Origin of the sequence: Myxococcus sp. CA023 (assembly GCF_010998615.1) — a bacterium.
GTDB lineage: Bacteria > Myxococcota > Myxococcia > Myxococcales > Myxococcaceae > Myxococcus.
Window position 1 is genome coordinate 1 of record NZ_JAAEAH010000008.1, and the last position, 56,362, is coordinate 56,362.

Below are 56,362 nucleotides of genomic sequence, written 5' to 3' on the forward strand. Positions count from 1 at the left end.
TCCGTCCCCTCCCCCTCCGTCACCTCCCGCGTCACAAGCCCGCCCTCCCCTGGAAGCCCCGGGCGTGGAGGCGTTGCTCGCCACCGTCCAGGGCCGCCAGCGCCGGTACCTGTGGCTCCAGGGCGGCATGCTGGGCGTGGCCACCGTGGCGCTGCTGCTGGTGGCCGGCGGCTTCCTGGCGCTGGTGGCGCCGCGCGCGGGCGCGTCCCTGCTGTGGACGGCGCTACCGGTGGGCGTGGCCGTGACGTGCGTCTTCGGCCTGTGGCTGGCGCGCCGCCGCGTGGGAGACGACGTCCTCACCGCGCGCCTGGTGGGCGAAAAGCGCCCGGAGCTGTCGCTGGACGTGCTGGCCGCGGTGGAGCTGATGCGCGAGCCGGACGCGCCGGGCAGCGGCTCTCCGGCGCTCGCGAGCGCCTTCCTCCGGGAGATGGACGCGCGGGCGCGCACGGTGGATGTCCGCAGCGTGGTGGACAGCCGCCCGGTGCGTCACGTGGCCCTCGGCGCGGGCGGCGCGCTGCTGGCCCTGCTGGTGCTGATGGTCGTGCTCGGTGACCGCTGGTCCGCCGGCATGGCGCGCATCCGCGAAGTGGCGGCGAGCCCCAAGGCCCAGGCGCAGGTGGAGCCCATCACCGGCGACATCGAATTGACGTACCGCTACCCCGCGTACACGGGGCTGGCCCCGCGCACGGTGCCCGGAACGAACGGTGAAGTCAGCGCGCCGGCGGGGACGGAAATCCTGCTGAAGACGCGCTCGGACCGTCCGGTGGAGCGCGCGGAGCTGGTGGTCAACGGCCAGGCGCTGCCGCTGAAGGTGACAAGTAACCGGGACCTGGAGGGCAGCTTCATCGCGAAGCAGTCCGGCCACTACCGCTTCGCCTTCTACGGCGCGCGGGACAAGGCGCTCGCGGTGGGGCCGGACATCGCCCTCACCGTGGAGGCGGACAAGGCGCCCGAGGTGTCGCTGCTCACGCCCACGGTGGAGCTGGAGATCGACCCGGGCGACCAGGTGGCGCTCAAGTACGAGGCGTCGGATGACTACGGGCTGTCCGGCATGGCGCTCGTGTTCCGCGCGCCCGGCGCCCAGCAGGAGACGCGCGTGCCGCTGCCGCGCGAGGACGGACGGCGCCACCGGGGCACGTACTCGTGGAGCCTGGGCAACCTCAAGCTCGACCCGGGTGACCGGATTACCTACTACGTGGAGGCGCAGGACAACGACGCGGTGGAGGGCCCCAAGAAGGGCGTCAGCCGCACGCAGGTGCTGCGCGTGTACTCCGCGGCCGAGCACCGCCGCGCAGCGTTGGAGAAGGCGGAGCAGCTGTGGGGCCGGATGGTGGACCACCTCGCGGACCGGCTGGAAGGCCCGGAGCGCGCGAAGCAGAAGGACCCGCAGGCCATCACCGCCGGGGCCACGGTGGACACCAGCGGTGAGAGCCTCGTCGCCGACATGAAGACGCTGGCGCAGGAGCTGGCGCGCGAGCGCGACGTGCCCATCGAGTTGGTCTCCGCGCTGAGCAACATCTCCGAGTCCCTGGGCAGCCACATCCGCGGCACCGCGGAGCTGCGACGGCTCTACCTGCGCACCCAGCGCGCCCGCGGCGAGGACTGGGGCACGGGCAACCGCCTCACCGCCGTGGTCAACGAGGAGATTACGGAGCTGGAGAAGGACATCCTCTACCTGGAGTCGCTGCTGGACCGGCAGAAGCTGGAGGCGCTCCAGGAGATGGCCAGGCAGCTGTCCAACGAGCGGCGCGAGCTGGCGAACCTCATCGAGCAGTACAAGTCCAACCCGGACGAGGCCGCGCGCCAGGCGGTGATGGAGCAGATTCAGCAGCTCAAGTCCCGCATCCAGGAGCTGATGCAGCGCATGGCGGAGATGCGCAAGGGCATCCGCGACGAGCACCTCAACGCCGAGGCCCTGTCCGAGATGATGAAGGACCAGGACCTGCGCAGCGCGCTCGACGACGTGGAGAAGCTGATGCGCGAGGGCAAGGCGGACGAAGCCCTGGCGAAGCTCCAGGAATTGGGCATGCAGATGGATGAGATGCTCGAGAACCTGGACCAGGCGGGCGACGAGTTCGGCGGCGAGCAGCACCCCGAGCTGGCGGAGAAGTTCGGCAAGTTCATGGAGGAGCTGCAGGGCACCGTGCAGGAGCAGCAGCGCGTCGCGGACCAGACGAAGCAGCTTCGCGACCAGGCCCGCTCACAGAACCGCGAGCGGCTGTCGGAGAAGGGCGAGTCCATGAAGGACAGCCTGATGCGCAAGGTGCAGCAGGCGCAGGAGGACTACAAGGCGTTGGAGCCCAGTCAGCTCAACAGCCGCGCCGCGCGTCCGCTGGAGGAGGCCCAGTCCGAGCTCCAGAACGTGGAGAACGCGCTGAAGGTGAACGACTACGACCTGGCGGCGGAGGCGGCGGCGCGGGCGGAGGACGCGGCCCGGCAGCTGGCGATGATGGGCGAGCAGCAGCGCCACCTGGACGAGATGTTCGGCAACCCGGAAGAGGTGGTGAAGCAGTCCACGGAGCTGGCGCAGCGCCTCAACCGCGACGCGCGCAACGTGTCGGAGGTGAACCGGCAGCTCCAGTCGCTCTTCCCTCCTCCGGGCTCGCAGCTGTCGCAGCAGGAGAAGCAGCAACTTCAGCAACTGGGCGAACAGCAGTCGCAGCTGGAGGAGCGCGCGCAGGGCCTGCGTCAGCAGATGGAGGAGATGCAGCAGATGGCCCCCATCTTCGGCGAGGAGGCCACGCAGCAGATGGAGGGCGCCGGCCAGCGCATGGGTGAGGCCGCCCGCCGGATGCAGGGCAAGGACCCCGGCCGTGGCTACGGCGAGCAGCAGGCGGCGCTGGAAGGCCTGCGCCAGTTCCAGCAGCAGATGCAGGAAGGCCAGCGCGGCGGCAAGGGCGGGCTCCCGCTGCCCATGGGCATGGGCCGCCGCCAACAGGGCAACGGGAGAGACCCGAAGCAGAAGGTGGAGCTGCCGGACGAGGATGCCTTCCAGGCGCCGAAGGAGTTCCGCAAGGACCTGCTGGACGCGATGAAGCAGGGGGCTCCGGAGAAGTACCGGGAGCAGGTGAAGCGCTACTACGAGGAGTTGGTGAAGTGAGCCGCCACGCGCTGAAGCATTCCTCCGGATTCGGGGCCCTCGTCGCGGCGATGGCCGTGGGGCTCCTCTGCGTGCCTCAGGCGGCGTGGGCCCAGTCCAGCTCGCTCAAGGACGAGGTGAAGGAGCGGCTGGGCCGCGTGGAGACGGAGCTGGACGACTGGGACGTGCCCGGCGCCCGGCGCGAGCTGTCCGAGGTGGAGAAGCTCCTCCCCGCCGACGTGGAGCCGCTGAAGTACTTCCAGGGCCGGGTGGCCTTCGAGGAAGGCCGCTACGACGACGCGGTGGCGCTCCTGGAGGGCGCCAACATCGAGGACAAGCCGGGCAGCTACCTGCGGCTGGCCAAGGACACGCGCGCCATCATCAAGGGCCACGAGCGCGCGGAGAGCGAGCACTTCATCTTCCAGTACCCCAAGGGGAAGGAAGCGGTGCTGGTGCCCTATGCGCTGGAGACGCTGGAGGGCATCCACCGGGCGATGAAGGAGGACCTCGGCTGGACGCCGCCGGGCGGCAAGATTCGCGTGGAGGTGGTGAGCAACGCGCGCGAGCTGGCGCGAGTGAGCACGCTGACGGAGAAGCAGATTGGCACCACGGGCACCATCGCCATCTGCAAGTTCAACAAGCTGATGGTGACCAGCCCCAAGGCAGTGGCGCGCGGCTACGACTGGCAGGACACGCTGGCGCACGAGTACATCCACCTGGTCATCAGCCAGATGAGCCGCAACACGGTGCCCATCTGGTTGCATGAGGGCCTGGCCAAGTTCCTGGAGTCGCGCTGGCGCGGCAAGGCGGGTCTGGCGATGACGCCGTCCACGCAGGCGCTGCTGGGCAAGCGGGTGAAGGCGGACACGCTCATCCCGTTCGAGAAGATGCACCCGTCCATCGCGCTGCTGCCCACGGCGGAGGACGCGGCCACCGCGTTCGCGGAGGTGTTCTACGCCATCGACTACGTGCACAGCGTCAAGGGCACGGCGGGTCTGCGCGCCATCATCCAGGAGCTGAAGGCCGGGCAGAAGGACCGCAAGGCGGTGGAGACGGCCATGGGAATGCCCTTCGCCCTCTTCGAGAAGTCCTGGCTGGCGCACATCAAGAAGCAGCCCTTCCCCACCGAACTCCTGCCGCGCGAGGACCGCGTGGTCCTGAAGGAGAATGCCAAGGGCAAGGTGAAGGACGAGAGCGAGAAGAAGGGGCGTGAAATCTCCTTCGGCGACTTCCAGGAGGTGACGGAGGTGCCGGCGCGCAAGTTCGCGCATTTGGGCGAGCTGCTGCGCGAGCGCAACCGCGTGAAGGCCGCGGCGGAGGAGTACGCCAAGGCGCACAAGCTGGTGGGCGACAAGTACGAGTCCGTGTCCAACAAGTACGCGCTGGCGCTGCTGGAGCTGCGGCGGCTGGACGAGGCGGAGGGCGTGCTGCGCGGCAGCCTGCGTGTGCACCCGGGCTCACCGTCGACCAACGTCCACCTGGGCCGCATCCTGCTGTACCGGAAGGACTACTCGAAGGCGAAGACGGCCTACCTGGAGGCGCTGGCGTCGGACCCGTTCGACCCGGAAATCCACCTGGCCCTCACGCGCATCCACGGCTCCATGGGTGAGACGGCGCTGGCGGGCCGCGCGCGGCAGGCGAGCGCGCTGCTCACCGGCCTCAAGGTCGAAGAGGTGGACCGCGTGGCCCAGCAGTTCCTGCGTGACGAGAGCGGGCTGTCGGAGATGAACGTGTCGGGCACGCCGGACGCGGAGGCACCGAAGGAAGCGCAGCCCGAAAAGCCGGACGCGGGGAACTGAAACGGGCTCCGTTACGCCTCGACGCCCGATTCCTTCGCCTCGACAGCCAACGGCGTGACGACGGCCTTGCGGCTTCGGCGAACCTTCTCGTCGCCTCCATCCCTGGAGCTTCACGGGAGCGGGCATGCGCATCTTACGCAGGCCGCTCCGTGACTGAAGTCTCCACCATGCCTAGCTTCCCGCACGGGAGGCTCCATGGAGGTCCATTCCCTCATCTCGCTTGCCGCCCAACTCATGGAGTGGGCCGGCGTGGGCAGCATGGTGCTGGGAGCCGCCTTCGCCCTCGTGGTGCTCGCCACGCGGCAGCAGCTCCCCGCCGGTGAGGCCTACCGCCGATTCAGGCTGAACCTGGGCCGCGCCATCCTGCTCGGCCTGGAGTTCCTCGTCGCCGCCGACATCATCCGCACCGTGAGCCAGCGCCCCACACTGGATGGCGTGCTGGTGCTCGGGCTCATCGTCCTCATCCGGACCTTCCTCAGCTTCACCCTCACCGTGGAGCTGGAGGGACGCTGGCCCTGGCAACACCGCGAGGACATCGCCGGTCCTGTTCATCCCCCGCCAACGTCGTCCACCCCGCAACACCATGCGCCGCCCGCGCCCGACTCGCCACGTCCGGTGAAGCACTGAACGCAGTGGGTCGGCCACGTGGGCAGCGCCACCGTCATCCGCCGCACCCTGCCCTCCCTTCCCGTGAAGTGGCGCACGGACGCGTCTTCTCGCGCCGTGCATCCCGCTCCGACGCCGCTCCAACGTGCGCGCCCGCCTTTCCTCACGCACAAGGAGCAGCACCCCATGAAGCATCCCCTCCCGGGGCTCGTCCTCGCCGCCTCGCTGATCACCCAGGGCGCGTCATTCGCTCAGTCCGGCATGCCCGACAGCCCGCCCTCCCAACAGGACACGGTGTCCGTTCAAAAGGGCATGGCCACGTACCGCGGCTACACCGCCCCCACGGACGAGAAGGCGCTGCTCGACCGGTTGCACCTGGCGAACCAGCACGAAATCAAGTCGGGCCAGCTCGCCCAGCAACGCTCCCAGAATCCAGACGTGAAGGCCTTCGGCACCATCATGATGAAGGCGCACACCGCGCTGGACCAGAAGCTCACGTCCTACGCGCGCAGCAAGGGCCTGAAGCTGGCCGAATCCCCCAAGCCGATGAACGACGCGGAAGAAGCCTCCATGGCCAAGGACAAGGCCACGATGGAGCAGCTCCAGGTCATCCGCGGCGCCCCCTTCGACTCCGCCTATCTGGCCTCACAGGTCACGGGACATGACGCCGTCCTGGGCATGGTCCTCACCGCCCAGAAGGCCATGCCCAAGGCCACGCCCGAGCTCGCCGCCCTGCTCGACGACCTCAGCAAGCAGGTGCCCGCCCACCGGCACCAGGCCTGGAACATGCTGGGCAAGCTGGGAGGCGACACGGGCGTGGGCGGCTCCGGCCCGGCGCACCCGCCCCCGCCGAAGCCCTGACCCGAAACGCGGCGCACCTTCACACGCCATACACACCTGAATCCCGATGATGAAGACGGGCACGCGCACGAGGCATGATGGTTCGCATGATGCCTCGGACGCTGACCCTGACCTTCGTCGTCACCGTGAGCGCGCTGCTGACCGGCTGCTTCAGCGACACGGACACCATCTGCGAGAAACGGAAGGAGTGCTTCACGGACACGCTCAACGTCCAGTCGTGCGAGGACGACCTCAAAGCCTGGATGGAGCGGCAGGACCAGGACCGCCGCAGGGACCAGCTCGCCGCGTGCGGGGACTGTGTCGGCAGCAAGACCTGCTCGCAGATTCGCACCGCCTGCATCGGCGCCTGCTTCGGCGTTCCCTGAGCCCTGAACGACAGCGGGGCCCGCATCTCACGATGCGAGCCCCGAGTCCTACGACATCACGCAGCGGCTACTTGCGCGTCCACTGGTCCAGCCAGCCCAGGACTTCGTCGTGCCACTGCACGCTGTTGGCCGGGCGCAGCACCCAGTGGTTCTCTTCCGGGAAGTAGAGCAGCTTGGAGGGAATCCCCTTCCGCTGGAGCGCCGTAAAGGTGCCCAGGCCCTGCGTCTCCACCACGCGGAAGTCCTGCCCGCCGTGGATGACCATCATCGGCGTCTTCCACTTCGCGACGTGCTCAATCGGGTTGTGCTTGCTGTAGCCCTCCGGGTTCTCCCACGGCGTACCCTTGTGCTCCCACTCCGGGAACCACAGCTCCTCGGTGTCGAAGTAGCCCATGCGCTCGTCGAGGATTCCGTCGTGGTTCACCAGGCACTTGAAGCCGTCCGGCCAGTTACCGGCAATCCAGTTGATCATGTACCCGCCGTAGCTCGCCCCCAGCGCGCACATCTTGTCCTGGTTGATGAAGCTGTAGCGCTTGAGCGCCGCGGCCAGACCCTTCTGCAGGTCCTCGAACGGCTTGCCACCCCAGTCATCTGAGATGGAGTCGGTGAACGCCTGCCCGTAGCCGGTGGAGCCGTGGAAGTCGACCATCACGGCCACGTAGCCACGCCCCGCGTACACCTGCGGGTTCCACCGGTAATGGAAGTGATTGCCGAACGAGCCCTGCGGCCCACCGTGGATGATGAACGCCAGCGGGTACTTCTTCTTCGGGTCGAAGTTCACCGGCTTCACGACGTAGGCGTGAACCGTCTCGTTGTTCCAGCCAGGGAACGAGAACTGCTCGAAGTCACCGAAGCGGATGCGGGCCAGCGCGTCCTGGTTCACCTGGGTGAGCTGGCGCGACTCCGAGCCATCCACGTTCATCACGTGCAGGTCCGCGGGCGAATCCAGGTCGTCATACACGTAGACCAGACGACCACCTGCGGCCGGCTGCGGCGCGTCCGCGGCGCCATCCTTCGTCAACTGGGTAGGCTTCCCCGTGGCCACATCCAACGCGAAGATGGGCTGCTGGCCCACGTGCCCGGCGCTCGCGAAGAGCGTCTTGCCGTCCGCGCTCCACGCGAGACTGCCGACGGAGCGGTCCCAGTCCTGGGTGAGCACGCGCTCCTGACCGCCGGGCCAGGTGCGGAGGATGACGCGGTAGCGGTCCGCCTCGAAGCCAGGGCGCGACATGGCCAGGTAGGCCAGCGTCTTGCCGTCCGGGCTGAACACCGGGCTGGTGTCGGTGGCGCGGTTCTTCTCCGTCAGCTTGCGCGGCTTCGCCTTGCCATCAATCGGCGCGACGAAGAGGTCCAAATCCGTGGACCAGGCCTCGGAGCGACCCACGTCCCGCGCGGCGAAGACGATGCTCTTGCCGTCCGGCGTGAAGGTGTACTCCTCCGCGCCGCCAAAGGGCTTGGAGGGGCTGTCCGCGTCCATGCCCTTCATCACGTCCACGGGCGCGCCGCCGGCCACGGGGACGACGAAGACGTGCGAGCGACGTCCGTCCTTCCACGTGTCCCAATGACGCGCGAAGAGCTTGTCGTAGGTGCGGCCGGTGGCCTTGCGCTTGGAGCGTTCCTCCTCGCGCTGCGGGGTGCACTCCAGCGTGGGGCAGTCCGGGAACACTTCCAGCGCCACGGCCAGGCGCGTGCCGTCCGGCGACACGCGGAAGGCGCCCACGTCCAGGGGCAGCTTCGTCACCTGCACGGCCTCGCCGCCGTCGATGGGCAGGCGCCACACCTGCGAGGAGCCGCCGCGCGAGGACAGGAAGAAGAGGCTCTTGCCGTCCGGCGCCCAGGTGGGCTCGGAGTCCGCGTCCGGATGCGAGGTGAGCTGGCGCGGCGCGGCGTTTCCGTCGACGCCGACGAGCCACAGGTCCGTGCGGCCGCGGTTGGCCTCCATGTCCGTGGTGCGCAGGACGTAGGCGACCTGCTTGCCGTCCGGCGAGACGCGCGGGCTGCTCAGCCGGCGCAGCGAAATCATGTCGTGGTGGGTGAACGGCTGGGGCCGGGCCGGCGCCGGAGTGGCGCTCAAGGCCAGGGCCGCGAGAAGCGACAGCGGCAAGGGAGTCTCCTGGTTCAGTCGCCCCGCCGTCACCCCACCCGAGGGGTGCGTCACGGGCACGGTTGTCGGGGGTGGACGCTGCCTGCTACGGCCCGCGCTGTCCACCTCCGCGTACCCGGGGTACCACCCACGCGCATCCCCGGCGCACTCCGCCATGACGCGGCGCTTCGACGCGGTTAGACACGGGCCCATGAGCGAGCCCATCACCGTCCGCGTCTGGTCCGATTACGTCTGCCCCTGGTGTTACGTGGGCTACGCCGAGGTCCAGAAGCTGAAGAAGGAGTACGACGTCCAGGTCGACTGGCGTCCCTTCTACCTGCGCCCGGAGACGCCCCCCGAGGGACTCCCCCTGCCGGATTACGTGCGCGAGAAGATGAAGGACCCGAACAACCCGCTGAAGCTCCGCGCCCAGGCAGCCGGGCTCACCCTGGTGATGCGGGACCTCACCCCGTCCACCCGCCGGGCCCACGAGGCCACCGAGTACGCCCGGGAGCAGGGCCGGCTGGAGCCGTTCCACGCCGCCCTCCTGCGCCGCTACTGGAGCGAGGGCCAGGACCTCTGGCAGTGGGACACGCTCCGCGGCGCCGCCCAGGAGGCGGGCCTGGACCCGGACGCAGTGCAGCGCGTCGTCGAGGAGGGCCGCTACACGAAGGCCGTGGAGGACTCCATCCAGGAGGCGCGGACCATCGGCGTCAACGCGGTGCCCACCTTCGTGCTCGGGGAGCGCTTCGGGCTCCAGGGCGCGCAGGAGTACTCGGTGTTCCAGGAGGCCATGCGGCGGCTCGGCGTGACGCCCCGCGCGCAGCCCTGAGCGTCAGAGCCCCTTGAGCAGCACGAGCATCCGGCCGAGCGTCTCGTCGCCCCCGCTCCCCGCCAGTCCCTGGGCCAGGGCGTGGAGCTGGGGCGCCTGCTCGACGTGCTTGGCGATGAGCTGGAAGCACTCCACCGCGGCGGCATCGAGCCGGGCCCGTGACTCGGCCGTGTCCGCCGCGACTTCCGCACAGAGCGCCACCACCGTGGGGTGCCCGAAGAGCGTCCAACAGAGGACGGCCTCGCGCAGCGCCATGCGGAACACGTAGTCCAGCACGCGCGGCGCGTCCGTGAACGGGTGGCGCAGCCAGTGGTTCATCGCGTGGTGACGCAGGTACTGCTCCACCCGCTGCGTCAGCCCGGGTGATAGCCGCGCGCGGCGCTCCGAGTAGCGGCGCCATGCGTCGTCGGGCAGCAGGTCCGCGCCGCCGTAGGACTCCAGCACCAGCTCCACCAGCGTGAGGAACCGCTCGCTCCGGACCGCACCCAGGCGAGACTTCAGCACCGCGGCGCAGATGCCCACCCACGGGCCTCCGGGCAGCGACAGCGCCGCGAAGCCACCGTGCAGCGCGGTCAGCGCCTCGGGCAGGGAGAAGGTACGCAGCACTTCCGCCAGCAGGGCCTCCGCGCCCTCGCGCGCGTCGCCGTGGAACACCTCCGTGCCCCGGAAGTAGAAGCCGTCCAATCTGAGGCCCAGCTGCCCCAACGCGAAGAGCCTCGCGGCGAACGGCAGCTCGCGGCGCTGGAGCACCGACAACGCGGTGGAACGCACGGCCGCCGCGTGCTGCGTCCACGCGTCCTCGGAATCGCCGCCGCCCAGGGACCGCGCGCTCTCCGGACGAAGCGCGAGGTCCTCGGACACGGGCACGGTGTCCACGGCGTCCTCCGCCAGCAGGCACAGGCGGGCCACCTCCGGACACGCGAGCGAGCCCGTCACCTCCAGCCCGTGCGCCCAACGCGTGGCGACTCGCGGGAAGGTGGCGCATGCATCCGGCAGCGCGGTCTCACCATAGGCGCGGTGCAGTGAGCACGTCTTCCGCGCATCCAGGAACACGCAGTGCCCGTCCTCGCGCTTCGCGATGACGGCCTCGTCGCCGGGGCTGGCGTCGGGCTCCGGCCGGATGAAGGTCTCCACCCGCTCCGCGTCCGGCGTGCCCGCCACCGCTTGCTTCAGGCGCTGCAAACGCGGCTCGCTGACGAGGACGACGAGCCCCGCGCAGCAGGTGTCCTCGCAGGCATCCGCGAGGCACCTGAAGCGCGTCATGTACCGGGGCGCGGTGGCCGTCATGGCGACACGCTACTTCCTGCCCAGCGCCTTCTTCACGAAGCTCCAGAAGCCGCCCGCGCGCTCCTTGAGGTCGGCGCCGCGGCGCTCCTCGGCGGCCTTCACGGACTCCTTGCTGACCTGGAGCTGCTTCTGGAGTTCCTCCGGCGAGTAGCGCGTGGCCAGCGTGGCCTTCACTTCCTTGCGCGTGGAGTACTCACGCGCCTCCACGTGCAGCACGCATTCGGAGTCCAGCTTGAGCGTCACCGCCACGCGCACCGAGCCCTTGGGCCCCTTGGGCAGGCCTTCGATGCGCACGGTGCCCAGGTACTCGTTGGCGGAGATGTGGCTGTCCTCGCCCTGGAAGATGGACAGCTCCAGGAAGACCTCGTTGTCCTTCGTCGTGTTGATGGCGAAGGAGCGCTGCGCGGGCAGCGGGCTGTTGCGCTCGATGACGCGCTTGAAGGCGCCACCGGGCATGGCCACGCCCACCGTCATCGGCAGCACGTCGATGAGCACCACGCTGCTCACCTTGTCCACGGAGCCCGAGTAGAGCGCCGCGCCCAGGGCCACGGCTTCGTCCGCGTTGACGCTGGCCTGCGCGCCCTTGCCGAAGAGCGACTTGAGCTTGTCGCGCACCAGCGGCATGCGGCTCATGCCGCCCACGAGGATGATGTCGTCCACCTCGGCGGCCTTCAGCTTCGCGTCCAGGAGCACGTCGCGCACCACGTCGATGGTGCGACTGAGGAGCGGCTCGCAGATCTTCTCCAGTTCCTGCCGGCTGAGGACCACGCGCAAGTCACGCGGCCTGCCCGAGTCGTCCATCATCAACATGGGGATGTGGACCTCGAAGGTGCTGCGCTCGGACAGCCCCATCTTCGCGCGCTCGGCCGCGTCACTCACGCGCGACAAGGCGATGCCGTCCCCCGTGAAGGCGATGCCTTCCTTCTCCTGGAAGCGCGCCAGCAGGTAGTCGACGATGAGGTTGTCGAAGTCGATACCCCCCAGGAAGATGTCGCCGCCGGTGCCGAGCACCTCGAAGACGTTCTTCTCGATTTTCAGAATCGTGGCGTCGAAGGTACCGCCGCCCAGGTCGTAGACGAGGACCTTCTTGTTGAGGTCGCGGTTGAGGCCGTAGGCGAGCGCCGCGGACGTGGGCTCGTTGAGGATGCGCTCCACCTTGAGGCCCGCGAGGATGCCGGACTTGCGCACGGCCTCACGCTGCGGCTCGGAGTAGTACGCGGGCACCGTCACCACCGCGCGCTCCACCTTCTGGTTGAGGTGGGTCTCCGCCATCTCCTTGCACTCGCGGAGGATGATGGCCTGCACCTCTTCCAGCGACAGGGCCGTGTCCGCCAGACGCACGGCGGCGCGGCCAGCGGAGTCAGGGACGATGTCGTAGTGGAAGCGCTCGCGGACCTGGTTCACCACGGCGCTGTCGTAGGGACGGCCAACGAGCCGCTTCGCGCCGTAGATGGTGTGCTGGGGACGCAGCACCAACTGGTTCTTCGCGCGGTGGCTGACCAGCAGCTTGTTCTGCGCGTTGAGCGAGATGACGGAGGGAATCGTGTTGTAGCCCTCGCGCGAGCGCAGCACGAGCGGTCGGCCGTTGGAGAGCAATGCCACGCACGAGTTCGTGGTGCCCAGGTCGATGCCGATGACAGGCCCCGTGCCGTTGAGCGGCACCGGTGGAGGCAGGAACACCGTCTTCGGCAGGCCGTGTTCATCCAGGCCGGGCGCCTGCGCGGCGGCCTTGGCCACGGCGGGCGTGAGCACCGAGGGCGTCGCAGCCGGCTCCGGTGCCCGAGGCGCCTCACGGCGCACTTGGGGAAGCCCTTGAGGAGGAGGCGGCGGAGCCGCGGGCGGCGGAGGCAGCGGACGAGCCGCCATGGGCGGCTGCACCGGCGCGGGCGGAGGAACCAGCGCCGCGCGCGGCGGCGGTGGAGGCGCGACGGGAGGTACTTCCTCCACGTCCTCGGACAGGTCGAAGTCGAAGTCGATGCCACCGCCCCCCGCGCTGGCCGGAGAGGGGGCGCGCGGCGGCGGAGGCGGCGCCTTCCCTGCGTCATCGGACAGGGCGAAGTCGAACTCGAAGACGCCCCCCGCCGAGACAGGCGCGGGAGGAGGCGCCGCCGGTGCGCGCGGCGGTGGAGGCACCACGGGCGGAGGCGGACTCACGTCCTCGGTCAGGTCGAAATCGAACTCGATGCCACCGCTCCCCGCGGGAGACGTGACCGGAGCCGGCGGTGCCTTGGGTGCCACCGGGGCACGCGGCGGCGGTGCGGCCTCCGCATCGCTCAGGTCCAGGTCGAACTCGAAGCTGCCGCCACTGGAGACAGGCGCCGGCGGAGGTACCACGCGCACGGGTGGAACCGCGGGCGCACGAGGCGGCTCAGCGACGGCGTCACCCAGGTCGAGCTCGAACTCCAGGGCCCCACCACCCGCTGGCGCGGACGACGGCTCGACCTCCAGGGAGATGCCGACCTCGATGGGCGGCTCGTCGAGCGGCGCGCCCATGGCCACGGGCGCATCACCCGACGGGCTCTCGATTTCGAACTCGAAGCCCGGCAGGGACTCATCGATGTCCAGCGCGGCCACGGGCGGAGGCGGCGTGCTGGCGATGAGCTCGTCGAGCGGAATGTCCACGTCATTCACGGCCACCGGAGGCGGCGGCGAATAGGAGATGGGCACGCGGCTCGGAGGCGGTGTCCTCGGCTCCTCCACCACCGACGGAACCAGGTCGAGCGGCTCGTCCAGGCTCGGCGCGGAGGAACCACCCTCCGGCTCCAGGTCATCGAACAGGGAGTCGAGCGCGATGCCACCCACATCCGCGGGCGCGGCGGCGGGGCGCGCTTGCACAGGGGGCGCGGGACGGGCCTGGACCGGAGGCGCGGGACGGGCTTGCGTTATGGGCGCGACGGCGGGCGCGATGGACGGCGCAATCGCGGGCGCCACGGACGGCGCGATGGACGGTGCAATCGCGGGCGCCACGGATGGCGCGATGGCGGGCAGGGGCTGAACGGCGGGCGCGCTGGAATCCGCGACGGTCTTCCGCATCAACATCATTTCGACGAGCGCGCGGCTCGCCGTGTCCAGCTCCTCGAACTGCAACCCCATGCCCGGAGGCCCCGCGGGGTCACCAACTTCGCGGACCCAGCGGACCAGCGCGGAGCCACGCAGCACCCGCACGCCTCCCGCAATCTGCACCTCGAACTTGACGGGGGTCCCCACCGCCTGCGGGGTGCGCGAGCGGATGAACATCCCACCCGGGCTCAGGTTGGTGGCGAACTCCTCCGCGAAGCTCCCCACGCTCTCATGTTTCAGCTTCACCAGCAGGCCAACTGCCTTCCTGTCCGTGGTGCGCCTGCCTTGATCCATGGCGAGGACAATCGCGGTACGCGCCCCGCCGCTCAAGTAGGTTTTGACCCCTCAGTCCCCTGCCCCGCGAATGGCGTCGACAGGTGGGCAGACCACCTACCTGCACCCTCCTATATCCTCCGTGGCGTCCCTCGGGAGCCCTCATGAGCGCCATCCCTCTCGCAGTCCCAGGCCCCGCACGCGCGGGCTGGCTCGTCGACCGGCGGCACGACCTGATTTCCACTGGGGGCGGCCTCGGGGTGAGCCTGGCGCTGGTCGGACTCCATGTCTAGGGCGGCGTCAGCAGCCTGCTGTTGTGGTGGGCATGGGTGCTCGCGCTGGATGGGCCGCATCTGTTCGCCACGGTATCGCGGACCTATCTGGATGCGCGGGAATGGCAGACACGGCGGCGCTTGCTGCTGGGCAGCCTGGCGTGGTTCGCGGCGGGCCCGGTGTCGTTCGGACTGTCTGCGCTGCTGGGCACGAAGCTGCCCTTCGCCCTCTTCATGACGGCGGCGGCGCTCTGGGCCTACTGGCACGTGGTGCGGCAGCACTACGGCATCATGGTGCTGTACCAACGCAAGAGCGGCGAGTCGCTGCCACTGGACCGGCGGCTCGACAGCGTGACGCTGTACACGGGGCTGCTGGCGCCCTTCGTCGCGTTCGCGGTGTCACATCCGGGCGCGCGCAAGCAGCTGGGCCTGGTGGGTCCGCCCACATGGGAGCCGGTGGTGGCCGGAGCCTGCTTCGCGACCGTGCTGGCGCTGGTGGTGCTCTACGCGGGCCGGCAGGTGCAGCGACACCGGGCGGGTCTGAAGGTGAATGGTCCCAAGCTGCTGATGATGGGCGCGGCGATGGGACTGTCGGCCGTGGTGTTCTGGCCTCCGTTCGCGGCACGCATGGACTTCATCATGTTCGCCGTGGCGGTGACGGCGTTCCACAACGTGCAGTACCACAGCGTGGTCTGGTTCTATCACCGCAACCGCTACCACGCGGCGGGCGTGGACCCGGCGCCGTTCGGCTGGGCGCCGAAGGTGAGCCAGCGCTTCATCCTCTACGCGGTGTGCGGCATCGTCTTCACGCTGCTGTACCGAGGCCTGGGCTGCGGCTTCGGCGCGCACCCGGGCTGCGGCGGCTTCGACTTGAAGGTGCCCCTGGGCGCGGGGCTGACGCTGCGCAACCTGATGGAGTGCTTCATCTGGGGCTTCGCGCTCCACCACTACTACCTGGATCAAAAAATCTGGCGCGTGAGCCGGGACACCGGGTTGAACCGGGACCTGAAGCTCGGGGCGGCACCGGCCGCCTGACCGCCGGCCCGCCTGGCGCCCAGGAGGTGACATCTGAATGCCGGAACCCAGGCACGGCCCGAATCCGGTGATAGCGTGCGCCGCGAATGAAGCGGATTCTCTGGGTCCTGGGTGCAGCCTTCGTGCTGCTGGTGGCGTCCGGCGCGGGCGCCTTCTTCTGGATTGAGCAGCAGGCACGCACGGCCGCGGCGCCTCCTGGCGCGGACGTGGTGGAGTTCACCGTGCCCAAGGGAACGTCCGGGCGCGGCCTGGGCACGCTGCTCGAATCGCAAGGCCTCATCCGCGACGCGCGGGTGTGGCGCTGGCACTTGTACCGGCGCGGCAGCTTCTCCCCCAAGGCGGGCCGCCATGAGGTCAGCGCGTCGATGACGCTGGCCGAGCTGGCCACGGAGCTGGAAGACAACCCCATTCCCGAGGACGTCCCGTTCGTCGTCGTCGAGGGCTGGCGCCTGCGCGACACGGACGCGGCGCTCGTGGCCGCGGGCTTCATCAAGCCGGGCGCGTACATCGCCGCGGCCAGCAAGCCCAAGAACTTCACCGCGCCCTTCCCCCTGCCCTCCACGGGCACGCTGGAGGGCTACCTCTACCCGGAGACCTACGGCGTGATTCCGGGCAAGTTCGATGTGGAGGCGCTCATCCAGCGTCAGCTGGACGCCTTCGCGCAGCGCTTCTACGCGCCCAACCGCGATGCCATCACGAAGAGCGGTCGCACGCTGCACGAGGTGGTGGTGATGGCCTCCATGCTGGAGCGCGAGGAGCCGCTGCCCGACCAGCGCCCCCTGGTCGCCGGCATCCTGTGGAAGCGCGTGGACAAGGGCTACCCGCTCGGCGTGGACGCCACGTCGCGCTACGAGCTGGCGCAGTGGAATGACCGCGTCGCCTTCCTCAAGCGCCTGCGGGATCCGCAGGACCCGTACAACACGCGGCACAAGAAGGGCCTGCCGCCCGGCCCCATCGGCGCGCCCACCGTGGCCTCGCTCCAGGCCGCGATGTTACCCAAGCCGAGCGAGTACTGGTACTACCTGCACGACGCGCAGCGCATCCTCCGCCCGTCGCGCAACGCGGAGGAGCACGAGGCGCTCCGCCGCAAGTACAACGTGTACTGAGGCATGAACTCAGCGCCCCTGGAACACGGGGGCGCGCCGTGCGGCCGCCGCGGCCAGTCCCTCGCCCAGGTCCTGGCTGCCGTAGCTCTCCGCCTGAAAGCGCGCCTCCTCCTCCAGCGCGCGCTGAAGCTCCGCCCTGTCGAGCCCCAGCCGCTGTTTGAGCGCACGCACGGCGAGCGGCGCGTTCGCGGCAATCCGTCCCGCGAGTTCCCTGGCGCGAGTGAGCACCTGTCCCGCCGGCGCCGCCTCCAGCGCCAGTCCCAGCTTCACCGCTTCCTTGCCATCGAAGCGGCGGCCGGTGAGCAGCAGCTCCGCGGCGGTCTGCGCTCCCGCCCGGCGCGGCGCCAGGTACGTGGCGCCCATGCCCGGATGCAGGCCCAACTGGACGAAGTTGAGCGCCAGCTTCGAGTCCTCGGCCACGAGGCACACGTCACACGCCAGCGCCACGCACAGCCCCGCGCCAATCGCGGGCCCGTCCACCGCCGCGATGACGGGCACCGGCAGGTCCAGCACGCTGAGATAGCGCGCATAGAAGCCAAGCATGAACGCGCGCGCATCCTCGAAGGACACCTGGCGCAGCCGCTCCAGCATCTTCAGGTCCCCACCGGCGGAGAACGCGCCTCCCGCCCCGGTGAGCACCACCGCCCGGACATCGTCACGCCCCTTCAGCTCGGCGACGCGCGCGCACAGCGCGTCTCCCAGCTCGGGCGTCATCACGTTGCGTCGGGCGGTGTCGTTGAGGGTGAGAGTAGCGACGGCACCCTCCACCTCGAGAAGGACCTCTGCGGCAGGAGCGGACATGGCCGCGCACTGTAGCGGCCCCGGCCGCTACGGCACCACGAGCCTGAGGAAGGCGTCCTGATTCCAGGTGTCGCCCGCCCCATCGCGCTGCCAACCGGTGACCGCGAGCCCACGGCCCGGCACCGCGGCCACACCCGCGATGGTCAGCGAGCACACCCCGCTGGCGCAGGGCTGCGCCTCCAGCGTCTGCTCACCCAGCCACGCCCCTGAAGCCGCGTAGCGCGTCAGCACGCTGCCACACGTCACCGCGACGCCGCCCGAGTCCTCCACCGCGACAGACGCGCCCAGCTCGGTCACCGGCCCACACACGGGCTGGCGCACCCAACCCGCGCTGCCATCCGCGCCCGCCGTCAGCACGAAGGCCCCCGAGGAATCGAGCGACGCCTCGCCCCACGCCAGCAGGCCGCTGAAGTCACCCGCCGCCACGAGCGTGCCATCCGCCGCCACCGTCACCGAGGTGATGCGGCCCTTCACGCCCGGCAGCTCCTTGCCCCACAGCAAGCGCCCGGACGCATCGAACGTCAGCACCACGAAGCCGCGCACACCGGGCGCGCCGAACGTCTGACCGTCCACCTCCAGCGCGTCCACGAGCTGTCCGGCCAGAATTGACTGTCCCGAAGGCGCCAGCGTCGCCGCGTGCAGCGCGGTGTCCATGTTGGCGCCGTGGAATCGCCGCGTCCACAGCACGGAGCCGTCCGCGGCGTAGCGCGTGAGCACGGGGTCCTCGATGAACTCCCCCTCCCACTCCTCGCCCGCGGCCAGCACGCCGCCCTGCGCGTCCGCGGCGATGGCGTAGACCTTCTGCCCCACGCGGTGCTGCCACACCGGAGTGCCTTCCGTGTCGAACTTCACCAGGAAGCCGTCCTGCGCCTCGCCGAGTCCGAAGTCCGCTGAGTAGAGGAACGCGTTGCCCGACAGGAACGTCGCCGCGTCGCTCGCCGCCACGCGCGTGTCGGAGAAGCGGTTGCGCCCCCACTCACGTGACCAGCGCGGCGTCCCATCCGCCGCGTAGCGCGCAAGCGTCAGCGCCAGCTTCTCGCCTTCCACGGGCTCGCGCTCACCGTCCTGGCGCGGCGTGCTGTACACCACCACCGCCACATCTCCAGTGGGAGCCGTGGCCACGCCCGTCCCGACGTCGTCCTGGGGCCCACCCACCACCAGGTTCCACGGCGAGGCCGCGGCCGGAATCGGACGCTGAGGAAGCCCGCTGGGGTCCTGCGGCGCCGTGGGCGTCACGGCCACCCCCGGTGTGGCTTCGTCGCCGTCACGCGGCGCTTCGACCGAAGTCCCCCCGTCCCCGCGGCTCTCTCCGCACCCTCCCGCCACCCACAGCAGGGCAACTGGAAGAAGCCCCGTCCAGAGGTTGCCACGCCCACCCCGCCGCCGAAATGACCCCATGACACGCTCCAAGGAGCCTGCTCCCGTCCACCGGAAGCGAGGCCCTGGGAACCTAAGCAGCGTGTCCAGCCCCCGGCATTCCCCCCCAGCCCAGGGGCACTGTCACATGGCAGGGGGGCGTGCAGGCGATCAGCGCGCCCATGTGCCCCAGCGTGCCGGGGTGTGCGGCAGCGGAATAGGTCTCCCCCCGAACGGTTGGCAGCGCACGCCCTGGCACAGGGGTGGCGGAATCCTTTGGTCCCAGCGCCGCCCACGAATTAAGAGAACCCTTCCATGGAAAGCGCCGCCCCCGACTCTCTGCCCGTGCCCGACGCCTCAGGCGACGACCTCCGTGCCGTCGAGGAGCTCGCCCAGGCCCGCAACGAAATCGTCGCCCAGATTGAAAAGCGCGTCGTCGGTCAGCGCGAGGTGGTGGAGCACCTGCTCATCTCCCTCTTCAGCCGCGGCCACTGCCTCTTCGTGGGTGTGCCGGGCCTCGCCAAGACGCTGCTCATCTCCACGCTGGCGGACGTCCTCAACCTGTCCTTCAATCGCATCCAGTTCACGCCGGACCTGATGCCGTCGGACATCACCGGCACGGACATCCTGGAAGAGGACCGCACCACCGGCCGGCGCACCTTCCGCTTCCTCCAGGGTCCGCTGTTCGCGAACATCATCCTGGCGGACGAGGTGAACCGCACCCCGCCGAAGACGCAGGCCGCGCTGCTGCAAGCCATGCAGGAGTACCGCATCACCGCCGGTGGCCGCACGTACCCGCTGGAGCTGCCCTTCCTCGTCTTCGCCACGCAGAACCCCATCGAGCAGGAGGGCACCTATCCGCTGCCCGAGGCCCAGCTCGACCGCTTCATGTTCCTGGTGGACGTGGGCTACCCCACCGCCGACGAAGAGGTGCAAATCGTCAAGAGCACCACCGGCGGTCCGCAGCCGAAGCTGGAGAAGATTCTGTCCCCCGAGCGCATCCTCGCGCTCCAGGAGTTGGTGCGGCGCGTGCCGGTGCCGGACCACGTGGTGCGCTACGCCGTGGAGCTGGTGCGCCACACGCGGCCCAAGGAGCCGGGCGCGCTGGACTTCATCGCGAAGAACACGTCCTGGGGCGCGGGCCCCCGCGCCAGCCAGTACCTGGTGGTGGCCGCCAAGGCGCGCGCCATCCTCCACGGCCGCTTCGTCGCCACCGTCGAGGACGTGCGCGCCCTGGCCCGTCCCGTGCTGCGCCACCGCGTGCTGCCCAACTTCACCGCGGAGAGCGAGGGCATCACCTCCGTGAAGCTCATCGACCAGCTCCTCACGGTGGTGAAGGGCTAGCCAAGCCCGCGCCATGCTGCTCGACGCCCAGACACTGGCCCGCCTTCAGGGAGTGAAGCTGCGCGCCCGCGCGGTGATGGAGGGCGTGTTGTCCGGCCTCCACAAGAGCCCGCATCAGGGGCAGAGCGTGGAGTTCGCGGAGCACAAGGAGTACGCCCCCGGCGACGAGCTCCGCCACCTTGACTGGAAGGCCTACGGCAAGTTCGACAAGTACTACGTCAAGCGCTTCGAGCACGAGACGAACCTGCGCGCCGTCATGGTGGTGGATGCGTCCGCCTCCATGGGCTACCGCAGCGGCGCGCTGAGCAAGCTGGACGTGGCCACCACGCTGGCGGGCGCGCTGTGCTACCTGCTGGTGCGCCAGCAGGACGCGGCGGGCCTGGCGCTGCTGGCGGGCGGCAAGTGGAAGGACGTGCCGCCGCGCGCGTCGGCCGGGCACCTCAACGTGCTGCTGGACACGCTGGAGCACACCGAGCCCACCGGCACCACGGACCTGGGCAGCGCGGCGGACCACCTGGCAGAGGTGTTGCCCCGGCGCTCCAGCGTCATCGTCCTGTCGGACTTGCTGGACGAGAACCAGGACGCGCTGCGCCGCATCCTCGCGCTACGCCAGCGGAAGAACGATGTGTCCGTGTTCCACCTGGTGGACCCGGCGGAGCTGACGTTCCCCTTCGACGACCCCACGCTCTTCATCGACATGGAGGGCCAGGGCCGCATCGAGGTGAACCCGCGCGAAATCAAGGAGAGCTACCTGGAGGAGTTCAACGCCTTCCTGGCGAACGTGAAGGCCGCGTGCGCCGAGGCGGACGTGGACTACGACCTGGTGCGCACGGACGACAAGCTGGATGACGTGCTGCTGCGGTACCTGTCGCGGCGCGGGAGGCGCCGGTGACCTTCGGCAATCCGTGGATGCTGCTGGGCGCGCTGGGCGCCCTCATCCCCCTGCTGGTGCACCTGTTCGACCGGCGCCGTCCCCGTCCGCACCCCTTCGGACCGCTGGCCTTCGTGATGCGCAGCCAGAAGCGCACCGCCAGCCGCCTCAAGCTCAAGCGCCTGCTGCTGTACGCGCTGCGCACGCTCATCCTGCTGGCCATCCCCATCGCCCTGGCGCGCCCCGAGCTGACGCGTGACGCGGCCGCCGCGCAGGTGGTGAAGGGCCCCGCGGCCACGGCCATCATCCTGGACGCGTCGTTGTCCATGCGCTGGTCGGACGGCACGCCGCTCTTCGAGCGCGCCCGCGACGAGGCCCGCGACGCGCTGAAGGACCTGCTGCCCGAAGAGCCCGCCACCGTGCTGGTGTGCACGCAGTCCCCAGCCGCGCCGCCGCCGCCGGGCTTCGACCGCGGCCGTCTGCGCTCGCTGGTGGATGAAGCGAAGGCCACCCACGGCACCGCGGACCTGTCGCGCTGCCTGGACATGGCGGCCCGCGCGCTGGAGGAGAACCCCATGCCGGCCAAGCGGCTGGTGCTGGTCTCCGACATGACGGCCGCGGCCTTCCGCCTGGAGGCGCCGCCGCCCACGGTGAAGGGCCCCACGGGCGCGCCCGTGAAGCCGGAGGTGGTGCTGCGCGACGCGGCCGAGGGCCACGAGGTGCTGAACAACCGCGCCATCGTCGACCTCAAGGTAGAGCCCGCGCTGCAGGCCGGCCCGCGCACGTTCCAGTTCACCTTCACGGTGCGCAACTTCGGCGCGGAGCCGGTGAAGGACCTGGAGGCCGCGGTGCGCGTGGGCGAGTCCACGCTGGCCAAGGGCTTCGTGGACATCCCCCCGGGCGGCACGACGCAGAAGACGCTCACCGTGCGCTTCCCGCAGGGCGGCACGGTGCTGGGGCAGGTGACGCTGGCGCCGGACGCGCTGGTGGAGGATGACCGGCGTTCGTTCGTGCTGCCGGTGCCCCGCGCGCTGAAGGCGCTGGTGGTGAATGGCTCGCCCCACGCGACGCGCTACCGGGATGAAGCCTTCTTCGTGGACGCGGCCCTCACCGCGCCGGGCTCGCCGGTGGAGGTGGCCACGCGCGACGCGGAGGTGGGCCTGCGCGAAGACTTCTCCGCCTACGACCTGGTCCTGCTGCTCAACGTGCCCGCGCCGAGCGCCGACGAGGCGCAGAAGCTGGCGGCCTTCGTGGAGAACGGCGGCGGCCTCTTCATCAGCATGGGCGACCGGGTGAACCCGGAGGCGTACAACCAGCGGCTGGGCCCGGTGCTGCCGCGTCCGCTGCGCCTGGTGCGCACCAGCGCCGAGCGCGACGACCCGGACGCGGATACCAAGAGCGCGCGGCTGGCGCAGGTCTCCGTGGAGCACGTCCTCTTCTCGCCCTTCACGGGGCAGGCGGAGGAAGGGCTCGTGGGGGCACGCTTCTACAAGTACATGCTGCTGGAGGCGGACTCCCCGGGCGCCGCCGGCGCCAGTCAGGTGCTGGCCACTTACGAGGACGGCGCGCCAGCGGTGGCCGTGGCGCGCAAGGGCAAGGGGCGCGTGGCGCTGCTCACCAGCACGGTGGACCGCGACTGGAGCGACTTCTCCATCCGCACTTCCTTCCTGCCGCTGATGCAGCGCTTCGCCGCGTACCTCACCGGCTCCCTGGACGAGCGCGAGGAGGTGCGCGTGCGCGTGGGCGAAAGCGCCACGCTGCGCCCGGAGGGGGCCCAGAAGGTGTCCTCAGTGCGCGCGCCGGACGGCACCGAAGTCACCGTGAAGGAGCAGCCGGAAGGCGCGCTGGTGGCCGGGCCGGTGACGGAGCCGGGCGTGTACTCGGTGCTGGGCGCGGACGGGAAGGTGCAGCCGGACCTGTCCTTCGCCGCCGTGCTCGACCCTTCCGAGAGCGACCTGGGACGAGTGCCGACGGACACCCTCACCGCCTACTTCGGAGAAGAGACGGTGAAGGCCTCCACGGGTGACGCGGACAAGCCGACGGTGCCGCTGTGGACCTGGCTCATCCTGGCCGCGTGCCTGGCGTTCTTCTTCGAAGGCACGCTGCTGCGCAAGTAGCCGTCACCAGGCCCGGAGCCGGCGCATCACGACGCCGCCGTCCAGTGCCGCGTCAGTGGTCCGGGTACTTGTAGGCCAGGCGCCGCAGCATGTCGGAGACGCCCTGGGGCGGCTGGGCCGTGCCGAACACCGGCGGCATCTTCCGCGCGGGCCGCCCGTGCTTGAACGCCGTCACGTCCGACTCCTGGCGGGACAAACCCGTCAGATAGGTAATTTTCCACATACAGGAAACTGATACACCAATGTGCGACATTAAGAGATTCTTGGGATTGTAGATAAATCCAGTTTTGCCAAAATCCTGACTTGTACGTGACGCCCTCCGACATCCGGGGTGCGTCGCGGACACCCACACCTCGTCAGGAGAACACCTTGAAGCGCTCCACCCTGAAATTGACCTCGGCCGCAACGGCCCTCATCTCGTTGAGCACCTTCGGCGTGGGCTGCGGCCCCTCGGACAACGGCGCCGCGGTCCGCGTCGCCCAGAACCCGGCGCAGTCCGGCCAGAGCCTCTTCAAGGGCATGGCCTTTGGCCTGGGCCCGGACGCCCACCACTTCGATGACATCTGGCAGCGTCCGGAAATCAAGGAGCGGCTGGGCGATGACACCCTGGCGAAGCGCGAACAGGCCGCCGAGTCAGTCATCGCCAAGATGGCCGAGTTGGACGCCGCGTTCTTCGAGCGCTTCAACAAGGACCTGCGCAGCGGCAACCACCTGGTCGTCGACCAACTGCTGACCGACACGCGCACCCTGGTGATGTCCGCCGTGAAGGAGCTGAGCAAGACCGCGGACCAGGAAGGCGGCGTGGGTATCGGCTCCATGGAGCACGTGCAGGCCGGCCTGACCGTCTACATCGAAACCGCCGCCGCGGTGATCATCCTCGTGTTCCTCTTCATCACGCAGTTCGACATGACGCCTGTCATGGAGTCCGAGGCCAGCCGGCTCAAGCGCGATGTGTGGGTGGACATGCTGGTGAAGAAGTTCGCTCCCGCCGAGTAGTCCCCTGGGGAGTGTCCGCCGCCCTCACCGGTGGGCGCTCCCCTTCTTCCCTCCCTTTCACGAGCACGGCCGTGACCGCGTCTTCCCACTCCCCCCGAACCTCCTCGCCCCGCCGCCTGGGCCTGCTGGCATTGGGCCTCATCCTCGGCTGGGCCAGCGTCACGATGTACGCCGTGCACGCGTCGTTGCCCTACAACCCCATCCACCTCCCCTTCGAGAAGCACTTCGACATGAAGCTGATTCTCCCGGAGGGGTGGGCCTTCTTCACGCGAGACCCACGTGAGGACCGGACGCTGCCCTACCTCCGCACGCCGGAAGGTCAATGGGTCTGGGCGAGCAATGCCCCCAACTTCCAGCTCCAGAATGCCTTCGGCATCGACCGTGTCTCGCGGGCCCAGAGCGTGGAGCTGGGCATCTTGACCAACGAGGCCGCCGCGCTCGAACAGGTGGCCTGCAACGAAGCTCCCAGCGCCTGCCTCGAGCGCGCTCCGGTGGCGAAGACGCTCCGCAACAAGAGCCCCCGCCCCACGATGTGCGGTGAGCTGGGGCTCGTCTTCCAGCGGACCATCCCGTGGGCCTGGAGCCGCACCCATCAGGACAAGCCCATCACCCTCCCCTCGAAGGTCCTGAGGTTGAACGTCGAATGCTGACCGAGCTTGGCAACCGCGCGCGCGCCTGGGTGGCGGGGCCTTCTCCGTGGACCAACGTCTACGGCCTGGCGAGAACACTCATCGCGCTGGCGACGGCGGGCACCCTCGCCTTCAGCCACTCCACGACGATGTTCCATCCCGTCTCGGGCATCTCCAACACGCCTCTCTGCGATGGCCTCCGGGCGGCATCCCTCTTCTGCGTGCTCCCCGCTGGCTGGCTGGAGGTCGCGCGCTGGACGGCGGTGCTGCTGCTCGTGGTCGTCGCTTCCGGCTGGCGCCCGCGCCTCACGGGGCTCGTGCATTGGTGGGTGGCCGTCAGCCTGCACTGGTCCGCGACGCTGACGGACGGCGGTGACCAGATTGCCGCCATCCTGGCACTGCTGATGCTGCCCCTGACGCTGACGGACGACCGGCGCTGGCATTGGAGCGCGCCTTCCGAAGCCGGCCTGAACGACGAGCCGAAGCGGCTCATCGCCCGGTCCGCCTGGGTGATGCTCCGTCTCCAGGTCGCGGGCATCTACTTCCATGCCTCCGTGGGCAAGTTCAAGGTGGCGGAGTGGGTGGACGGCACCGCGCTGTACTACTGGTTGCTGGACCCCCTGATTGGCGCCCCCGCCTGGCTGGCTCGCCTGATGCTCCCGGTGCTCAGCAGCCCCGTGGTGGCGCTACTCACCTGGTCCGTCCTCCTGCTGGAGCTGGGACTCGCGATGGGGCCACTGCTGAGCCCGTCCCTCCGGCGAGTGCTGTTGCCGCTGGGCATCGCCTTCCACCTGGGCATCGCCGTGTTCCACGGGCTCATCAGCTTCGTGGCCATCATGTTCGGCGCGCTCATCCTCCTGCTGCGCCCCTACGATGAGACCTTCCGCTTCGAGCGCCTCCACGCCTGGCTGCGGCAACCGCGCCGCCAGCCCGCCCCCGCGCCAGCCATGGAGCCGGTGGCGGCGCAGGCGGTGCCCACCACCGAAGTCACCTGAGAGCGCCCATCGAGGCCGCCGTCCCGGCCCCGCCGGGGCGGCGGCTTCCGCGCCTCGGCGGGCGGATGGTGGGCGCTCTCCTGCTCGCCTGCCGCAGAGCAGGCATGCGGCCCTCCATGGGTCCATCGTCGACCCGCGCGGCCTTTCCGCTACGCTGAAGCCCCCTCCCGTCAACGCGGGAGGGCTCACCAGCGGAGGCAGCGGCAGCCCATGGACATCCATCTGGCGGAGGAGATCCGCAAGCAGGTTGAAGAGGCCTTCCGCAAGCGCGGCCGGGTCAACATCGTCATCGCGGGCCGCAGCGGCGTGGGCAAGAGCACGCTGGTCAACGCGGTGTTCCACGGCCGCATCGCGGACACCGGCCAGGGCCGCCCCGTCACGAAGGAGACGCGCGAGTACACGAAGGACGGCATCCCCGTCAGCATCCTCGACACCCGCGGCCTGGAGCTGGGCGCCTTTCAAGAGACGCTGAAGCTGCTGGAGGAACTGGTGGCCGCGCGCGCGAAGGACGCGGACGCCACGCGCCACCTGCACTGCGCATGGCTGTGCATCAGCGAGGACTCGCGCCGCGTGGAGGACGGCGACGTGAAGGCGGCGGAGATGCTCGCGCGGCACATGCCGGTGGTGGTCGTCGTCACCAAGGCGCGCAGCGACCAGGGCTTCCGCGCGGAGGTGCAGAAGCTGCTGCCCATGGCCCGTAACGTCATGCGCGTGCGCGCGCTCCAGGAGACGGACGACGAGGGCCATACGCTCCAGCCCAAGGGCCTGGTGGAGCTCGTCGAGCTCACCATGGAGCTGGTCCCCGAAGCCCAGCGCAACGCCTTCGCCGCCGCCCAGCGCGTGAGCATCAGCCAGAAGCGCAAGCGCGCGCACGGCATCGTCGCCAGCGCCGCGGCCGCCGCCGGCCTCATTGGAGCCGTCCCCATCCCTTTCGCCGACGCCGCCCTGCTCGTCCCCACGCAGGTCGGAATGCTGGCGGGGGTGAGTAGCGTCTTCGGCCTCCCGCTGACGGAGGCCTTCCTCTCCACGCTGGTGGGCGCGAGCATCACTGGCCTGGGCGCCACCTTCACCGGACAGTCCATCGTATCCGGCCTGCTGAAGCTCGTCCCTGGCCCGGGCACGGCGATTGGCGCGCTCATCTCCGCCACCACCGCCACCGCGCTCACCACGCTGTTCGGCGAGGCCTACGTCGCTGTCCTCTCCAAGTTGATGGAGAAGCGCTGTGGCGAGTTGCCCACGGAGGAAGAGGTCATCCAGGCCTTCCGCGAGGAGATGTCCCTGCGCGGCGCCGCGTAGACGCCAGGGCTACTTCACGCGCTCGATTTTGTGACGGCGGCCCTTGATGCGGCCCTCGCTCAGCCGCTGGAAGGCCACCCGCGACACGCGTCGGGCGACGGCGACGTAGGCCACGTGGTCCTGGATTTCAATCTTGCCCACGTCGGTCGCGTTGAGTCCGCCCGCCTCGCCCGTGAGCGCGCCCAGGATGTCGCCGGGCCGCATCTTGTCCTTGCGTCCGGCGGAGATGTAGAGCGTGTCCCACGTCGACTCCAGGGACACCGCGTTGCGAGGGTCCGCCGAGGGCAGTGACTCCACGTCCCCACGCTCCAGCTTCACGCTGGTGGCCAGCTCGATGTCGTCCACCTTGCGGCCATCCCGAGGCGTGACGATGGAGACGGCCAGGCCCGCGCGCCCCGCCCGTCCGGTGCGTCCGATGCGGTGCACGTAGGGCTCGGCCTGCATGGGCAGGTCGAAGTTGATGACGGCATCCAGCGCCTCCACGTCGATGCCGCGTCCCGCCACGTCCGTGGCGATGAGCACCCGCGTGCTCTGGTTGCGGAACTTCGCCATCACCCGGTCGCGCTCGAACTGCTCCAAATCCCCCTGGAGCCCGTCCACGCTGACGCCCGACGCGGAGAGCGACTTCTTCAACTCCACCACCGTTGCCTTGAGGTTGCAGAAGACGATGGCGGACGCCGGCTGGTAGTGCCGGAGGATGCGCAGCAGCAGGACCTGCTTGTCTCCCGGCTCGCAGTCGTAGCGCACCTGCTGGATGTCGGGCCCCGCGGTGGCGGTCTCCACCGTGACGCGGACGGGCTGACGCTGGAAATCGCGGCTCAGCGCTTCGATGTCCGGCGGGAAGGTGGCGGAGAAGAGCACCGTCTGCCGCCGCGGCGGCATGGCCCCGAGGATGCGCTCCATGTCCTCGCGGAAGCCCATATCGAGCATCCGGTCCGCCTCGTCCAGCACCACCGTGGACAACTGCCGCGTCTCCAGCGCCTCGCGGTCCAGCACATCGAGCACCCGGCCCGGCGTTCCCACCGCCAGGTGCGCGCCCTTCTCCAGTGCTTCCAGCTGCGGGCGGATGGGCTGGCCTCCCGCGAGCACCAGCACCTGGAGCCCGGGCAGCCGCCGCCCCAACCTGCGAATCTCGCCCGCCACCTGCGCGCACAGCTCACGCGTCGGACACAGCACCAGCGCCTGCACCTTGCGGTGCTGCAACTGGACCTTCTGGAGCAGCGGCAGCGCGAAGGCCGCCGTCTTGCCGCTGCCCGTCTGCGCCTGGCCGACCAGGTCTCTGCCCTGGAGCAGCACCGGGATGCTCTGCGCCTGGATGGGCGTGGCCGTCTTGAAGTCGAGCTCCTCCAGGACCTGGAGCAGGGGGGGAGATAGCGCAAGCGCGGAAAAATCCATTCGGGGCCTCGATGAGCGGAGGCACGGAAGGAGCCTCGGGTTCTGCAGGCCCCATGTCACACCCAGCGAAGGCAGGACAAGTGAAGCCGCCGGCCTCACCCGGCCGCCCGCACCGGATTGCCCGGCGCACCTTCCGTGAAAAATCAAGCTTTACCTGAAATCACCCCCGCCTGGAGCCTCCATGTCCTCCTTCCGCATCCGACTGGCCATGCTGTCCCCCCCTTGTGCTCGCCACCGCCTGTGACGGCATGGAGGAGCTGTCCGCCGTGAAACCGCACGCCCCCTGACAGTGCGGGCGGCCAGCAGCGCATGCGCAAGGAAGTCCTGTTAAGTGGCGGTATCCAAGTCTTCTGGAGAACCCACATGGAGACGTCTGTCTGGAAGTATCTGGCCCTCGCGTTGCCGCTGATGGCGGCCTGTGGCGGAGCGCCTCAGCAGCAGGAGGAGACGTCTGCCAGCTCCACGGAGTCACAGCAGGCGCCGCTCACCACGCCCACCGCCACGGTGCGCTTCCTCAACGGCTGGACGCACTCGCAGCACGGCGCCATCGTCCGCGGCGGCGCGCTCGTCGTCGACTACGACCTCTACCGGATGACGGACTGTCACCACAGCACCTACGCCGGCCAGCAGGCGTGGGACACGCTGGCCTATGTCCGCTTCCTCCCCAGTGGCCAGCTCTTCAGCGGCAGCGTGAAGCAGGCCACGGGCAGCACCTCGTTCGTGAACAAGCCCTTCGAGGTGACAGTGCCCTCGGACGCCACGAGCGTGGAGACATGGTTCTTCACCTCCGGCCGCACCTGCGCGCCGAAGTACGACAGCAACTACGGCCAGAACTACGTCTTCCCCGTGGAAGCGCAGTCGCCCTCCGCTGTGGTGTGGGCCGGTGACTGGGGCGGCAGCTTCGCGCGCGACTGCGAGCACCGCGACGGGCTGGCGGACCCCATCGTCATCGACAGCTACGTCATGGAGCGCGCCTGCAAGTTCGTGGACGCGGACGTGTACGTGCCCGGCGTGACGGATGCCGCCACCGCGCGTCCGGCGCTCATCCAGGCGCAGGTGGAGTTCAGCGTGGACGGCGCGGCCACGCAGCACCAATGGCTGGCCTATCAGGGGCGGGTGGGCAACAACTACCGGTACCGCTGGAACCTCGCCGCGGAACCGCTCGCGTATACGCCCTGGAACGCCTATGCATTCGGGTTCCGCTATTCAACGGATGGCGTGAGTTGGTATCGCATCGCGAGCGACGTTGGCCCCACGGGCGGCACCGCGAGGACCGTGCAGCGTAGTTTCTGAGACGGTCCACCTCTGTTGAATGCCGCTGGGGCCCGCGCGATTCAGCGGCATCTCGGAAGAAGCGCTGTGGCAAGGAGTGTTCCCCAGAGAAGGCGAGCGCACTGCTCTCATCATTCCAGCGGGGCCACACCCGGGCCGGGCCCAGGAAAGGGAACGCGAAATGACCGAAGGCACTCCACGCGTGGCGGAGCGGATTTCCACGGGCATTCCAGGCCTCGACACCGTGCTGCACGGAGGCTTCCGCAAGACCCGCACCTACATGCTGATGGGCCTTCCGGGCTCGGGGAAGACCATCTTCGCCAACCAGGTGTGCTTCCACCACGCGAAGCGCCACGGCGGGCGCGTGCTCTACCTGACGCTGCTGGCGGAGTCGCACACGGAGCTGGTCGGCAACCTCTCCTCGCTGTCCTACTTCGACCCCACGCTGCTGCCCAACGCCATCACCTATCTGAGCGCCTTCACGGTGCTGGAGCAGGGTGGGCTGGACGCGCTGGCGGACCTCATCCGCAAGGAGACGAAAAACTACCAGGCCACGTTGCTCGTGCTGGACGGGCTGGTGGCCGCGGAGGAGGTGGCGCCGTCGCAGCAGGCCATCAAGAAGTTCATCCACGGCCTCCAGGTGGTGACGGGCCTCATGGGCTGCACGACGTTGATCCTCACCACCGGCCGAGGACAAGGCCTGCGCGCCGAGCACACCATGGTGGATGGGCTGCTGCTGCTCCGGCAGCGCATGTTCGGCGCGCGTGCCGTGCGCGAGCTGTTCGTGCGCAAATTCCGGGGCAGCCCCTATCTGCTGGGCAAGCACAGCTTCGACATCACCCAGGACGGCATCATCATCTATCCCCGCCTGGAGACGCTCGCGGAGTCCGGGCCTCCGCCGGGGCCGCCGCTGGACGCGAAGTGCGCGTTTGGCATCCCCGGGATGGACGCGATGCTGACCGGGGGCGTGGCCCAGGGCTCGACGACCATCCTCCTGGGGCCGTCGGGCAGCGGCAAGACGCTGATGGGGCTGAACTTCCTCGCGGAGGGCGCCCGGCGGGGCGAGCGCGTCCACTACTTCGCCTTCTACGACTCCCCCGAGCGGATGGTGGCGCAGGCGGCGGGCATCGGGCTCGACCTCAAGCCCCTCATCGACCGGGGCGACTTCGAGGTCAGCTTCCGGCCGCCCACGGAGAACCTGCTGGACAAGCTGGGCGTGCAACTGCTGGACATCATCCGGACCCGCGGTGTGCGCCGGATCTTCCTGGACGGCTACGACGCGCTCCGCAGGGCGGCCGTCCGACAGTCCCGCGTGTCGCGCTTCCTGGCCGCGCTGGTCAATGAGTGCCGCATGCGCGGCGTGACGCTGCTCTATTCCGTCGAATCGCTCTCCGCGTTTGGCCCGGAGGTGACCTTCCCGATGAGGGGCATCTCCATGGTGGCGGAGAACATCCTCTTCCTCCGCCAGGCCGAGCTGGACTCCCGGCTGCGCCGCTTCGTCACGGTGCTGAAGCTGCGCAACAGCCCGCACGACACCTCCCTGCGCGAGCTGTGCATCAGCACGAAGGGGATGGAGGTGACGGGTGCCTTCACGAATGTCGAGGCGATGATGACCGGCGTGCCACGGTCGACCACGTGGTCCGAGCCCCGGCATCCCGGCGGCGGGCGCCAGGAGCCTTAGGCATGGGCCCCATCCTCATCGTCGATGACGAGTTCGGCATCGTCGAGGCCATGCGCGACCTCCTGAGCGACGAAGGCTACCGGACCGCCATCGCGCTCAATGGGAAGGAGGCCTTGGAGCGGATGGCCGAGGAGCACCCCTGTCTGGTGCTGCTCGATTACATGATGCCGGTGATGAACGGCCCGGCCCTGCTGGAGGCCATGGAGCGCAATCCCCTGCTGCGTGACATCCCCGTGGTCATGATGAGCGCCAGCCCGCCAGACTACTGGAAGCACCTGCGTTGCGCGGCCTTCCTGCCCAAGCCCTTTTCCCTGGACGAGCTGCTGGTGGTGGTGAAGCGCTTCGCCCAGGGTGCCATCCTCCAGTAGCGCGCCTCACCGCCCTGCGGCCTGACAGGCAGCCGACGCTTCCAGGAGAACCGCGTTCCCCCCGAGCGCCCAGCCCCTGGCTTCTGCCAGACTGCGCGCCGTGACGACCTCCTCCAGCCTCTACCGCGACTGTGCCCGCCTCTTCATGGTGGGCTTTCCCGGCACTCACATCGACAGCGAACTGGCCGCGCTGATGGATGACGGCATCTACGGCGCCATCCTCTTCAAGCGCAACGTGGTCAGCGCCGCGGACACGGCCGCGTTGTGCCACGCATTGAAAACCCGCGCAGGCCGGCCCTTCATCCTGTCGGTGGACCAGGAGGGCGGCCGCGTGGCCCGGCTTCGCGGCGCGCCCTTCACCGCACTGCCGCCCATGCGGGAGCTGGGGCAACGCGGCGACGCGGCCCAGGTGGAGCGCGTGGGCCGGCTGCTGGCGTATGAGCTGCGCGCGCTGGGCTTCGACTGGGACTTCGCGCCGGTGCTGGACGTGGACACCAACCCGGCCAACCCCGTCATTGGCGACCGCAGCTTCAGCCGCGAGGCGGAGGAAGTGGCGCGGCTGGGCGTAGCGCTCGCGCGGGGACTGGAGGCGGGCGGCGTGGCTTCGTGTGGCAAGCACTTCCCCGGCCACGGCGACACCACCACCGACAGCCACCTGACGTTGCCGCGGCTGCCGCACGATTTGGAGCGGCTGCGCAGCGTGGAGTTGGTGCCTTTCCGCGCCTTCGCCCAGGCGGGGCTGGCGTCCCTGATGACGGCGCACGTCCTCTTCGACGCGCTGGACCCGGGGGTGCCCGCCACCATGAGTCAGCGCGTGCTCCAGGGTGTGCTGCGCGAGGAGCTGGGCTTTGACGGGGTGCTCGTCAGCGACGACCTGGAGATGAAGGCCATTGCCGGCCACTACTCCGTGGAGGAGGCCACGGTGCAGGGCACGCTCGCGGGCGTGGACCTGTTCCTGGTGTGCCACAACGCGGACGTGCAGCGCCGCGCCATCGAAGCCCTGGTGAAGGCGGTGGAGTCCGGTCGCGTGTCACGGGAGCGAATCGCGCAGGCGCACCGGCGGCTGGACGCGCTCAGTGCCCGCTTCGCGCACCCGGCGGAGGACCGGCTCGCCCTGCTGGGGAGCCCGGAGCATCACGCGCTGGCCGAGGGGCTCGTCAGCTCCTTCACCGGCCGCGACCCGACCGAGGTGATGCTGGCCTCCCGCTGAAGGCGCGGGGCCGGGGTGCCACGCACGCTCCCGGCGCCCTGCACCGGGAGCGGCTGGAAGGGGCGGCACGAGAAGCCCGCCCCGGTGTGACGTCAGCGACGGTAGGGGCCGCTGCGGTCCTGCCAGCCCAGCGGGCTGTAGCCGCTGTAGTGGCCGCCGCGCTTGCCGCCCAGCGTGGCGCCGTCCTCACCACCCAAGCCATGGGCCGCGGGCGAGTACGCGGCGCCGCCCTCCACGTGGTACCGGTCACCCATCATCTTCCCGGCGTCGTCCACGATGGAGCGACCCTGGGTGCCGTCGTTCTTCGCCGTGCGCGGGTCGATGCTGGAGCCAATCTGGTCGATGGTGCCGTTGTAGCCCCGGTTCGCCGGCAGCGTCCAAGGCGGCAGCGGCTTGTTGGTGTTGCCGCCCTCGATGTTCTTCATCGAATCGGGCTGGTCACCGCGCTGGGCGACGAGGCTGCCCCGTGGCTCATCCGGCTGACTGCCACCGGTCTCCGGAAGACCCCGGCAGCCCACGGCCAGAACCGCGCCCGCCACCAATGCCGCCGCCGAACCCCACCGCCGAATATTCCGCTCGCGCATGTCGACTCCTCCGAGTCCCTTCAATCTGGTTGCTCGTACTTCCCGAAGATGGGCACGCCGGGCATGGAGACCACGGGGTGACTCCATGTCCGCATGACGACGGACCGCCCGAACTCCACATATAGCCCCAGCGGCGACCGGGAGCAGCCATCTTCGGCGCTCCCGGCGCCCGCTCTGCTGAGGGCTTCTTCTTCGTCGAGGAAGCCCACTTCGAGGTCGCGGGCTTCTTCCTCGCCCGGAGCCGCCGGGCCCCATGCCGGATTGCATGATGGAAGACGTCTGGGCCGACGTCCGCCCAGAGCGCTACTTCCTGGAGGCCTTCTTCGCCGCCGCGGACTTCTTCGCGGGCGCCGTCTTCTTCTCAGCGCCCGGCTTCTTCCCAGCCGAGGTCTTCTTCGCAGCCGCGGGCTTCTTCGCCACAGGGGCTTTCTTCGCAGTCGCGGCCTTCTTCGCCGCACGGGGTGCCTTGGCGGCCGGAGCCGCCTTCTTCGCCGTCGCCTTCCTGGTCGCGGCGGACTTCCCCGAGACAGTCTTGCCCGCCGGAGCCTTCTTCCCCGCGGGCGCCTTCTTCGCGGCGGACTTCTTCACAGCACCGTCCGCCGCCGGAGCTTCGCCCTTCAGCGCGGCCAGCACCTCGGCGACGTGGCCGTTCACCTTCACCTTGGGCCACACCTGCTTCAGCACGCCATCCGGGCCGATGAGGAACGTGGCCCGGGTGATGCCCAGGAACTTGCGGCCATAGAGCGACTTCTCCCCCCAGACGCCGTAGGCCTCGGACAACGTGTGGTTCACGTCGGCCAGCAGCGGGAAGGGCAGGTTGAACTTGGTCGCGAACTTCCGGTGGCTCGCCGTGCTGTCCGCGGACACGCCCAGCACCACCGCGCCCGCGGCCTCCAGCGCCGAGTGCTCGTCACGGAAGCCACACGCCTCCACGGTGCATCCGGGGGTGTCGTCCTTCGGATAGAAGTAGAGGACGACACTCCGGCCCGCGAACTGCGCGAGCGATACCGGGTTTCCATCCTGGTCGGCGAGTTGGAAGGCGGGGGCCTGGTCACCTGCTTGGGGCATGGGCATGCGGGCTCATTAACCACAAAGCCCGCGCCACTCAACGCCCAGCGACAGTGTCCCGCTAGTGTGCGGGGTGCCCCGGCTCACCGCCATGGTCATGGGCGTGCTCCCCGGGCGGATGGCTGTGGGCCTCCAGCCGGACCAGCTCCTTCCGGCAGTCCGCCAGGGCCTGGTGCAAGGGCTCCCGGTCCGCGCCCTCCGGCGTCTGGCCCAGCCGAATCGCCAGGGCCTCACACGCGGCGCGCTTGGTGTCCACCTCCGATGTCCCGGGGCCTGTGGCGCCCGGCGTGGCCAGGGGGCGAGGCGGCAGCTTTCCCCGCAGGCGACGGATGGCGGCGATCCGCTGCTCCGCGTCCGGGCGGACCTTGGAGTCCTTGGGAATCGCCTCGAAGGCGTTGATGACGGGGTCCCATGCCGGGTCCAGGGGGGACACGCGGCGGTCAATCAGGTCGCGGTAGGACTTCTCTGCGTCCCGGAGCTGGTCGGGTCCCTTGTCGCAGCCAGGCGACAGAAGCAGACAGAGCGCGAGCGGCATGACGGCGGACAGCCGTCGGGTGATCATCCTCATGAAGGGTCGGTTCTCCTCTCCTGCTGGCCTCCCGATTGAAGCACGGCTAGGGTGCCGCGTCGTGCAGCCCATTCTCCTCGCCTTCCTGCTTGGCCTGTCCCAAGGCATGCTCCACGCCGTGGGCCCGGACCACTGCGCCGCCATGGCCACCCTCGGAACACTGGGGGGAGGCCGGCGCCGCGCCGCCATCGCCACCGCCGTGCGCTTCGCGCTGGGACACGCCGTCATGCTGGGCGGCATCGCCGCGCTCTGCATCCTGGCGGGCGTGGGCCTTTCAGAAACCTTCGAGCGCTGGGCCGAGATTTTCGGCGGCGCCGTGCTGGTGGCCCTCGCGGTGGCCGCCCTGCTGTTCCCCAGCAGCCTGGACCACGGCCACCCGCACCTGCCCGGCCACACCCAGGAGCCGCACCAGCACGTGCACACGGTGAGCACCACCGCCGGCGCGCTGATGGCCGTCAGCGGCGTGCGCTCGCTGCTTCTGGCGCTGCCTCCACTGCTGGTGGGTGGCAGCATGAGCGCGGCCGCATGGATGTACCTGCCCGGCTTCGCGCTGGGCATCCTCATCGGCATGGGCGTGGTGGGGCTGATTTTCGCGGAGGGCATCGCCCGGCTGAACGCGCAAATCACCCGCTGGGTGCAGCGCGTGGTGGCCGTGGGCTCCGGCGCGCTGGGCCTGTTCTGGATTGGCTCGCGGCTGGTCGGCGGCTGAGCCCCGGCGCGGCGTCCCCGCCCATGACGGCGGGGACGGACGGCGCGGCGGCTACCCGCGCTTGTCCAGGATGCCCAGCGACATCATCGCCACCAGGAAGCCGTAGACGACGTGCTCGGGGCGATTGGCGAAGGCCAGCAGCTCCGCCACGGTGCGGTTGCCGTCGATTTTCGGCAGCAGCTCCGCCTCCCACCGCTCCAGCTCCACTTCGTTGAGCTGGTAGGCCGGGGCCACGGCGGGGATGAGGCGGTCCTCCGGCTGGAGCAGGCGCCGCAGGCGCTCCGGCTTGTAGAGCTTCTTGATGCCCCGGACGATGAGGTTGGCCGGGTGCACGTCCAGCTTGATGGACTCCGCGCTCGCCTTCTCCCGGAAGCTCAGCACGTACGTGCCTTCATCCCACGCGAAGAGCGAGTAGATGACGGCCTTCACCTGCTGGCCCACGTAGTAGAGGCGCTCGGTGTCCTTGAGCAGCCCGCGCTCCACCAGCACGTCACCGGTGCGGCGGTTGGACTGCGCGGCCACCGCCGACGCGTCCTGGAGCTGCTCCGGCTTGATCTTCCCCACGCGAACGAGGAACTGGCCGAAGCGGTCCGCGAGCAGGTTGGAGAGGGCGAACACCGGCGTGCCCTTCTCGAAGTAGACGACCTTCTTCACCTTGCCCTTCTGCACGCCCAGCTCGCCCGTCTCGCGGGAGAGGTAGAAGGCGGTGAGGAGCGAAGGCAGGTTGTCGCGGATTTCACCACGGCGGCTGCCCGGCGCGCCCAGGGGCGGCGGGTCCGGCGGACGGCCCGGCGTGGGCGGGCGCACCTGCGTGGCCGGCACCTTCTGCATGGGGCTGGCCGTGAGGTTGGCGCCGCGAATCTCCGCCGTGATGTTGCCGCCGCCCGTCACCTTGATGCGGCCGGTCAGCTCCATGGCGTCCTGCGGGCCTTCCTCCTCCACATCGATGTCCAGCTCCACCTCGAAGGCGTCCTGGAGCGACGCGGCCGCCGCGGCGGGCTTCTCCGGAGGCAGCACCTTCGTCATCGCCTCGAGCAGCTTCTGAGCCTCGAAGGGTTTCTCGAAGTAGCCGGCCGCCTGGTACTTGGTGCGCGACTCGACGGCGTGCTTGCCACCCTTGAAGACGCCGGTGATGAAGAGGAGCGGGAGCTGGGGGTTGTCCTTACGCAGCGCGTCCGCGAGGTGGTACCCCATCATGTCGGGCAGCAGGATGTCGAGCACGGCCGCCGCCGGGGGCTGGGCCTTGGCCAGCTCCACCGCCTGCTTGCCGCGGCTCGCACCAATGACCTCGTAGCCCGCCTCCTCGAAGAGCTGCGTGAGGAGGGACAACAGCTCCTGATTGTCATCGACGACGAGGATTCGGGGTGCCATCGCGGGGCGTACCGTACCAGATGCGAAGGGAAGGGTCAGACAATCTGCCCCCGGGTGCTCCAGCCACCGCGGAAGATGCATCCGACCCTCCATGCGGTTTAGGGTGACAACCTCGATGTTCCCCTTCCGCTCCCACCTGCGTCACCTGCTGGCCTGCCTTCCCCTCCTGCTGCCCCTCGGGGCCATGGCCCAATCCGATGGCGGGCTCGACGCGGGCCTCCCCGACGCCTCCGTTGGCGAAGGCGGCGCGGACCGGGACAACCCCGAGGGGGAAGACGGTACAGGCAGGGTGAATACGTCCTGCCGTAGCAGCCGGGATTGTTCCCCCCGCTTCTCCTGCGATGACGGGCGCTGCCGCTACACTGGCGTGCGCCAGGCAGACCAGCAAGGCTGCGTGCTGGGGGGCCAGGCCGCGCTCCTCCTCGTGGGCCTGGCCGCCGTGGGCGGGTACAGGCGCAGGCGTTAGGAGCACACGCATGAGGCTGGGGCTCAAAGCGGACAACCTGCTGGAGCGCGTGGCGGACTGGCTCAACCTGGCCCCACAGCCGGTGGCCCATGCCTTCTTCGGGATGATGGCGTCGCGGACGCTGATGGCCGGCGTGCGGCTGGGCGTCTATGAAGCCCTGACGGACGGGCCCCTGTCCGCGGAGACGCTGGCGGCGCGGCTGAAGCTGTCCCAGGAGGGCACTCGCACGCTGCTGGAGGCCCTCATCGCGTGCGAGGCCGTGGAGCGTCAGCGCGGCGGACGCTACCGGCTGGCCCCTCGCGCCAGGCGATGGTTGGACCCGCGCTCGCCCCGTTACGTGGGCGCCTTCCTGGAGTTCAACTACGCGCAGTGGGACTGGTGGAACGGACTGGAGGGCGTGGTGCGCACCGGCCAGGCGGTGGACATCCACGGCTTCGCGCCCGACGACGCGCGCTGGCGCGACTACATCCACGCCATGCACCAGATGGCGCGGCTGGCCGCTCCGGAGGTCGTGGCGGCCATCCCCCTGCCCCGTGGTGCGAAGCAGGTGTTGGACCTGGGCGGCGCGCACGGCTGGTTCGCCGCCGAGCTGTGCCTGCGCAACCGGGGCCTGAAGGCCACGGTGTTGGATTTGGAAGGCAGCGCCCGCGTGGGCCGGGAAATCATCGCCTCGGCGGGGCTGAGCCACCTCGTCACCCACCGCGAAGGCGACATCCTCACCGCGGAGCTGGGCGGCCCGTACGACGGGGTGATGCTCTTCCAGGTGATGCACCACCTGTCCCCCGCACAGAACGTGGCCCTGCTGCGACGGGTGCGCGCCTCACTGGCGCCCCGGGGGACGCTGGCGGTGCTGGAGTACCTGCGTGAGAATGCCGACACGCCCACCAGCGCGGCGCCGTTGATAGGCTTGCACTACTTCCTCACCTCCGGCGCGGCCGCCTATACGCCCGCCGAGGTGGAGGGCTTCCTGGACGACGCGGGCTTCCGCATCGAGAACAGCCGCCCCATCCGGCACCTGCCCCTGCAGACGCTCCTGGTGGCCCGGCTGGACTGAGCGTCCACCCGACCGCTGAACTGGCGTGCCTGCCCGCGGAGGCCTGCCCACCCGGAAGACGCCTGCGCTACCCTGCCCGTCCTTTTGACGGCTCCCGTCACACCGTTGCCCATGCTTCCGCAAACACCACTTCCCGAGGACCCTCCGGACGTCCCGCTCGCTGTCGACCTCGACGGGACGCTGGTGCGTACGGACACGCTGCACGAGAACCTGCTCGTCCTCTTCAAACGAGCGCCCTGGCTGCTGTTTCTGGCGCCGCTGTGGGTGCTCAAGGGCAAGGCCTTCTTCAAAGCGGAAGTGGCCCGGCGCGCCGCCCTGGACGCAGCCAGCCTGCCCTACCACGAGGAGCTCCTGACGTACCTGCACGAGGAGAAGGCCCGAGGACGCCGGCTGGTGCTGGCCACCGCGGCGGACCGGCGAATCGCCGAAGCCGTGGCCACGCACCTGGGTCTCTTCTCTGACGTCGTCGCCAGCGAAGCGACGGTGAACCTGTCCGGCGCGCGCAAGCTGGCGAAGCTGAAGGAGTTGCTGGGCACCTTCGACTACGCGGGCAACGACGCGGTGGACCTGCCCTTGTGGCGTGAATGCCGCCGCATCGTCGTGGTCCACGCGCCAGCCGGGGTGCTGAAACAAGCCCAGGGTCTGGGCCGCGACGTCCACCGCGTCTTCGAGCGCCCAGCCACCCGCCTCCGCACCTGGGTGAAGGCGCTGCGCGTGCACCAGTGGGCGAAGAACGCGCTCGTCTTCGTGCCGCTACTGGCCGCCCACAAGGGCACCGAGCCGGACAGGCTGATTCAGGCACTGCTGGCGTTTACGGCCTTCAGCCTGTGCGCCTCCAGCGTGTACGTGCTGAATGACCTGCTGGACCTGGACTCCGACCGGCGACACCCGACGAAGAAGCAGCGTCCGTTCGCGGCGTGCACGCTCTCGGTGAGCACTGGCGTCATGCTGGCCCCCGTGCTGCTGCTGGCCGGCGCCGCGGTGTGCCTGCTGTTGCCGCCCGCCTTCTCCGCCCTGCTGGGCACCTACTACGTGCTGACGCTGGCCTACTCACTGCGGCTGAAGCAGGTGGTGATGTTGGACGTGCTGGTGCTGGCCGGGCTGTACACGGTGCGCATCTTCGGCGGCGCGCTCGCGGTGGACGTGCCCACGTCCAGCTGGCTGATGATGTTCAGCATGTTCCTCTTCCTCTCGCTCGCGCTGGTGAAGCGACTGAGCGAGGTCCGGCGCCTGCGGCAGTCCAATGAGACGTCCGCGCATGGCCGTGGCTACCTGGCCCAGGACTACGAGCAGCTCGCCAGCCTGGGCGCGGCTTCGGGACAGGTGTCCGTGCTGGTGCTGGCGCTCTACATCACCTCCGATGAAGTGACGGCGCTGTACGCACACCCAGAGCGGCTATGGCTCATCTGCCCGGTGATGCTGTACTGGGTGGGCCGGGTGTGGCTGCTGGCTCACCGCGGGCTGGTGAACGAGGACCCGCTCGTCTTCGCCCTGAGGGACCGGGTGAGCTACGCCGTGGGGCTCGTGTGCACGCTGGTGCTATGGGCCGCCACGTGAGAGGTCTGGCGCGATGAAGTCACGGGAGTCCTGGGGGCGTTACCCCCAAGTCGAGCAGCAGACGCACGCCCTGGTGTGGCGCACGGATGCGCTGCCCCGGAAGGACGGGAGCCTGCTGCCCCACGGGCTGGGGCGCAGCTACGGCGACTCGTGCCTCAACGCGGGGGGCACGCTGCTGCTCACCTCGGGGCTCGACCGCTTCATCGCCTTCGACCCGGCCACCGGCGTGGTCCGCTGCGAAGCGGGCGTGTCGCTGGACACGATTCTGCGCCTGGCCGCTCCGCGCGGCTGGTTCCTGCCGGTGACACCGGGCACCAAGTTCGTGACGGTGGGCGGCGCCATCGCCAACGACGTGCACGGGAAGAACCACCACCGGGGTGGCACCTTCGGCCGCTACGTGCGGCGCTTCGAATTGCTGCGCTCGGACGGCAGCCGCCGGGTGTGCGCGCCGGATGAGCATCCGGACTGGTACGGCGCGACGATTGGCGGACTGGGCCTCACCGGCCTCGTCACGTGGGCCGAGGTGCAGCTCACGCCCATCAGCAACCCGTACGTGCTTCAGGAGACGGTGCCGTTCGGGAACCTGGATGGGTTCCTCGACGTCGCCCGCGCGTCGGAGAAGGACTACGAGTTCACCATGGCGTGGGTGGACTGCCTGGCCCGGGGCAAGAAGCTGGGACGGGGGCTCCTGTACCGGGGCAACTTCGCGCCGCCGCAGTTCGACGGGCTGCCGCTGGCCAGGAGCCACCTGTCGCACGGCGTGGGGCTGGCGGTGCCCATGGACATGCCGGCCTTCTGCCTCAACCGCCTGTCGGTGTCGGCCTTCAACTGGCTCTACTACCACCGGCAGAACGGCAAGCCGAAGCAGCGGCTGACGCACTACGACCCGTTCTTCTACCCGCTGGACGCCATCTACGCGTGGAACCGCATCTATGGCCGGCGCGGCTTCCTCCAGTTCCAATGCGTGGTGCCCTACTCCACCGCGCGCGACGCGCTGAAGGAAATCCTGGAGCGCAGCTCGCGCGGCGGACTGCCCAGCTTCCTCTCCGTGCTGAAGACGTTCGGTGACATTCCCTCGCCGGGGTGGCTGTCCTTCCCGCGCGAGGGCGTGACGCTGGCCATGGACTTCGCCAACCGCGGCGAGAAGACGTGGAAGCTGGTGGAGGACCTGGACCGCCTGACGCGGCAGGCGGGCGGCGCGGTGTACCCGGCGAAGGACGCGCGGATGAGCCCGGAGAACTTCGCTGCGTACTTTCCGCAGCGGGAGCGCTTCATGCAGTACGTGGACCCGTCGTTCTCCTCGTCGTTCTGGCGGCGGGTGAATCCGGTGTCCCTGCCCTTTTCCCTGGCCGCGGAGCGAGGCGAGACGGCATCCCCGCCGCCGCGGTCCCTGCTTGCCATCCGCTGACCTTCTTTCCGAGATTCACTCCCCATGAAGAAAGTGCTCGTCCTCGGCGCCACCAGCGCCATTGCCCAGGCGACGGTGCGGCTCCTGGCCGCTCGCGGGGCCTCGCTGTACCTCACCGGCCGCAACGCGGCGAACCTCGACGCGGTGACGAAGGACGCCGCCACGCGCGGCGCGGCGAAGGTCGCGTCGCAGGTGGTGGACCTGAACGACTTCGACACGCACGAGGCGCTGGTGGAGGCCGCGTACACGGCGCTGGACGGGCTGGACGGCGTGGTGCTGGCGCACGGCGTGCTGGGTGACCAGGCAGAGGCGCAGCGCTCGTGGGCGGCGACGGAGGCGGTGCTGCGCACCAACTTCCTGAGCGCGGTGTCGCTGCTCACAGTGCTGGCCAACCGCTTCGAGGCGCAGAAGGCCGGCACGCTGGTGGTGATTTCGTCGGTGGCGGGTGACCGCGGCCGGCAGAGCAACTACGTGTACGGCGCGTCGAAGGGCGCGCTCAACGTCTTCCTCCAGGGCCTGCGCAACCGGCTGGCGAAATCCAATGTCGCGGTGGTGACAGTGAAGCCGGGCTTCGTCGACACGCCGATGACGGCGCACCTGCCGAAGAACAAGCTGTTCGCCTCGCCGGAGAAGGTGGCGCGCGGACTCTTGAGCGCCGCGGACTCGCGGAAGAACGAAGTCTACGTGCCCGGCATCTGGGCGCTCATCATGCTCATCATCCGGACGATTCCGGAGACCGTGTTCAAGCGCATGAAGCTCTGAGCAGGCAGGGCCTCCCTCTGGCGCGGAGAAAAGGCCCGTCAGGGGAGCGCCTCCGCTGTGACGGGGGCGACTGGAAAGTACCTGGGATATTCCGGATAGACTGTCAGGCCAGCCCACCATGAGCGCCACGGCCTCCCTGTCCCCGGTCCCCGAGCCCCAGCCCGCCGCGTCCGAGGCGAGCGTGACACCTTCCGCGCCCGAAGCATGGAGTCTCGCGCGGCGGCTGGCCTTCCGCTTCGCCTTCGCCTACCTGGCCATCTATTTCTTCCCGTTCCCCTTGGACCTCATCCCCGTCCTGGGTGACTTCATCACCTCGTTCCAGGAGGGGCTCTGGAAGGCCGTGGTGCCCTGGGTCGGCAAGCACATGTTGCGGCTGTCCACGGACATCACCGTGATGCCCAACGGCAGCGGCGACACCACGTTCAACTACGTGCAGGTGCTGATGAACTTCGTCATCGCCGTGGTGGTGACGGGCGTCTGGTCCGTCATCGACCGACGCCGCACCGAGTACGTGAAAGCCCACGACGTGCTGCACGCGAACGTCCGGTACGTGCTCGCGATGAGCATGCTGTCCTACGGACTGGCCAAGCTCTTCAAATCCCAGTTCCCCTTCCCCAGCCCGGAGCGGCTGGCACAGCCGCTGGGAGACTTCTCCCCCATGGGCCTGCTGTGGAACTTCATGGGCTACTCGACGGGCTACAATGTCTTCACGGGCGGCGCGGAGTTCCTGGGCGGCTGCCTGCTGCTCTTCCGGCGCACAACGACGCTGGGCGCGCTCGTCGTCGCGGGCGTCATGGTCAACGTGGTGGCGCTCAACTTCTTCTACGACGTCCCCGTCAAACTCTATTCGTCCCACCTGCTGCTGATGTCGCTGTTCCTGGTGCTGCCCGATGCCCGACGGCTGCTCGACGTGCTGGTGCTCAACCGCGCCACGCAGCCTCGCCCGCTCCAGTCGCCTTTCCCACCTTCGCGCTGGCTGAGTGGCGCCGGACTCGTGATGAAGGTCCTGGTGGTGGGCGGCATCGCCTACGGGTTTGGGAGCTCGCGGCTGGAGTTCATCCGCAAGTACGGGGACTCCGCGCCGCGTCCCCCGTTCTACGGCTACTACACGGTCGACTCCTTCACCCAGGACGGGCAACGCCTGGATGCCACGTCCGGAGACGCCCGGCGGTGGAAGGCGGTGACCGTCAGTCGCTTCGGCCGGATGAACATCAAGCGCACGGACGACACCGTGAAGTCCTTCGGACTGGAGGAGGACGCACCGAAGAAGACGCTCACCCTCATCGAAGGCCAGGACGACACCGCGAAGAAGTTCGTGCTCGCCTACACGCGCTCGGACGCGAACCAACTCATCCTCCAGGGCACGTTCCAGGAGGCCGCCATCGAGGTCCGCCTCACGCGGGTGGATGAGTCCAAGTTCCTCTTGCTCAACCGGGGCTTCAACTGGATTCAGGAGACCCCCTTCAACCGCTGACTCAGTCCAGCGCGGGCACGTCGCGGCCCTCGCCGAAGCCCAGGGCCCAGAAGCGCGGCCGGACGGGCTCGCGCGCCAGCAGCCACAGCAGGTGGTACTTCGCCTCGTCCTGGCCATCCAGCGCGAGCGCGAAGGTGCCGTAGTGCATGGCCACCGACGTGGCCGAGCGCAGCACCTTGTGCGCCTGGAGGGCTTCCACCGGCCCCATGTGGACCGGACGGAAGGCGGTGGGCCGGTAGGCGCCAATGGGCAGCACCGACAGCCGCATGGGACCGAAGCGCTCGGCCATCATCGCGAAGTGGGGACCGAAGCCTGTGTCGCCGGCGAAGAACACCGGCCCGCCGGATGTGGCGAGGACGTAGCCCGCCCAGAGCGTCGCCGCGCTGTCGGTGAGCCCGCGGTTGGAGCGGTGCTGCGCCGGCACCGCCGTCACCGTGCGGCCCGGCGCCACCTCCGTGGACTTCCACCAGTCCAGCTCCACCACGTGCCGGAAGCCCTCGCCGTCCAGCAGCGCCTTGTTGCCCAGACCCACGATGAAGCGCGGATGGTGCGCCTCCTCCAGGCGCCGCAGCGTCGGCAAGTCCATGTGGTCGTAGTGGTTGTGACTCACCACCACCACGTCGATGGGCGGCAGGTCCTCGAAGCGGATGCCCGGAGGCCGCACGCGCCTGGGGCCGATGAAGGGCACCGGGCTCGGACGGTCCGAATAGATGGGGTCCGTCAGCATGTTGAGCCCGTCCGCCTGGACGAGCACGGTGGCGTGGTTGATGAACGTCACCCGGAGTTGTCCCGGTCCCACGCGCTCGGGAGGCGGCTTGCCTGGAGCGAATTCCTCGTAGTCCCGCCACGGGCCGCGAGGCCCCTTGCGCAGCGCCTTGAAGACCTCCTCCGGACTCAGGCGCTTGACGGGCTCCAGGTTCTGGAAGTGCTCACCGTCGAAGTGCTCCGTCACCGGGCCCTGGTGGCGGGGACCCGCGAAGAGGCAGCCCCCAAGCCACGGTGCTGACAGCAGCAGCACCAGCGACAGGCGTTTCGTCATGGGCCGGGAAAAACGGTCCAGGGACATGGGTGCGGTGCTCCATCCAGACAGGACTGGGAAGACGCCCGCGCGGCCCGGGCTCGACGTCCATGTCTCGGCGTGACAGTGGACCGGGTTTGCGCCCGTCCGGCAACCGGCAACACACGTCTGGGGACACCAACGCCTCCGCGCCCCTCAGCCCCCGCTCACGTCACGACGGCGTGCAGGATGCGCTCGAACAGCCAGGGCGTCTTTCCCAGCAGCCGCACCACAGGACGGCGAAGCCAGGGCCGACGCGCCAGCATGAGCAGCGCGCCTGTCGATAGGGAGTACTTGCGGAAGACCCGCTGGAAACACTGCTCGTAGGGCATCAGCGCCTCGCGCGTGGCGCCATGGACGAGCGCCTCCGGTAGGAGGTTCCCCAGCGACTCCGCGCACACGAAGGCCAACGACAGGCCCTCTCCGGTGATGGCGTCCACGTAGCCCGCCGCGTCTCCCACCAGCGCGAAGCGGTCGGCGATGCGCGCTCGGGACACCCGGGCCAGCGGTCCCGCGCCGCGGGGCTGTGAGTCCGGCTCCGAACCAGAGAACCGCTCCGACAGTTTGGGGAAGCAGGCCAGCAGCGTCTCGAAGCTCACCCGCCCGTCCATCACGCCGTCCTCCCAGAGGAAGGCCACGCCCACGCGCCGCACGCCCGCGGGCGTCACGTAGGCCTCCACGCCATGCGCGAAGTGGATCTCCACATAGGGCGTCCACGGCGCGACCTGGAAGTGTCGTCGCAGGCCGAAACGGCGCGGTCCCGTCGGCTCCACCTCCAGACCTTCCGCGCGGCGCAGCGGTGAAGCCAGCCCGTCCGCGGCCACCAGCATGGCGGCCTCCACCGGGCCTTCGGCAGTGTGCAGCACCACGCCATTGCCATCCCGCTGGTGGGACAGCACCTGCGTGCGCTCGCGCAACTCCACGCCCACCGTGCGCGCCCGCGACACCAGCGCCGTGGCCAGCGCCACGCGCCGCACGCCCAGCGCGCCCTTGCCTGGGAACAGGCCCTCCGCCGTGCTGCCATCTTCCTGGACGTAGCGGATGCCCACGCAGGGATGGCTGCCCTGGTCATCCAGCAGAGGCAGGACGCCCAACCGCTCCAGCACCGCCATGCCGGGAGGCAGCAGCCCTTCGCCACAGGCCTTGTCCACCGGCGCGGTGCCACGCTCCAGCACCACGGTGTTCAGCCCACGCAACGTGGTGGTGATGGCCACCGCCAGCCCCGCGGGCCCTCCGCCCACTACGGCGACGTCATACCGCTTCACGGCGTGGTCTCCTCCGGGACTCGCATCCCCATGACGGCGGGCCTCACGCTGACGCCGTGCACGGCCCGGTGGCCTGATACCTCACGTGTCGCTCTCCGCGCGGACCATCGCCAGCGCGCTCCGAGCCATCTCCACCGCCAGCCCTACCGCGCCCATCTTCTTCGGCGGCGCCAGGTCCTCGGCCAGGTAGCGTCGCAGCGCCTCGGCGCGGCGCAGCTTGCCACTGGACGTGCGCGGCAATGTGCCTGGCACGAGCATCCGCACGGTGTGAGGCCGCACGCCCGTGGTCTCCACCACCGCCGCGCGGATGCGCTCCTCGACCACGTCATCCGCCTCCTGCCCCGAGCGCTCCGCGAGGATGAGCAGCGCCTCGTCCTCGCCACCCTCGGGCGTGAAGCCCAGCGCCACCGCGCAGCCCGCGCGCACGCCCGCCACGCTCTGCAGCGGCTCCTCGAACGCCTGCGGCGCGTGGTTCGCGCCTCGGATGATGACCACGTCCTTCGCCCGGCCCGTGAGGAACAGCTCGCCCTCCGCGATGAAGCCCAGGTCGCCCGTGTCGAGCCATCCGTCCCGCGTCAGCGTCCGGTCCGTGGCCTGCGCATCCGCGAAGTAGCCGGCCATCAGGGACGGCCCCCGCGCGAAGACCTGGCCCACGCACCGCTCCGCGAGCGCCTCGCCCGTCTCGCCGCGCACCTCCACCTCGAAGCCCGCCACGGGCATGCCCACGCTCACCAACTCACGCGAGCCCTCCGCCACCCGGCCTTCCCGCGCCAGCAGCCCCGCGTCCACGCCCAGCGCGCGCGGCCCCCGCCCTTCCGGCGGGAAGGTGACGGCGAGCGACGCCTCGGACAGCCCGTACACCGGCCGCAACGCCCGCGCGGAGAAGCCCCACCGCTCGAAACGCACCGAGAAGCGGCGCAGCGTGTCCACGGACACCGGCTCCGCGCCGTTGAGCGCGTGCCGCCACGACGACAGGTCCACCCCGTCCAGCTCCGCGTCCTTCACCCGCTTCAAACACAGGCCATAGGCGAAGTTGGGCGCGGGAGAGATGTAGCCCCGGTGGCGAGACAGCGCGCGGAGCCACAACGCGGGCCGTGCGAGGAAGGCCTCGGGGGGAATCAGCACCAGGCTTCCCGGGTAGTACAGCGCGGACAGCAGACAGCCGATGAGCCCCATGTCGTGGTACAGCGGCAGCCAGCTCACGCCCACCCGGGGCACCCCCGCCCCCAGCGGCATCGCCATCTCCAGCGCCGCGACCTGCGCCAGCAGGGCTTCGTGCGTCAGCGTCACCGGCTTCGGATCCACCGTGGAACCGGACGAGAACTGGATGAGCCCCAGCGTGCCCGGCCGCACCGGGACCTCCAGCACGTCATCCCCCCGGGACACATCGTCCACCGTGTGGCACCCCAGCCGGGGACGCGCGCGCTCCACGCTGGGCCCCAGCAGCAGGCGCACGCGAGCGTCCGTCAAGACCATCACCGAGCCCGTTACGTGGAGCATCCGCGAGGTCGCGCGGTGGTACTCCTCCAGTCGCCCCAGCCGAACCGGCGGGTACAGCGGCACCGGTACCGCGCCCGCGAACAACGTGCCGAAGAAGGCATCCATGAAGGCCGGCGACGTGGGCAGCAGCAACGCCACCCGGTCACCCTCGCTCACGCCCAGCCGGGCCAGCCCCGCGGCGGTGCGCTTCGCCCTGCGGTACACGTCCGCCCAGGGCATGGACACCTCGCGCTCGGCCGCGTCCACGAAGGTGAGCCCCAGCGGCGACGTGCGCCCGGTGTCCGCGAGCGCCGCGTTCACCGTCAGATGCCTGGGCGGAGGCAACGCCGGGCCCACCAGTCGCGAGCCAGCGTCCTTCACGGCAGGGCCTCCTCCGGTATGGGTTCCACCGGAGCCGCGACCCGCTGCGCCACCAGCTTCGCCAGGTCTCCCACCGTGCGCACGCCCTGCGCGTCCTCTTCGGACAGGCGGATGCGGAAGCGGTTCTCCAGCCCCACCGCCAGCACCGTGAGGCCCAGGCTGTCCAACTGGAGGTCACGCACCAGGTCCTGCGAGGGCTCCACCGCGCCCTTCCACTCCAGCTCCTCGGTGACGATGCGATGAATCTCCGTCATGACCTCCAGTTCGCGTTCAGCCACGTGGCACCTCCGGAATGAAACGAGGGCGATGGGAGAACGCCTGCGCGTACACCTCGCCCAGCGCCGCCTCCTCCGCGCGGATTCGCACGTAGAGCAGCGCCGCATTGCCCACTGAGAAGACCAGCGCCGTCCACCATGCACCGTGGATGAGCGGCACGCACGCCAGTTCCAACACCACCGCGACATAGTTGGGATGACGCAGGAAGCGGTAGGGCCCGCCCGTCACCGGCGCCAGCCCCGGCACCACGATGATGCGCGAGTTCCACCGGTCGCCCAGCGTGGCGATGGCCCAGTAACGCAGCCCCTGCGCCAGCACCGCGCCCGCCAGCGCCGCCCAGCCCCACGCGCCCGGGAAGCCGCGCCGCAGCAGGAACACCTCCGCCACGCACGCCACCAGGAACAGCGTGTGGAACACCACCATGAAGCGGTAGTGCCGCTGCCCCGTCTCCACCCCGCCGCGCGCGAAGGCCCGGGCGGCGTTGCGCTTGGAGAGCACCAGCTCCACCAGCCGCTCCACGACGAGCGCGACCATGAAGCCCAGGAAGAGGGCTTGCGTGGAGGTCACCATCGCAGCAGCACCATCTCCGCGCCGAAGCCCGGCCCCATGGCCATCATCACGCCCCACTCCCCCGGCTGCGCGCGGACGGACTCCAGCGTCTCTCCGAGCACGAAGAGCACCGACGCGGAGGAGAGATTGCCCACCTCGCGCAGGGAGGCCCACGAGCGCTCCAGCGCCGAGGGCGCCAGCTCCAGCGCCTCCTCGAAGGCCTCCAGCACCTTGGGCCCGCCGGTGTGCGCCACCCAGTGCCGGATGTCCCCGCGCTTCAGTCCATGCTGCGCGAGGAAGCCATCCACGTTGCCCCGGATGTGGTCCTTCACGAGCCCCGGCACCTTGGCGGACAGCACCACCTTGAAGCCGGAGTCCACCACGTCCCAGCCCATGATGCGCTCGGTGTCCGGGTAGAACACGGAGCGCGACGCCACCACGCGCGGCCCTCGCGCACCTGGGGCCGCCGCGCCTCGGAGCACCGCGCACGCCGCGCCGTCGCCGAAGAGGCCGGACGCGATGATGTTCGGAATGGACAGGTCCTCGCGCTGCAACGTGAGCGAACACAACTCCACAGCGATGACGACCGCTGTGTGCTCCGGAAAGCCGCGCAGGTAGTCCGCCGCCCGGGCCACGCCCGCCGCGCCCGCCACGCATCCCAGACCGAAGAGCGGCGTGCGCTTGAAGTCCTCCCGGAAGCGCATGCGGTTGGCCAGCCGCGCGTCGATGCTCGGCGTGGCGATGCCCGTCACGGTGACGAAGAAGACGTGGTCCACCTCCCCGGGCGTGAGCTCCGCCGCGTCCAAGGCCTGGCGCACCACCGTTTCGCCCAACTCCGTGGCCGAGCGAATCCAGGCGTCATTGCGCTGCTGGAATGTCAACAGCGGCGGATAAGCCTCCAGGGGCAACGCCAGATGCCGTCCTCCCACCCGGACGGCGCGGTGCAGGTCCTCCAGCCGCTCCAGGTTGAAGTGGCGCGTGGCCCACATCTCGCGGAACGCGGCGATGAGCTGCTCCTGACTGGCGTAGTGCGGCGGGAGTGCCCGCCCCACGGCACGGATGGAGGGCGAGCGGTCCTGGCCTGAGGCACTGAGCATGGCGTTCCCGGGTCATTCGCGTCGGTGGAGAGTTGACGCTTAATCGGAGATAGCTTCCAACGCGATACGGGATGTTCCCGCTTCCGTCTCCCGCGCGCACCTCGCCTGTCCGACTGTCACGCGGATGACGCACACGGCCGTCGCGGCCGACGCATCAACAACACGTGTCGGGAATCCCCTGGGCGGTGGCGTCGAAGAAATCCGTCCCGCTCCATGCACAAGCGTTGAACGAACCTTGCTCAACGCCGGATGAAGGCCGCCACCAGCAACAGGAGCAGCGCCCACGTCAGTCCGCCCGGTGCCGACGAACAGCCACCCTCGTCACGCTGCGACGGAGGCGGGGGCTCACCTGGAACACCCGCGTCGACACCACCATCCAGGTCTCCTCCTGGACCTGCGTCGACGCCGCCATCCGGCTCACCGCCCACGCCACCGTCCAGGTCGACCCCTCCGTCCGGGTCGGTCGGTGGCACGGTGGCGCAGGGCGCGCCGGAGTCCTCCCCGGAGATGCACAGCCGCCCATACCGGCCCAGGCCTTCGCGCCGTCCGTCCACCACGGCGACGATGACGTGCGTGGCGTCCTCGGCGTCCACGTGAGCGGACAGGGTCCCCACGCCGTCCGCGCGTGCGACGCGTAGCACCTGCGTCGGCGTCACCGCGGCCACCAGCAGGTGGATGGCGGGAGAGTCCTCGCCCTCGGTGGGCTCGAAGGAGGCGGTGACAGCAGACGTTCCACCTTCCACCTCGAAGTAGCGCGCCGACGCGGCCGCCACCCGCACGGACGGCTCCGCCACCGGCAGCGTGCGTGGCGCGACGGTCAGCAGCGCATAGCCCTCACCGTTCTCATAACCCGCGCCCTGTGCCCGGCGCGGTCCGGTGGCCAGGTTCCACAGGGCGAACTCCGCGAAGGCGGTGTCGAAGTCAGCGCCCCAGTCGCGCTGTAGCGCCGTCTCCACCAGCACCGGCCAGCGGACCGATGGCGTCACGACGCTTTCCTCCCACAGCGAGCGCACCACCCCATCCCCGAAGCGCTCGCCCAGGAACTGGAAGTAGATGCTCGTGCCATAGCTGAAGGACACCGCCGGCCCTTCCGGGTCCAGCACCAGGGTGCGGTCCGGACGCGACAGGTACGCGGCGGTGAATCGCTCCAGGTCATCAAGCGCGGGCCGGTAGCGCTCACTGGCCCAGACCGCGGTGCCCTCCGATGCCACGCTGCCCAGGCCCGGGTGATAGGCCGCCTGCACCGCGTGGAAGAACTCGTGGCTGGCGAGGATGTCCACCGCCTCGTCATAGGACGGGTAGCTGTAGCCCGCGAAGTCGTTCTCCTGGAGCATGTGCCCGGTGCAGCGCGACGACGCCTCCAGACAGCCGTCCAGCCGGAAGGCTCCGTCCGCGATGCCACCGAAGTCCACCAGGTACACATCGAAGCGGCCGTCGCCGCCGTTGTCGCTCCCCACCCAGCCGTCATCCGGCGGCAGACGGAAGCCCAGCCCTTCATAGAAGACGGCGACGCGGTCATACGCGGACGCGACGGTCTCCACCGCGTCCGGAACACCACTCCCGTCCGCGTCCGCCGCCGGCACGGCGTTGGAACCCGAACGGGAGAAGTGGATGCGAAAGAGCCCCCCAGGGGACACGACCGATTCCACCGCCTCGCCCTCGTCGAAGCGCGGAGGCATCGCCGAGGGCGAGGTGGGGCGCGCTCCCGCTTGCAGTCCCGCGTCCCACGTCACGAACGACTCGTGCCGTTCGTGCGGTTCACGCGAAGCCTGCTGGACAGGTCCACACCCGAAAGGGATGAGCAGGAGCAGCGCCCGCAGCTTCATGGCAGGAAGGCCCACTTCACGCGGAGCTGACCCGAGCCGCTCGGCGTCCCCGACGGCAACTCATTCGTCGCGTTGCAATGCGCCTGCACGGCCAACTCATAGTAGGACGTCACTTCGAACTTCACGTGGCGCCCGTCCGTCAGGCGGATGATGAAGACATCCCCCGACATCCTCACGCAGCCCTGGTAGGACCAGAAGCTGCTCAGCGCCATCGTCGGCCCGGAGAGCCCCGAGTTGTCCGGGATGAACTCACACGTGTCGGTGTACCAGGCGTCGGACTGGAAGGTCAGGTCCGCGGGCACGGACGTCACGGTCTCGAAGCGGGTGCCCGTGGGCAGCCGCGCCACGCCAATGCAGGACGGGCCGGACGTGCCGCCGTTCAGCCGGATGTAGTAACGACGGAACGCGATGTCCCAGCCGTGGTCGCCCAGCGACGTCTGGTCGTCGATGTTGACCCGGGCCAGGCCCTCGGACGTAAAGCGGGCGTAGGTGTAGGACTGGTTCACCGTGAGGCCACCCGCGCGGGCGTCGATGTACGAACGGAACTCGCCCGCCGGCGCCTCCTCCTCGTACATCGCAGTCGTCGACGGCGTCGTGAGCAGGTTCAGCCGGTCGATGCTCTGCTCGCGGCAGGGCACGTCGCTCTGGCACAGCGGCTCCGTGCCCGCATCCGACTCAGGCTCCGTGCCCGCATCCGACTCAGGCTCCGTGCCCGCGTCCGGCTCGGGCTCCGTGCCCGCGTCCGCCTCAGGCTCCGTTCCAGAGTCCGGCGTCGGGTTCGTCCCGGAGTCCGTCTGTCCGGCGTCGGGAACCGGGGTGGGGTCTTCATCAGACGAACCACAGTTCACCAACAGGGCCAGCGCCATCGCCACGGCGGCCAGCACCCACAGGCCCTGCTTGCTGGCCTTCGTGTGCATCGTTTCTTCGGTGTGAGTCTTCATCAACGGCCCTCTCCCTCGGATGGTGCGGAGCCGGAGACCACCGATGGCCAGGACAAGACGCACACGGCGCTGTGCCATTCCGGCCTCCACGCGTGGCACCTTAGTTGATAACGATTCTCATATTCAATATTCGACCCATGAAATCATCGTCCTCCTGAAGCGCCCATGCCGGAAATGCCCGCAGTCCTCGCAAATACCCTCGTGCCGTGGTTCGCGAAGCCCACCCGCGTCACTTCGGTGGAGACGCTGGCACCTCGACTGCGCCGCGTGCGCTTCGAGGGCGAGTCGCTCAAGGGTGTCCGCGCCGAGCCCGGCCACGAAGTGGAGTTCCGTGTCGGCCCGACGGCCTTCCGGCACGACACGCCGTCACTGGTGGACCCAGCGCGTGGAGCGCTCGAGGTCGTCGTCTTCTTCCATGGCCAAGGCCCCGGCAGCAGCTGTCATCATGCTGCGCCAGGAACTGCTCGACCGGCGCGGCTTCGCGAAGCGCGACGTGCGCAGCAAAGCCTACTGGGCGGACGGCAAGCGGGGCTTCTGATCGCGACGTGCGGATGAAGCGAGCAGGCGGAGACTGTTGAGAGAGAGGAGGTACCGCCTGCCATGTCCGGTACGCAATCTCTCGACCTGCGCGATCGGTCCATCGCAGCCTGGCAAGAGAGTCCTCCTCCTGGCGGCCATTTCTCCGCGCGATGCAGCCGGTGGGTTGGCCCACCGCGGCGACGCAATCGCCCAGCCCTTTTGAGGCGCGCCATGAGGCGAGGCGCCCCGAGGGCCGGGGCGCACCTCGGCAGCTCGCTGTTCGGAAATGTCGGGAGATTTCGTGGCGCAAAACCCCCGACATTTCCGAACAGCGAGCGACGGGAGTGACTCCGGCTCCCCCCGGCGCGAGGGGCCTCCGGGGGGGGCGCGCGGTCCGTTCAGCATGAAATCCACCTCGAAGGTGATGGCATCCGCGCGCGCCGTGCGCTCACGAGGTGCCCCCGCACGCATGCACTCCTTACGCGAACCGCTCCGTCCTGCTGTCGCTCGTCCTGCCCTACCTGGCGCTCGCGCGGCCCACGGACGACACGTCGCAGCGGCTCCGTCTCTCAGCGCATCTGCGCTGCGCGCTGAGTCAGCGCAGCCGCCGGCACGCGGACGTCTTCACCGCCAGGAACACCCGCGCGCCGGGCACCACGCTCAACTCACGCACCGACGCGGACGTGAGCCACACCACCCAGCGCACGCCCGCCACCTCCACGGTGGCCGCGTCCTCGCCCGTCGCCACGGGCTCCACGTTCACCACCGTGCCCGTCATGACGTTGCGCGCGGAGACGCCCGTCAGCGGTTGGATGGACAGCAGGATGTCCGCGGCCGGCACGGCATAGGCCGCGCGCGTGCCCGGCGCCAACGCGGGCGAGTCCGGCACCCACAACGACAACCCGCCCTGCATCCGAAGCCGCAGCCCGCCGTCGTCCGGGCGCTCCAGGACTCCTTCGAGGATGTTCTCCTCCCCTTCCCCTTCACCGGTGAGCAGGCCTCGCGCCGCCGCGCCCAGCACCTCGGCCGCGGGCCCGGCAGCGCGGACCTGCCCCTGGTCCAGCAGCAACGCCTCCCGCGCCAGCACGCGCGCCTCGCCCAGCTGATGCGTCACGTACAGCATCGGCACCCGGGCCTCGTCGCGCACGCGCAACAGGTACGGCAGCACGCGTTCCTTCAGTGCCACGTCCAGCGCGGCGAGCGGCTCATCGAGCAACAACAACGCCGGGTCCGTGGCCAGCGCGCGCGCCAACGCCACGCGCTGCTTCTCGCCCCCGGAAAGCGTGGCCGGGTAGCGGCGCAGCAGCGGCGCCAGCTCCAGAATCTCCACGGCCTCGTCCACGCGAGAGGCCCGCCCCGGCCGCACGCCGAAGCGCACGTTCTGCTCCGCCGTGAGATGCGGGAAGAGCAGCGCATCCTGGGGCACGTAGCCCATGCGGCGCTGTTCGGGCGGCACGTCGCTTCGGGCAACGCTGTCCAACAACACGCGGCCATCCAGCACCACCCGGCCCCGGGCGCCGCGCCGCAGTCCCGCGAGCACCTCCAGCAGCGACGTCTTCCCGGAGCCCGAGCGCCCCATCACCGCCACCGACGCGCCATCCAGCCGCGTGCCCACCTCCAGCGTGAAGCGCGCCAGTGGCAACCGGATGTCCAATTCCAGGCTCACGCGCGCACCCTCCGCCCACGCCGCCGCGTCACCGCCTCGGTCGCGAACACCGCCACGAAGGCGAGCAGCGCCGCCACGCCCGCCAGCCGCAGCGCCTCCGCGTCCCGCCCCAACTGCGTGCGCTGGAAGATGGCCAGGGAGAGCGTCTGCGTACGGCCTGGAATGTTGCCCGCCACCAGCACCGTGGCTCCGAACTCACCCAGCGCGCGGGAGAACGCCAGCAGCGCGCCCACCAGCACACCGCGCCAGGCCAGCGGCAACGTCACCCGGAAGAAGGCGCGCGTGCGCGAATCGCCCAGCGTGCGCGCCACCGCCACCAGCCGCGGGTCCACCTCCTCGAAGCCCGAGCGCGCCGAGCGCACCAGCAACGGGAACGCCATCACCGCGCTCGCCAGCACCACGGCCTTGGGCGTGAAGACGACCTCCATGCCCCACGCGTCCAGCACGCGCCCCAACGGACCGTTGCGCCCGAGCAACTCCAGCAGCACCAGCCCCACCGCCGTGGGCGGCAGCACCAGCGGCAGCGTCAACACCGTCTCCACCACGCCCTTGCCTGGGCCCTCCCACCGCGCCAGTGCGTACGCCACCGCGAGCCCTGGCGGCAGGATGAGCAGCGTGGCCAGCGTCGCCACCCAGATTGTGAAGGACACCAACGCCGCGACGCCCTCCATCAGGGAGCCCGCGCGCTGGGAACGCCGAAACCGTGGCGTGTGAAGACCTTCCGAGCCGCGTCCGACTGAAGGAAGCGCACGAATGCCCGCCCGGCCTCCGGCGCGGCGCCCTTCGTCAGCGCCGCCGCCGGATACACGATGCGCGGCACGTCCTGCGCGGGCACATGGAAGGCGACGCGCACGCGCTTCGAATGTGCCGCATCCGTGGAATACACGACGCCTGCGTCCACGCGCCCCGTCTCCACCGCCGCCAGCGCGGCGCGCACATTGAGCGCCGGAACGATATTCGGCGCCAGCGCCTTCCAGAGCCCCGCCTTCACCAGCCACGCCTTCGCATACACGCCCGCGGGCACCGCCTCCGGGTCCGCCAGCGACAGCCGCTTCAACCCACGCAACCCAGCGGGTGAGGACGGCGCCGACTTCGCGTCCACCGGCACCACCACCACCAGCCGGTTGGACAGCAGGTCCACGCGCGTCGATTGCGCGACCAGGCCCGCCTTCTCCACCGCGTCCATCTGCGCCGTGTCGGCGGAGAGGAAGACGTCCGCGGGCGCTCCGGCCACGGCCTGACGTGCGAGGTCGCTCGAGGCCCCCAGGGAGAACTCCACCGAGTGGCCCGTGGTCT

The 56,362-nt window shown here is 69.8% G+C and carries 49 protein-coding genes (1 of these 49 cut by a window edge); 27 read left to right on the top strand and 22 right to left on the bottom strand.

Translation table 11 applies throughout. The annotated features are described in order from the left end of the window. The 5 genes from F8M74_RS04800 to F8M74_RS04820 form a co-directional block, all read left to right on the top strand. Positions 1-3,100: DUF4175 family protein (locus F8M74_RS04800; protein ID WP_240462275.1), on the top strand; the 3,100-nt coding region annotated here is incomplete at its 5' end. Further along, a complete protein-coding gene (locus F8M74_RS04805; RefSeq protein WP_141258120.1) occupies positions 3,097-4,878 on the top strand; it encodes a tetratricopeptide repeat protein in 1,782 nt (593 codons plus the stop codon). The genes F8M74_RS04800 and F8M74_RS04805, both read left to right, overlap by 4 nt. 195 nt (positions 4,879-5,073) lie before the next feature. After that, positions 5,074-5,505: a DUF1622 domain-containing protein gene (locus F8M74_RS04810; RefSeq protein ID WP_141258121.1), complete on the top strand. Its 432-nt coding sequence runs from the start codon at positions 5,074-5,076 to the stop codon at positions 5,503-5,505. Positions 5,506-5,670: 165 nt separating this feature from the next. Continuing rightward, positions 5,671-6,345, top strand: coding sequence for a DUF4142 domain-containing protein (locus F8M74_RS04815; protein WP_228559293.1), 675 nt, complete (start codon positions 5,671-5,673; stop codon positions 6,343-6,345). Positions 6,346-6,431: 86 nt separating this feature from the next. Further along, positions 6,432-6,710: a hypothetical protein gene (locus F8M74_RS04820; protein ID WP_225888226.1), complete on the top strand. Its 279-nt coding sequence runs from the start codon at positions 6,432-6,434 to the stop codon at positions 6,708-6,710. A 67-nt stretch (positions 6,711-6,777) separates the two neighbouring features. On the opposite strand, the gene F8M74_RS04825 is transcribed toward F8M74_RS04820, so the two are convergent. Beyond that, on the bottom strand, positions 6,778-8,814 hold the full coding sequence (locus F8M74_RS04825; protein ID WP_163884332.1) for a S9 family peptidase: 2,037 nt from the start codon (positions 8,812-8,814) through the stop codon (positions 6,778-6,780). 190 nt (positions 8,815-9,004) lie between these two features. On the opposite strand from F8M74_RS04825, the gene F8M74_RS04830 reads away from it, so the two are divergent. Beyond that, positions 9,005-9,625 (top strand): DsbA family protein, encoded by a 621-nt coding sequence (locus F8M74_RS04830; RefSeq protein WP_228559295.1) that lies wholly within the window; start codon positions 9,005-9,007, stop codon positions 9,623-9,625. 3 nt (positions 9,626-9,628) lie between these two features. Here F8M74_RS04830 and fliB read toward each other — a convergent pair whose 3' ends face one another. Together fliB and F8M74_RS04840 are read right to left on the bottom strand one after the other, a co-directional pair. Beyond that, the gene (gene fliB, locus F8M74_RS04835; protein WP_141258125.1) at positions 9,629-10,912 is read right to left on the bottom strand and encodes a flagellin lysine-N-methylase; all 1,284 of its coding nucleotides are present in this window, start codon (positions 10,910-10,912) and stop codon (positions 9,629-9,631) included. Positions 10,913-10,921: 9 nt separating this feature from the next. Then, complete coding sequence (locus F8M74_RS04840; RefSeq protein WP_141258126.1) at positions 10,922-14,266, bottom strand: TIGR02266 family protein; 3,345 nt, start codon at positions 14,264-14,266, stop codon at positions 10,922-10,924. 308 nt (positions 14,267-14,574) lie between these two features. On the opposite strand from F8M74_RS04840, the gene F8M74_RS04845 reads away from it, so the two are divergent. Both F8M74_RS04845 and mltG read left to right on the top strand, forming a co-directional pair. Next, positions 14,575-15,552, top strand: a complete 978-nt coding sequence (locus F8M74_RS04845) for a hypothetical protein (RefSeq protein ID WP_228559296.1) — start codon at positions 14,575-14,577, stop codon at positions 15,550-15,552. Positions 15,553-15,638: 86 nt separating this feature from the next. Beyond that, entirely contained in the window at positions 15,639-16,658 is a 1,020-nt protein-coding gene (mltG, locus tag F8M74_RS04850; RefSeq protein ID WP_141258127.1) for an endolytic transglycosylase MltG, read from the top strand. A gap of 9 nt (positions 16,659-16,667) precedes the next feature. On the opposite strand, the gene F8M74_RS04855 is transcribed toward mltG, so the two are convergent. After that, a complete protein-coding gene (locus F8M74_RS04855) occupies positions 16,668-17,459 on the bottom strand; it encodes an enoyl-CoA hydratase/isomerase family protein (protein WP_141258128.1) in 792 nt (263 codons plus the stop codon). 27 nt (positions 17,460-17,486) lie between these two features. Continuing rightward, positions 17,487-18,857, bottom strand: a complete 1,371-nt coding sequence (locus F8M74_RS04860) for a hypothetical protein (protein WP_141341445.1) — start codon at positions 18,855-18,857, stop codon at positions 17,487-17,489. A gap of 273 nt (positions 18,858-19,130) precedes the next feature. Between F8M74_RS04860 and F8M74_RS04865 the strand changes: the two genes are divergently transcribed. From F8M74_RS04865 to F8M74_RS04875, 3 genes are read left to right on the top strand one after another with little or no spacing between them, the layout of a single operon-like run. Further along, positions 19,131-20,159 (top strand): MoxR family ATPase, encoded by a 1,029-nt coding sequence (locus F8M74_RS04865; protein ID WP_011556536.1) that lies wholly within the window; start codon positions 19,131-19,133, stop codon positions 20,157-20,159. Positions 20,160-20,172: 13 nt separating this feature from the next. Next, on the top strand, positions 20,173-21,051 hold the full coding sequence (locus tag F8M74_RS04870) for a DUF58 domain-containing protein (protein ID WP_141253341.1): 879 nt from the start codon (positions 20,173-20,175) through the stop codon (positions 21,049-21,051). Next, a complete protein-coding gene (locus F8M74_RS04875; RefSeq protein WP_141253342.1) occupies positions 21,048-23,147 on the top strand; it encodes a BatA domain-containing protein in 2,100 nt (699 codons plus the stop codon). The genes F8M74_RS04870 and F8M74_RS04875 overlap by 4 nt, the downstream gene beginning before the upstream one ends. Before the next feature lie 52 nt (positions 23,148-23,199). Here F8M74_RS04875 and F8M74_RS38405 read toward each other — a convergent pair whose 3' ends face one another. Continuing rightward, on the bottom strand, positions 23,200-23,322 hold the full coding sequence (locus tag F8M74_RS38405) for a hypothetical protein (protein ID WP_255470704.1): 123 nt from the start codon (positions 23,320-23,322) through the stop codon (positions 23,200-23,202). A 194-nt stretch (positions 23,323-23,516) separates the two neighbouring features. Between F8M74_RS38405 and F8M74_RS04880 the strand changes: the two genes are divergently transcribed. The 4 genes from F8M74_RS04880 to F8M74_RS04895 all read left to right on the top strand — a co-directional run bounded on the left by F8M74_RS04880 (position 23,517) and on the right by F8M74_RS04895 (position 27,063). Further along, positions 23,517-24,143 (top strand): sporulation delaying protein family toxin, encoded by a 627-nt coding sequence (locus F8M74_RS04880; RefSeq protein WP_141253343.1) that lies wholly within the window; start codon positions 23,517-23,519, stop codon positions 24,141-24,143. A gap of 71 nt (positions 24,144-24,214) precedes the next feature. Then, positions 24,215-24,793 (top strand): SdpA family antimicrobial peptide system protein, encoded by a 579-nt coding sequence (locus F8M74_RS04885; protein ID WP_228559298.1) that lies wholly within the window; start codon positions 24,215-24,217, stop codon positions 24,791-24,793. Beyond that, a complete protein-coding gene (locus F8M74_RS04890) occupies positions 24,787-25,767 on the top strand; it encodes a sporulation-delaying protein SdpB family protein (protein ID WP_141253344.1) in 981 nt (326 codons plus the stop codon). Before F8M74_RS04885 ends, F8M74_RS04890 begins: the two co-directional genes overlap by 7 nt. Positions 25,768-25,977: 210 nt before the next feature. Then, a complete protein-coding gene (locus F8M74_RS04895; RefSeq protein WP_141253345.1) occupies positions 25,978-27,063 on the top strand; it encodes a YcjF family protein in 1,086 nt (361 codons plus the stop codon). A 9-nt stretch (positions 27,064-27,072) separates the two neighbouring features. Here the strand turns inward: F8M74_RS04895 and dbpA are convergent, their stop codons facing one another. Further along, positions 27,073-28,458: an ATP-dependent RNA helicase DbpA gene (dbpA, locus tag F8M74_RS04900; RefSeq protein ID WP_141253346.1), complete on the bottom strand. Its 1,386-nt coding sequence runs from the start codon at positions 28,456-28,458 to the stop codon at positions 27,073-27,075. A 363-nt stretch (positions 28,459-28,821) separates the two neighbouring features. Here dbpA and F8M74_RS04905 point away from each other — a divergent pair, with 363 nt between their 5' ends. The 4 genes from F8M74_RS04905 (at position 28,822) to nagZ (ending at position 32,989) form a co-directional block, all read left to right on the top strand. After that, entirely contained in the window at positions 28,822-29,751 is a 930-nt protein-coding gene (locus F8M74_RS04905) for a DUF6209 family protein (protein WP_141253347.1), read from the top strand. Between the two features lie 160 nt (positions 29,752-29,911). Beyond that, positions 29,912-31,411, top strand: coding sequence for an ATPase domain-containing protein (locus F8M74_RS04910; protein ID WP_141253348.1), 1,500 nt, complete (start codon positions 29,912-29,914; stop codon positions 31,409-31,411). A gap of 2 nt (positions 31,412-31,413) precedes the next feature. Beyond that, positions 31,414-31,779 (top strand): two-component system response regulator, encoded by a 366-nt coding sequence (locus tag F8M74_RS04915; protein ID WP_140868136.1) that lies wholly within the window; start codon positions 31,414-31,416, stop codon positions 31,777-31,779. Positions 31,780-31,879: 100 nt separating this feature from the next. Continuing rightward, on the top strand, positions 31,880-32,989 hold the full coding sequence (nagZ, locus tag F8M74_RS04920) for a beta-N-acetylhexosaminidase (protein ID WP_141253349.1): 1,110 nt from the start codon (positions 31,880-31,882) through the stop codon (positions 32,987-32,989). 92 nt (positions 32,990-33,081) lie between these two features. Here nagZ and F8M74_RS04925 read toward each other — a convergent pair whose 3' ends face one another. From F8M74_RS04925 to F8M74_RS04935, 3 genes are all read right to left on the bottom strand, one after another. After that, positions 33,082-33,573 carry a hypothetical protein gene (locus F8M74_RS04925; protein ID WP_141253350.1) on the bottom strand — a complete coding sequence of 164 codons (492 nt, stop codon included), beginning with the start codon at positions 33,571-33,573 and terminating at the stop codon, positions 33,082-33,084. 303 nt (positions 33,574-33,876) lie between these two features. After that, entirely contained in the window at positions 33,877-34,641 is a 765-nt protein-coding gene (gene bcp, locus F8M74_RS04930; protein WP_228559300.1) for a thioredoxin-dependent thiol peroxidase, read from the bottom strand. 61 nt (positions 34,642-34,702) lie between these two features. Continuing rightward, positions 34,703-35,203 carry a hypothetical protein gene (locus F8M74_RS04935; RefSeq protein WP_141253407.1) on the bottom strand — a complete coding sequence of 167 codons (501 nt, stop codon included), beginning with the start codon at positions 35,201-35,203 and terminating at the stop codon, positions 34,703-34,705. 67 nt (positions 35,204-35,270) lie between these two features. Between F8M74_RS04935 and F8M74_RS04940 the strand changes: the two genes are divergently transcribed. Beyond that, positions 35,271-35,918 (top strand): hypothetical protein, encoded by a 648-nt coding sequence (locus F8M74_RS04940; RefSeq protein ID WP_026113860.1) that lies wholly within the window; start codon positions 35,271-35,273, stop codon positions 35,916-35,918. A 51-nt stretch (positions 35,919-35,969) separates the two neighbouring features. Here the strand turns inward: F8M74_RS04940 and F8M74_RS04945 are convergent, their stop codons facing one another. Then, a complete protein-coding gene (locus F8M74_RS04945; RefSeq protein WP_171410196.1) occupies positions 35,970-37,289 on the bottom strand; it encodes a response regulator in 1,320 nt (439 codons plus the stop codon). Positions 37,290-37,404: 115 nt separating this feature from the next. Here F8M74_RS04945 and F8M74_RS04950 point away from each other — a divergent pair, with 115 nt between their 5' ends. The 6 genes from F8M74_RS04950 to F8M74_RS04975 all read left to right on the top strand — a co-directional run bounded on the left by F8M74_RS04950 (position 37,405) and on the right by F8M74_RS04975 (position 44,010). Further along, on the top strand, positions 37,405-37,755 hold the full coding sequence (locus tag F8M74_RS04950; RefSeq protein ID WP_163884333.1) for an MXAN_6627.5 family MYXO-CTERM protein: 351 nt from the start codon (positions 37,405-37,407) through the stop codon (positions 37,753-37,755). A 10-nt stretch (positions 37,756-37,765) separates the two neighbouring features. Next, positions 37,766-38,809, top strand: a complete 1,044-nt coding sequence (locus tag F8M74_RS04955) for a class I SAM-dependent methyltransferase (RefSeq protein ID WP_141253354.1) — start codon at positions 37,766-37,768, stop codon at positions 38,807-38,809. A 111-nt stretch (positions 38,810-38,920) separates the two neighbouring features. Further along, on the top strand, positions 38,921-40,366 hold the full coding sequence (locus F8M74_RS04960; RefSeq protein ID WP_171410197.1) for a UbiA family prenyltransferase: 1,446 nt from the start codon (positions 38,921-38,923) through the stop codon (positions 40,364-40,366). A 13-nt stretch (positions 40,367-40,379) separates the two neighbouring features. Beyond that, the gene (locus tag F8M74_RS04965) at positions 40,380-41,774 is read left to right on the top strand and encodes an FAD-binding oxidoreductase (RefSeq protein WP_141253356.1); all 1,395 of its coding nucleotides are present in this window, start codon (positions 40,380-40,382) and stop codon (positions 41,772-41,774) included. A gap of 24 nt (positions 41,775-41,798) precedes the next feature. Beyond that, positions 41,799-42,536, top strand: coding sequence for an SDR family oxidoreductase (locus F8M74_RS04970; RefSeq protein ID WP_011556557.1), 738 nt, complete (start codon positions 41,799-41,801; stop codon positions 42,534-42,536). A gap of 118 nt (positions 42,537-42,654) precedes the next feature. After that, a complete protein-coding gene (locus F8M74_RS04975) occupies positions 42,655-44,010 on the top strand; it encodes a DoxX family membrane protein (protein WP_141253357.1) in 1,356 nt (451 codons plus the stop codon). Position 44,011: 1 nt separating this feature from the next. On the opposite strand, the gene F8M74_RS04980 is transcribed toward F8M74_RS04975, so the two are convergent. The 8 genes from F8M74_RS04980 to F8M74_RS05015 all read right to left on the bottom strand — a co-directional run bounded on the left by F8M74_RS04980 (position 44,012) and on the right by F8M74_RS05015 (position 52,881). Then, positions 44,012-45,049, bottom strand: a complete 1,038-nt coding sequence (locus tag F8M74_RS04980; RefSeq protein ID WP_240462276.1) for an MBL fold metallo-hydrolase — start codon at positions 45,047-45,049, stop codon at positions 44,012-44,014. 185 nt (positions 45,050-45,234) lie between these two features. Then, positions 45,235-46,332: an NAD(P)/FAD-dependent oxidoreductase gene (locus F8M74_RS04985; RefSeq protein WP_141253359.1), complete on the bottom strand. Its 1,098-nt coding sequence runs from the start codon at positions 46,330-46,332 to the stop codon at positions 45,235-45,237. A gap of 81 nt (positions 46,333-46,413) precedes the next feature. Next, positions 46,414-48,192, bottom strand: coding sequence for a fatty acyl-AMP ligase (locus F8M74_RS04990; protein WP_141253360.1), 1,779 nt, complete (start codon positions 48,190-48,192; stop codon positions 46,414-46,416). Next, entirely contained in the window at positions 48,189-48,470 is a 282-nt protein-coding gene (locus tag F8M74_RS04995) for an acyl carrier protein (RefSeq protein ID WP_141253361.1), read from the bottom strand. The genes F8M74_RS04990 and F8M74_RS04995 overlap by 4 nt, the downstream gene beginning before the upstream one ends. Beyond that, a complete protein-coding gene (locus F8M74_RS05000) occupies positions 48,463-49,038 on the bottom strand; it encodes an isoprenylcysteine carboxyl methyltransferase family protein (protein ID WP_141253362.1) in 576 nt (191 codons plus the stop codon). Before F8M74_RS05000 ends, F8M74_RS04995 begins: the two co-directional genes overlap by 8 nt. Further along, positions 49,032-50,114, bottom strand: coding sequence for a type III polyketide synthase (locus F8M74_RS05005; RefSeq protein ID WP_141253363.1), 1,083 nt, complete (start codon positions 50,112-50,114; stop codon positions 49,032-49,034). The genes F8M74_RS05000 and F8M74_RS05005 overlap by 7 nt, the downstream gene beginning before the upstream one ends. 239 nt (positions 50,115-50,353) lie before the next feature. Continuing rightward, positions 50,354-51,940 (bottom strand): MXAN_6640 family putative metalloprotease, encoded by a 1,587-nt coding sequence (locus tag F8M74_RS05010; protein ID WP_141253364.1) that lies wholly within the window; start codon positions 51,938-51,940, stop codon positions 50,354-50,356. Continuing rightward, on the bottom strand, positions 51,937-52,881 hold the full coding sequence (locus tag F8M74_RS05015; RefSeq protein WP_301340581.1) for an HmuY family protein: 945 nt from the start codon (positions 52,879-52,881) through the stop codon (positions 51,937-51,939). The genes F8M74_RS05010 and F8M74_RS05015 overlap by 4 nt, the downstream gene beginning before the upstream one ends. A 415-nt stretch (positions 52,882-53,296) precedes the next feature. Here F8M74_RS05015 and F8M74_RS38410 point away from each other — a divergent pair, with 415 nt between their 5' ends. Then, entirely contained in the window at positions 53,297-53,419 is a 123-nt protein-coding gene (locus F8M74_RS38410) for a siderophore-interacting protein (RefSeq protein WP_141253366.1), read from the top strand. A 576-nt stretch (positions 53,420-53,995) separates the two neighbouring features. Here the strand turns inward: F8M74_RS38410 and modC are convergent. The 3 genes in view from modC to modA are tightly spaced (at most 20 nt apart) and all read right to left on the bottom strand, a layout consistent with a single transcriptional unit that may run on beyond the window. After that, entirely contained in the window at positions 53,996-55,066 is a 1,071-nt protein-coding gene (gene modC, locus F8M74_RS05025; RefSeq protein ID WP_141253367.1) for a molybdenum ABC transporter ATP-binding protein, read from the bottom strand. Continuing rightward, complete coding sequence (modB, locus tag F8M74_RS05030; RefSeq protein ID WP_225888234.1) at positions 55,063-55,716, bottom strand: molybdate ABC transporter permease subunit; 654 nt, start codon at positions 55,714-55,716, stop codon at positions 55,063-55,065. The genes modC and modB overlap by 4 nt, the downstream gene beginning before the upstream one ends. 20 nt (positions 55,717-55,736) lie before the next feature. Then, a protein-coding gene (modA, locus tag F8M74_RS05035) for a molybdate ABC transporter substrate-binding protein (protein ID WP_141253369.1) crosses the window boundary here: on the bottom strand, positions 55,737-56,362 show its 3' portion. It continues 133 nt past the right edge of the window; the window shows 626 of its 759 coding nt (coding positions 134-759); the start codon falls outside the window, past its right edge — the gene reads right to left on this strand; the stop codon is at positions 55,737-55,739.

What these genes read in the sequence shown, in the direction of transcription:
- F8M74_RS04810 (WP_141258121.1), top strand. Translation starts at nt 5,074, where the DNA reads ATGGAGGTCCATTCCCTCATCTCGCTTGCCGCCCAACTCATGGAGTGG.
- F8M74_RS04815 (WP_228559293.1), top strand. Translation starts at nt 5,671, where the DNA reads ATGAAGCATCCCCTCCCGGGGCTCGTCCTCGCCGCCTCGCTGATCACC.
- F8M74_RS04820 (WP_225888226.1), top strand. Translation starts at nt 6,432, where the DNA reads ATGATGCCTCGGACGCTGACCCTGACCTTCGTCGTCACCGTGAGCGCG.
- F8M74_RS04830 (WP_228559295.1), top strand. Translation starts at nt 9,005, where the DNA reads ATGAGCGAGCCCATCACCGTCCGCGTCTGGTCCGATTACGTCTGCCCC.
- fliB (WP_141258125.1), bottom strand. Translation starts at nt 10,912, where the DNA reads ATGACGGCCACCGCGCCCCGGTACATGACGCGCTTCAGGTGCCTCGCG.
- F8M74_RS04840 (WP_141258126.1), bottom strand. Translation starts at nt 14,266, where the DNA reads ATGGATCAAGGCAGGCGCACCACGGACAGGAAGGCAGTTGGCCTGCTG.
- mltG (WP_141258127.1), top strand. Translation starts at nt 15,639, where the DNA reads ATGAAGCGGATTCTCTGGGTCCTGGGTGCAGCCTTCGTGCTGCTGGTG.
- F8M74_RS04855 (WP_141258128.1), bottom strand. Translation starts at nt 17,459, where the DNA reads ATGTCCGCTCCTGCCGCAGAGGTCCTTCTCGAGGTGGAGGGTGCCGTC.
- F8M74_RS04860 (WP_141341445.1), bottom strand. Translation starts at nt 18,857, where the DNA reads ATGGGGTCATTTCGGCGGCGGGGTGGGCGTGGCAACCTCTGGACGGGG.
- F8M74_RS04865 (WP_011556536.1), top strand. Translation starts at nt 19,131, where the DNA reads ATGGAAAGCGCCGCCCCCGACTCTCTGCCCGTGCCCGACGCCTCAGGC.
- F8M74_RS04870 (WP_141253341.1), top strand. Translation starts at nt 20,173, where the DNA reads ATGCTGCTCGACGCCCAGACACTGGCCCGCCTTCAGGGAGTGAAGCTG.
- F8M74_RS04890 (WP_141253344.1), top strand. Translation starts at nt 24,787, where the DNA reads ATGCTGACCGAGCTTGGCAACCGCGCGCGCGCCTGGGTGGCGGGGCCT.
- F8M74_RS04895 (WP_141253345.1), top strand. Translation starts at nt 25,978, where the DNA reads ATGGACATCCATCTGGCGGAGGAGATCCGCAAGCAGGTTGAAGAGGCC.
- dbpA (WP_141253346.1), bottom strand. Translation starts at nt 28,458, where the DNA reads ATGGATTTTTCCGCGCTTGCGCTATCTCCCCCCCTGCTCCAGGTCCTG.
- F8M74_RS04905 (WP_141253347.1), top strand. Translation starts at nt 28,822, where the DNA reads ATGGAGACGTCTGTCTGGAAGTATCTGGCCCTCGCGTTGCCGCTGATG.
- F8M74_RS04910 (WP_141253348.1), top strand. Translation starts at nt 29,912, where the DNA reads ATGACCGAAGGCACTCCACGCGTGGCGGAGCGGATTTCCACGGGCATT.
- F8M74_RS04915 (WP_140868136.1), top strand. Translation starts at nt 31,414, where the DNA reads ATGGGCCCCATCCTCATCGTCGATGACGAGTTCGGCATCGTCGAGGCC.
- F8M74_RS04925 (WP_141253350.1), bottom strand. Translation starts at nt 33,573, where the DNA reads ATGCGCGAGCGGAATATTCGGCGGTGGGGTTCGGCGGCGGCATTGGTG.
- bcp (WP_228559300.1), bottom strand. Translation starts at nt 34,641, where the DNA reads ATGCCCCAAGCAGGTGACCAGGCCCCCGCCTTCCAACTCGCCGACCAG.
- F8M74_RS04935 (WP_141253407.1), bottom strand. Translation starts at nt 35,203, where the DNA reads ATGATCACCCGACGGCTGTCCGCCGTCATGCCGCTCGCGCTCTGTCTG.
- F8M74_RS04945 (WP_171410196.1), bottom strand. Translation starts at nt 37,289, where the DNA reads ATGGCACCCCGAATCCTCGTCGTCGATGACAATCAGGAGCTGTTGTCC.
- F8M74_RS04950 (WP_163884333.1), top strand. Translation starts at nt 37,405, where the DNA reads ATGTTCCCCTTCCGCTCCCACCTGCGTCACCTGCTGGCCTGCCTTCCC.
- F8M74_RS04955 (WP_141253354.1), top strand. Translation starts at nt 37,766, where the DNA reads ATGAGGCTGGGGCTCAAAGCGGACAACCTGCTGGAGCGCGTGGCGGAC.
- F8M74_RS04960 (WP_171410197.1), top strand. Translation starts at nt 38,921, where the DNA reads ATGCTTCCGCAAACACCACTTCCCGAGGACCCTCCGGACGTCCCGCTC.
- F8M74_RS04965 (WP_141253356.1), top strand. Translation starts at nt 40,380, where the DNA reads ATGAAGTCACGGGAGTCCTGGGGGCGTTACCCCCAAGTCGAGCAGCAG.
- F8M74_RS04970 (WP_011556557.1), top strand. Translation starts at nt 41,799, where the DNA reads ATGAAGAAAGTGCTCGTCCTCGGCGCCACCAGCGCCATTGCCCAGGCG.
- F8M74_RS04975 (WP_141253357.1), top strand. Translation starts at nt 42,655, where the DNA reads ATGAGCGCCACGGCCTCCCTGTCCCCGGTCCCCGAGCCCCAGCCCGCC.
- F8M74_RS04980 (WP_240462276.1), bottom strand. Translation starts at nt 45,049, where the DNA reads ATGACGAAACGCCTGTCGCTGGTGCTGCTGCTGTCAGCACCGTGGCTT.
- F8M74_RS05000 (WP_141253362.1), bottom strand. Translation starts at nt 49,038, where the DNA reads ATGGTGACCTCCACGCAAGCCCTCTTCCTGGGCTTCATGGTCGCGCTC.
- F8M74_RS05005 (WP_141253363.1), bottom strand. Translation starts at nt 50,114, where the DNA reads ATGCTCAGTGCCTCAGGCCAGGACCGCTCGCCCTCCATCCGTGCCGTG.
- F8M74_RS05010 (WP_141253364.1), bottom strand. Translation starts at nt 51,940, where the DNA reads ATGAAGCTGCGGGCGCTGCTCCTGCTCATCCCTTTCGGGTGTGGACCT.
- F8M74_RS05015 (WP_301340581.1), bottom strand. Translation starts at nt 52,881, where the DNA reads ATGAAGACTCACACCGAAGAAACGATGCACACGAAGGCCAGCAAGCAG.
- F8M74_RS38410 (WP_141253366.1), top strand. Translation starts at nt 53,297, where the DNA reads ATGGCCAAGGCCCCGGCAGCAGCTGTCATCATGCTGCGCCAGGAACTG.